50 protein-coding genes, 14 pseudogenes and 1 riboswitch (1 of these 65 running past the window's edge) are annotated in these 57,671 nt (G+C 48.3%); of the genes and pseudogenes, 44 read left to right on the top strand and 20 right to left on the bottom strand.

What is annotated here, in order from left to right:
• The 5 genes in view from JCM17471_RS10090 to JCM17471_RS14170 are tightly spaced (at most 38 nt apart) and all read left to right on the top strand, a layout consistent with a single transcriptional unit that may run on beyond the window.
• Positions 1-294: the 3' portion of a hypothetical protein gene (locus JCM17471_RS10090; RefSeq protein ID WP_054777780.1), read on the top strand. It extends 156 nt beyond the left edge of the window; the window shows 294 of its 450 coding nt (coding positions 157-450); its start codon lies beyond the left edge, outside the window; it ends in the stop codon at positions 292-294.
• A gap of 38 nt (positions 295-332) precedes the next feature.
• Positions 333-668, top strand: a complete 336-nt coding sequence (locus tag JCM17471_RS10085) for a hypothetical protein (protein ID WP_054777779.1) — start codon at positions 333-335, stop codon at positions 666-668.
• Positions 665-2,134: a hypothetical protein gene (locus tag JCM17471_RS15435; RefSeq protein ID WP_054777778.1), complete on the top strand. Its 1,470-nt coding sequence runs from the start codon at positions 665-667 to the stop codon at positions 2,132-2,134. The genes JCM17471_RS10085 and JCM17471_RS15435 overlap by 4 nt, the downstream gene beginning before the upstream one ends.
• Positions 2,068-2,757, top strand: coding sequence for a DUF4129 domain-containing transglutaminase family protein (locus JCM17471_RS10075; RefSeq protein ID WP_263849478.1), 690 nt, complete (start codon positions 2,068-2,070; stop codon positions 2,755-2,757). Before JCM17471_RS15435 ends, JCM17471_RS10075 begins: the two co-directional genes overlap by 67 nt.
• A gap of 12 nt (positions 2,758-2,769) precedes the next feature.
• A complete protein-coding gene (locus tag JCM17471_RS14170; protein WP_156321682.1) occupies positions 2,770-2,931 on the top strand; it encodes a hypothetical protein in 162 nt (53 codons plus the stop codon).
• 526 nt (positions 2,932-3,457) lie between these two features.
• Here JCM17471_RS14170 and JCM17471_RS10070 read toward each other — a convergent pair.
• Entirely contained in the window at positions 3,458-4,507 is a 1,050-nt protein-coding gene (locus JCM17471_RS10070) for a YdcF family protein (RefSeq protein WP_054777776.1), read from the bottom strand.
• A 106-nt stretch (positions 4,508-4,613) separates the two neighbouring features.
• Here JCM17471_RS10070 and JCM17471_RS10065 point away from each other — a divergent pair, with 106 nt between their 5' ends.
• Complete coding sequence (locus tag JCM17471_RS10065) at positions 4,614-5,063, top strand: NUDIX hydrolase (protein ID WP_054777775.1); 450 nt, start codon at positions 4,614-4,616, stop codon at positions 5,061-5,063.
• On the opposite strand, the gene yidA is transcribed toward JCM17471_RS10065, so the two are convergent.
• From yidA to JCM17471_RS10045, 4 genes and pseudogenes are all read right to left on the bottom strand, one after another.
• Positions 5,048-5,860, bottom strand: coding sequence for a sugar-phosphatase (yidA, locus tag JCM17471_RS10060; RefSeq protein WP_054777774.1), 813 nt, complete (start codon positions 5,858-5,860; stop codon positions 5,048-5,050). The two genes, JCM17471_RS10065 and yidA, sit on opposite strands and share 16 nt — an antisense overlap.
• A pseudogene (locus JCM17471_RS10055) lies at positions 5,850-7,217 on the bottom strand (HD domain-containing protein). The gene yidA and the pseudogene JCM17471_RS10055 overlap by 11 nt, the downstream one beginning before the upstream one ends.
• Before the next feature lie 20 nt (positions 7,218-7,237).
• On the bottom strand, positions 7,238-7,564 hold the full coding sequence (locus JCM17471_RS10050; protein ID WP_439646759.1) for a hypothetical protein: 327 nt from the start codon (positions 7,562-7,564) through the stop codon (positions 7,238-7,240).
• Positions 7,491-8,054, bottom strand: a complete 564-nt coding sequence (locus tag JCM17471_RS10045) for a lipoyl protein ligase domain-containing protein (protein ID WP_054777772.1) — start codon at positions 8,052-8,054, stop codon at positions 7,491-7,493. Before JCM17471_RS10045 ends, JCM17471_RS10050 begins: the two co-directional genes overlap by 74 nt.
• A 151-nt stretch (positions 8,055-8,205) precedes the next feature.
• Here JCM17471_RS10045 and JCM17471_RS10040 point away from each other — a divergent pair, with 151 nt between their 5' ends.
• The 6 genes and pseudogenes from JCM17471_RS10040 to JCM17471_RS10015 all read left to right on the top strand — a co-directional run bounded on the left by JCM17471_RS10040 (position 8,206) and on the right by JCM17471_RS10015 (position 14,253).
• A complete protein-coding gene (locus JCM17471_RS10040) occupies positions 8,206-8,652 on the top strand; it encodes a YwiB family protein (RefSeq protein ID WP_054777771.1) in 447 nt (148 codons plus the stop codon).
• 43 nt (positions 8,653-8,695) lie between these two features.
• Positions 8,696-9,340, top strand: a complete 645-nt coding sequence (gene rpoE / locus JCM17471_RS10035; protein WP_147661004.1) for a DNA-directed RNA polymerase subunit delta — start codon at positions 8,696-8,698, stop codon at positions 9,338-9,340.
• Positions 9,341-9,532: 192 nt separating this feature from the next.
• The gene (gene pyrG / locus JCM17471_RS10030) at positions 9,533-11,134 is read left to right on the top strand and encodes a CTP synthase (RefSeq protein ID WP_054777769.1); all 1,602 of its coding nucleotides are present in this window, start codon (positions 9,533-9,535) and stop codon (positions 11,132-11,134) included.
• A gap of 448 nt (positions 11,135-11,582) precedes the next feature.
• Positions 11,583-12,831, top strand: a pseudogene (gene murA, locus JCM17471_RS10025) (UDP-N-acetylglucosamine 1-carboxyvinyltransferase).
• A gap of 94 nt (positions 12,832-12,925) precedes the next feature.
• On the top strand, positions 12,926-13,189 hold the full coding sequence (locus JCM17471_RS10020) for a type B 50S ribosomal protein L31 (protein ID WP_054777768.1): 264 nt from the start codon (positions 12,926-12,928) through the stop codon (positions 13,187-13,189).
• A gap of 257 nt (positions 13,190-13,446) precedes the next feature.
• Positions 13,447-14,253 carry a KxYKxGKxW signal peptide domain-containing protein gene (locus tag JCM17471_RS10015; RefSeq protein WP_054777767.1) on the top strand — a complete coding sequence of 269 codons (807 nt, stop codon included), beginning with the start codon at positions 13,447-13,449 and terminating at the stop codon, positions 14,251-14,253.
• Between the two features lie 219 nt (positions 14,254-14,472).
• On the opposite strand, the gene larE is transcribed toward JCM17471_RS10015, so the two are convergent.
• From larE to larA, 6 genes and pseudogenes are all read right to left on the bottom strand, one after another.
• Entirely contained in the window at positions 14,473-15,303 is an 831-nt protein-coding gene (gene larE, locus JCM17471_RS10010) for an ATP-dependent sacrificial sulfur transferase LarE (protein WP_054777766.1), read from the bottom strand.
• Between the two features lie 27 nt (positions 15,304-15,330).
• A complete protein-coding gene (locus JCM17471_RS10005; RefSeq protein WP_054777765.1) occupies positions 15,331-15,636 on the bottom strand; it encodes a hypothetical protein in 306 nt (101 codons plus the stop codon).
• Positions 15,637-15,641: 5 nt separating this feature from the next.
• Complete coding sequence (larD, locus tag JCM17471_RS10000) at positions 15,642-16,355, bottom strand: D/L-lactic acid transporter LarD (protein ID WP_054777764.1); 714 nt, start codon at positions 16,353-16,355, stop codon at positions 15,642-15,644.
• Between the two features lie 36 nt (positions 16,356-16,391).
• Positions 16,392-17,668: pseudogene (gene larC, locus JCM17471_RS09990) on the bottom strand (nickel pincer cofactor biosynthesis protein LarC).
• A 67-nt stretch (positions 17,669-17,735) separates the two neighbouring features.
• Positions 17,736-18,503 carry a nickel pincer cofactor biosynthesis protein LarB gene (larB, locus tag JCM17471_RS09985; protein ID WP_054777763.1) on the bottom strand — a complete coding sequence of 256 codons (768 nt, stop codon included), beginning with the start codon at positions 18,501-18,503 and terminating at the stop codon, positions 17,736-17,738.
• 159 nt (positions 18,504-18,662) lie between these two features.
• The gene (larA, locus tag JCM17471_RS09980; RefSeq protein WP_054777762.1) at positions 18,663-19,937 is read right to left on the bottom strand and encodes a nickel-dependent lactate racemase; all 1,275 of its coding nucleotides are present in this window, start codon (positions 19,935-19,937) and stop codon (positions 18,663-18,665) included.
• Positions 19,938-20,147: 210 nt separating this feature from the next.
• Between larA and JCM17471_RS09975 the strand changes: the two are divergent.
• The 5 genes and pseudogenes from JCM17471_RS09975 (at position 20,148) to JCM17471_RS09960 (ending at position 23,406) form a co-directional block, all read left to right on the top strand.
• Positions 20,148-20,812, top strand: a pseudogene (locus tag JCM17471_RS09975) (Crp/Fnr family transcriptional regulator).
• Positions 20,813-20,932: 120 nt separating this feature from the next.
• Positions 20,933-21,921: pseudogene (cbiM, locus tag JCM17471_RS09970) on the top strand (cobalt transporter CbiM).
• Positions 21,902-22,069: a hypothetical protein gene (locus JCM17471_RS14165; RefSeq protein WP_156321681.1), complete on the top strand. Its 168-nt coding sequence runs from the start codon at positions 21,902-21,904 to the stop codon at positions 22,067-22,069. Before cbiM ends, JCM17471_RS14165 begins: the two are co-directional and overlap by 20 nt.
• On the top strand, positions 22,066-22,698 hold the full coding sequence (locus tag JCM17471_RS09965) for a CbiQ family ECF transporter T component (protein ID WP_054777761.1): 633 nt from the start codon (positions 22,066-22,068) through the stop codon (positions 22,696-22,698). The genes JCM17471_RS14165 and JCM17471_RS09965 overlap by 4 nt, the downstream gene beginning before the upstream one ends.
• Positions 22,699-22,713: 15 nt before the next feature.
• A complete protein-coding gene (locus tag JCM17471_RS09960) occupies positions 22,714-23,406 on the top strand; it encodes an energy-coupling factor ABC transporter ATP-binding protein (RefSeq protein ID WP_054777760.1) in 693 nt (230 codons plus the stop codon).
• A gap of 300 nt (positions 23,407-23,706) precedes the next feature.
• Here the strand turns inward: JCM17471_RS09960 and JCM17471_RS09955 are convergent, their stop codons facing one another.
• On the bottom strand, positions 23,707-24,147 hold the full coding sequence (locus JCM17471_RS09955; protein ID WP_054777759.1) for a hypothetical protein: 441 nt from the start codon (positions 24,145-24,147) through the stop codon (positions 23,707-23,709).
• Positions 24,148-24,254: 107 nt separating this feature from the next.
• On the opposite strand from JCM17471_RS09955, the gene JCM17471_RS09950 reads away from it, so the two are divergent.
• On the top strand, positions 24,255-24,920 hold the full coding sequence (locus JCM17471_RS09950) for a DUF2238 domain-containing protein (protein WP_054777758.1): 666 nt from the start codon (positions 24,255-24,257) through the stop codon (positions 24,918-24,920).
• 234 nt (positions 24,921-25,154) lie between these two features.
• Here the strand turns inward: JCM17471_RS09950 and JCM17471_RS09945 are convergent.
• The 3 genes and pseudogenes from JCM17471_RS09945 to JCM17471_RS14160 all read right to left on the bottom strand — a co-directional run bounded on the left by JCM17471_RS09945 (position 25,155) and on the right by JCM17471_RS14160 (position 27,103).
• Positions 25,155-26,364 (bottom strand): annotated as a pseudogene (locus JCM17471_RS09945) (multidrug efflux MFS transporter).
• Positions 26,365-26,424: 60 nt separating this feature from the next.
• Positions 26,425-26,784 (bottom strand): hypothetical protein, encoded by a 360-nt coding sequence (locus tag JCM17471_RS09940; RefSeq protein ID WP_054777757.1) that lies wholly within the window; start codon positions 26,782-26,784, stop codon positions 26,425-26,427.
• Positions 26,785-26,950: 166 nt separating this feature from the next.
• Complete coding sequence (locus JCM17471_RS14160; RefSeq protein WP_156321680.1) at positions 26,951-27,103, bottom strand: hypothetical protein; 153 nt, start codon at positions 27,101-27,103, stop codon at positions 26,951-26,953.
• Positions 27,104-27,196: 93 nt separating this feature from the next.
• Between JCM17471_RS14160 and JCM17471_RS09935 the strand changes: the two genes are divergently transcribed.
• The 8 genes and pseudogenes from JCM17471_RS09935 (at position 27,197) to JCM17471_RS09900 (ending at position 34,388) form a co-directional block, all read left to right on the top strand.
• Entirely contained in the window at positions 27,197-27,955 is a 759-nt protein-coding gene (locus JCM17471_RS09935) for a hypothetical protein (protein WP_054777756.1), read from the top strand.
• Positions 27,956-28,080: 125 nt separating this feature from the next.
• Positions 28,081-29,453: pseudogene (locus JCM17471_RS09930) on the top strand (UDP-N-acetylmuramoyl-tripeptide--D-alanyl-D-alanine ligase).
• Positions 29,454-29,744: 291 nt separating this feature from the next.
• The gene (cshA, locus tag JCM17471_RS09925) at positions 29,745-31,268 is read left to right on the top strand and encodes a degradosome RNA helicase CshA (RefSeq protein WP_054777755.1); all 1,524 of its coding nucleotides are present in this window, start codon (positions 29,745-29,747) and stop codon (positions 31,266-31,268) included.
• Positions 31,269-31,630: 362 nt separating this feature from the next.
• On the top strand, positions 31,631-31,990 hold the full coding sequence (gene acpS, locus JCM17471_RS09920) for a holo-ACP synthase (protein WP_054777754.1): 360 nt from the start codon (positions 31,631-31,633) through the stop codon (positions 31,988-31,990).
• Positions 31,990-33,125, top strand: a pseudogene (gene alr, locus JCM17471_RS09915) (alanine racemase). Before acpS ends, alr begins: the two are co-directional and overlap by 1 nt.
• Positions 33,126-33,194: 69 nt before the next feature.
• Positions 33,195-33,443, top strand: coding sequence for a hypothetical protein (locus tag JCM17471_RS09910; RefSeq protein ID WP_054777753.1), 249 nt, complete (start codon positions 33,195-33,197; stop codon positions 33,441-33,443).
• A 22-nt stretch (positions 33,444-33,465) separates the two neighbouring features.
• A complete protein-coding gene (locus JCM17471_RS09905; protein WP_054777752.1) occupies positions 33,466-33,831 on the top strand; it encodes a type II toxin-antitoxin system PemK/MazF family toxin in 366 nt (121 codons plus the stop codon).
• Positions 33,830-33,873: riboswitch (PreQ1 riboswitch) on the top strand. Its footprint overlaps the gene before it by 2 nt.
• Positions 33,873-34,388: a QueT transporter family protein gene (locus JCM17471_RS09900; RefSeq protein WP_173578940.1), complete on the top strand. Its 516-nt coding sequence runs from the start codon at positions 33,873-33,875 to the stop codon at positions 34,386-34,388. (Overlaps the previous riboswitch by 1 nt.)
• A gap of 152 nt (positions 34,389-34,540) precedes the next feature.
• On the opposite strand, the gene cbpA is transcribed toward JCM17471_RS09900, so the two are convergent.
• The 5 genes and pseudogenes from cbpA to JCM17471_RS09885 all read right to left on the bottom strand — a co-directional run bounded on the left by cbpA (position 34,541) and on the right by JCM17471_RS09885 (position 37,992).
• Positions 34,541-35,212 (bottom strand): cyclic di-AMP binding protein CbpA, encoded by a 672-nt coding sequence (gene cbpA / locus JCM17471_RS09895; RefSeq protein ID WP_054777750.1) that lies wholly within the window; start codon positions 35,210-35,212, stop codon positions 34,541-34,543.
• Positions 35,213-35,436: 224 nt separating this feature from the next.
• Positions 35,437-35,700: a L,D-transpeptidase gene (locus JCM17471_RS15430; RefSeq protein WP_225354254.1), complete on the bottom strand. Its 264-nt coding sequence runs from the start codon at positions 35,698-35,700 to the stop codon at positions 35,437-35,439.
• A gap of 239 nt (positions 35,701-35,939) precedes the next feature.
• A pseudogene (locus tag JCM17471_RS15425) lies at positions 35,940-36,692 on the bottom strand (peptidoglycan binding domain-containing protein); the annotation flags it as partial.
• Positions 36,689-36,814, bottom strand: coding sequence for a hypothetical protein (locus tag JCM17471_RS16020; RefSeq protein WP_263849477.1), 126 nt, complete (start codon positions 36,812-36,814; stop codon positions 36,689-36,691). The pseudogene JCM17471_RS15425 and the gene JCM17471_RS16020, both read right to left, overlap by 4 nt.
• A gap of 198 nt (positions 36,815-37,012) precedes the next feature.
• Positions 37,013-37,992: pseudogene (locus JCM17471_RS09885) on the bottom strand (L-lactate dehydrogenase).
• A 390-nt stretch (positions 37,993-38,382) separates the two neighbouring features.
• Between JCM17471_RS09885 and pth the strand changes: the two are divergent.
• The 18 genes and pseudogenes from pth (at position 38,383) to JCM17471_RS09795 (ending at position 57,288) form a co-directional block, all read left to right on the top strand.
• Positions 38,383-38,940, top strand: a complete 558-nt coding sequence (gene pth / locus JCM17471_RS09880) for an aminoacyl-tRNA hydrolase (protein WP_054777786.1) — start codon at positions 38,383-38,385, stop codon at positions 38,938-38,940.
• 238 nt (positions 38,941-39,178) lie between these two features.
• Positions 39,179-42,704: pseudogene (gene mfd, locus JCM17471_RS09875) on the top strand (transcription-repair coupling factor).
• Positions 42,694-44,280 (top strand): putative polysaccharide biosynthesis protein, encoded by a 1,587-nt coding sequence (locus tag JCM17471_RS09870; protein ID WP_054777748.1) that lies wholly within the window; start codon positions 42,694-42,696, stop codon positions 44,278-44,280. The pseudogene mfd and the gene JCM17471_RS09870 overlap by 11 nt, the downstream one beginning before the upstream one ends.
• 48 nt (positions 44,281-44,328) lie before the next feature.
• A complete protein-coding gene (locus tag JCM17471_RS09865) occupies positions 44,329-44,598 on the top strand; it encodes an RNA-binding S4 domain-containing protein (RefSeq protein ID WP_054777747.1) in 270 nt (89 codons plus the stop codon).
• Between the two features lie 206 nt (positions 44,599-44,804).
• A complete protein-coding gene (locus JCM17471_RS09860) occupies positions 44,805-45,140 on the top strand; it encodes an FtsB family cell division protein (protein ID WP_054777746.1) in 336 nt (111 codons plus the stop codon).
• 153 nt (positions 45,141-45,293) lie between these two features.
• Positions 45,294-45,746 (top strand): S1 domain-containing RNA-binding protein, encoded by a 453-nt coding sequence (locus tag JCM17471_RS09855; protein WP_054777745.1) that lies wholly within the window; start codon positions 45,294-45,296, stop codon positions 45,744-45,746.
• A gap of 121 nt (positions 45,747-45,867) precedes the next feature.
• A pseudogene (tilS, locus tag JCM17471_RS16615) lies at positions 45,868-46,442 on the top strand (tRNA lysidine(34) synthetase TilS).
• Positions 46,415-46,798: a hypothetical protein gene (locus tag JCM17471_RS09840; RefSeq protein WP_054777742.1), complete on the top strand. Its 384-nt coding sequence runs from the start codon at positions 46,415-46,417 to the stop codon at positions 46,796-46,798. Before tilS (JCM17471_RS16615) ends, JCM17471_RS09840 begins: the two are co-directional and overlap by 28 nt.
• 29 nt (positions 46,799-46,827) lie before the next feature.
• Positions 46,828-47,163 carry a tRNA lysidine(34) synthetase TilS gene (gene tilS / locus JCM17471_RS09835; protein WP_162208380.1) on the top strand — a complete coding sequence of 112 codons (336 nt, stop codon included), beginning with the start codon at positions 46,828-46,830 and terminating at the stop codon, positions 47,161-47,163.
• 17 nt (positions 47,164-47,180) lie between these two features.
• The gene (gene hpt, locus JCM17471_RS09830) at positions 47,181-47,723 is read left to right on the top strand and encodes a hypoxanthine phosphoribosyltransferase (protein WP_054777740.1); all 543 of its coding nucleotides are present in this window, start codon (positions 47,181-47,183) and stop codon (positions 47,721-47,723) included.
• A gap of 74 nt (positions 47,724-47,797) precedes the next feature.
• A pseudogene (ftsH, locus tag JCM17471_RS09825) lies at positions 47,798-49,926 on the top strand (ATP-dependent zinc metalloprotease FtsH).
• A gap of 448 nt (positions 49,927-50,374) precedes the next feature.
• Positions 50,375-51,253 (top strand): Hsp33 family molecular chaperone HslO, encoded by an 879-nt coding sequence (gene hslO, locus JCM17471_RS09820; protein WP_054777739.1) that lies wholly within the window; start codon positions 50,375-50,377, stop codon positions 51,251-51,253.
• Between the two features lie 144 nt (positions 51,254-51,397).
• Positions 51,398-52,353: pseudogene (gene dusB, locus JCM17471_RS09815) on the top strand (tRNA dihydrouridine synthase DusB).
• Between the two features lie 498 nt (positions 52,354-52,851).
• On the top strand, positions 52,852-54,306 hold the full coding sequence (lysS, locus tag JCM17471_RS09810; protein ID WP_082622483.1) for a lysine--tRNA ligase: 1,455 nt from the start codon (positions 52,852-52,854) through the stop codon (positions 54,304-54,306).
• A gap of 292 nt (positions 54,307-54,598) precedes the next feature.
• Positions 54,599-55,108, top strand: coding sequence for a KxYKxGKxW signal peptide domain-containing protein (locus JCM17471_RS09805; protein WP_054777737.1), 510 nt, complete (start codon positions 54,599-54,601; stop codon positions 55,106-55,108).
• Positions 55,101-56,162, top strand: coding sequence for a hypothetical protein (locus JCM17471_RS09800; RefSeq protein WP_054777736.1), 1,062 nt, complete (start codon positions 55,101-55,103; stop codon positions 56,160-56,162). The genes JCM17471_RS09805 and JCM17471_RS09800 overlap by 8 nt, the downstream gene beginning before the upstream one ends.
• Positions 56,132-56,296, top strand: coding sequence for a hypothetical protein (locus JCM17471_RS14155; protein WP_156321679.1), 165 nt, complete (start codon positions 56,132-56,134; stop codon positions 56,294-56,296). Before JCM17471_RS09800 ends, JCM17471_RS14155 begins: the two co-directional genes overlap by 31 nt.
• Positions 56,297-56,442: 146 nt before the next feature.
• A complete protein-coding gene (locus JCM17471_RS09795) occupies positions 56,443-57,288 on the top strand; it encodes an SLAP domain-containing protein (RefSeq protein WP_054777735.1) in 846 nt (281 codons plus the stop codon).
• Positions 57,289-57,671 lie beyond the last annotated feature (383 nt).

Genomic DNA, 57,671 nt, shown 5'->3' with positions numbered 1-57,671 from the left:
TTGTGGCAGGGCACATTCTTAGGCCATCGCCAGATTCAATTACCTTTAGCGTTAGCACGCGGGGAATATCAAGATGTGGCGAGTCGCTGGTTTGCTGGCGACGGCTTGGGTGTGTTGCGCAAACAGGCTCCGCTGCGATTGCAAACGCCACTCTTGGTGCTGCCAAAACCGGATGAGTACGGTGCACGCGTGCTACAAGACGCCTTAGAAACGCGAATACAGATGCGTTTTGGCCAAATGATTTTCAGATTCGCGATTTTCATCCGTATCAAATCGGTGACGAGGTCGGCCTGATTGATTGGCACCAAAGCGCTCGCCAGCAACAACTCATTGTGCGGGAATTCGATCAGTCACAGTTACCCAATCCGATTTTTGTTCTGATCAACCAAACGGATGCCACCTATGAGGCGCGTATTGCCATTTTTTCAGCCCTATTAGCACAACAAAAGACGGTCTGGTTACTTGGTGCCACCCTCAATCAAACGCCGACACAGGCTGATTTGGCACGCTTAACGCCAGATGAGACACTCGCTGCGCTGCCGCAGCCGATGACCGGCCGCGTCCTTGTCGCGCTCGCACCATTGGATTGGGACAGTACGGATGACCAAACGCTTCTGGTGGCCCGTATCGTTGATCAGGAAGTGGTCGTCACGGAGGCGCGCACATGAAAAAATTGATATTGGTCAGCTACAAGAGTCTCTTAATGTTGTGGCTGTGTGCGATTGCGGCAGGGCCGTTCCTACAGATTAATCATCTCGCTCAGCCGTGGGTGCTTGTGGCTTATAGTCTCATTGCGGTGGCATCAGGCATGCTATTCGCATTGAAGCCGCGCTGGTGGCCTCTAGGCGTTGTGGTCCTTGTTGGCAACACCTTGGGCTGGCTGTGGTGGTTATTTCCCAGTGCCGGTTGGTTATGGACTTTCTGGGAACGCTTCTTCACGGCCTTGCGTCAGTTTCTGTTGGTCGGTGGCCTTTCTGTGCCACAGATTGTGAGTGTGCCGCTGGTATTTATCGTGATTGCGTTTCTTGCGGTGCTCATCATTGGATTGGATCACTATCTGATTGCCTGGATTGTGGTATTCAGTTATTTGCTCGCGGTGCATGTTTTTAATGGCAATGATTTGTTGCTCGTTTTTGCGCAGATGGGCGCGGTGGGCTTGGCATTCTTAGGCTTACATCGTTACGCTGAACAACCGCGACGCTTATTGCGTTGGTTAATTGTCACAACAGTCTTGGTCGCAGGTATCACAGTCCTGAACCAAAATGTGGCCTCACTCAATAATGCGCTAGTGGATCAAACCGTGTCGCTGCGCAACTGGTTGAATGACCGTGGCTTTTATCAAGCCATCAGTGCTTATGCGCGGCAAAATATGCGCACTGGTCTCAGCGAGAATGATCGCGTGCTGGGTGGGCCTGTCTATGACGATCCGACCCCGGTTGTAACGGTGACGCAGAAGACACCGCATTATTTTCGGGCGGAGGTCAAAAGCGTGTATACCGGTACTGGTTGGCAGAGCGCACGGCAGCAAGAGATGCCCGTTGAGGCGACAGCACCAATCACGGATGCGGACACGACCTATCAGAAGGCCGAAACAATCACAATGCGACAGGCAGCCGATAATACTTATGTGGTCCTGCCATACGGTCGGGTTCAATTGACGCAGACACAACCGCAATCACTCGAACGCCTGCGCTATAACGTGCAAGAAGCGCGCTTGATGGTGACGCGAGGCCGCACGCCAACACGCATATCTTTACAGGCGAGCGCAAAGAAGGCGACGGTTACACAGCTAGCGGCCGTTTCAGCGCCCAAGCCGACAGCGAGTCAGATTCAACTACCCAAATTGCCAGCGCGGATTAAGCGCTTGGCAACGCGATTGACGGCGACGCAACCAACCTATTATCAAAAAGTGAAAGCCGTTGAAACCTATCTCAATTCGGCACCACAGCTGACTTATTCAAAGGTCGATGCCAAGGTGACACCGAAGAATCGCGATTACGTGGATTATTTTTGTTTGATTCACGGGTTGGTTATTGTGATAATTTCTCGTCTGCCATGGTCGTGTTATTGCGGTCGGTTGGTATTCCAGCACGCTGGGCGAAAGGCTATAACACCGGCTCAGTCACCAAGGTGAACGGCGACGGCACCGATGTTTACACCCTGAGCAATGCGGATGCGCACTCGTGGCCTGAGGTGTACTTCCCAGGATTTGGCTGGTTGCCATTTGAGCCGACACCTGGTTTCAGTAACCCGTCGAGCCCAACCAAATCAACGACACCGCCAACGGCCAGCAGCCAGAGCCAACAGTCGTCTTCGAGCACGTCATCAAGTCGCTCACAGGCTTCATCGAGTCAGTCGAGTACCAGCTCATCATCGCGCACAACTAAGGCCCAACAGACCAGTGACATCAGCGGTTGGTGGTGGCTGGTACCGATTGTGGTTGGCATCACGTTCCTGTGGTGGTTACAACAGCGATGGCTGGGTCTCGTCGCCCTGTTTCTCAGCAAGCATGTGACGCGCACAAATTATGAGCAGCGCTACCGCCAGTTATTGTGGCTACTGAATCGCCAGTGGACACGTCAAAAGGGTGAAACGCTGCTGGCGTACGCGAAACGCGTGGATGAGACGTTGCAACTGGATGGGACTTTCAGCCAAGCAACGCGACAATATGAAGCGAGTCGTTTTGGCGGCGAGGCTGTCACTGGTGAGCTACATGAAGTGGCACGTGCATTCGATGCTTATCAGAAGCACCATTAGGGAGGTCATGCAATGAGACAGTATTATGCGACAATTCAAAGATTCAGTATTGTGCTCGCACTCTTAATTGCTCTGGTGACGTCGTATCTCAATTACCCCAAGACGGCAGCGCTATTCATCGTTGTGGCACTGGTGGGTGTGATCGATGTCTTTTGGTTACGAGGTACGAAATAGAAAGAAGTTGTGACAAAAGGTGTTTTGAGTGGGAGAATTAACCGGAATTCTCAACCTTTCGGAACACGATTAGTCAATAAAATTCGTAAAAATAAGAGGCTGTGACATCCCCGAAGGGGTGACGTCACAGCCTCTTTTGCGTAATATTGAATTTTAATATCGGTTGAGGAGCTCTAAATGCGCTCACAAGGGGCAAGACATTCCAGTTAGCTCATCTTTGTTGAATCCACAGACCGGATTCTACAAAAGATATTGCTAGTCCTCATGGCCTAAGCGCCCTTGTTCACGCTCTAAACGCGTTCCAATCCCCAGCAATCTCCGCCTAACTCGCTTTTCGCACATGGCACAGACCGCCATGTCCATCAAAGCCCGTTAGTGCTTGATTGCTGAGCGGGGATTGTCGCAGCATAAAACGCGCTCACCCACACTGCCTGTTCCGCCTAACATGACTCCCGACAATCGTCAAAACCACGATTGTTCCGTGAGTCTCGTTAGTGCTCACAGCCAACCCGTGTGGGTTCGCGCTCTACACAATCTGCACAAAGAACATCGCCAGCGTAATCAGCAGAATACCACCAAATACAATCATGTGTTGGCGCTTCTTCATCACCGCAATCGCAACGTATTCGCGGATGACGGCGTTTGGCAGGAAGTAAAATGAAGTTGCGGCGCCAATACCATTGGCGTGAATGCCAGCCATGCGGGCGAAGAGCCCTGCGCGAAACAGATGATAGTTATTCGTGAAGAACGTCGCGCGATACGATGTCTTCTGACGTGCGTTGATGAGCCGAGCCGAGAACTGCATATTTTCAAACGTGGTCTTGGATTCGCCCTCGACCATCGTGCTGCTGGCAGGAATACCGCTCTTGATGGCGTATTGCTGCATGGCAAAGCCTTCTGAGACGGTTTCGTCACCACCTTGACCACCTGAATAGATGATCTTGGGTGCGGGACGGCCTTTCTTGACCTGCTTGCGATAGAACTTGGACGCAGCATTGATGCGTGCAGCTAGCAGTGGCGAGACTTGATCGCCGTTTAAGAGGCCCGCGCCTAGCACAATCAGATAGTCCTGGTTATAGTGCGGGATCCGCAGATTATAAATCGTAAGAATCGTGAGAAAATTGTACAGTGAAATGAGAATGTAGACCATGCTGGCGATAATCATAAAGCTCAGTGGCAAATAGACAAAGTCGGGAATAAAGCGCCGGAAGTATGTGGCACCGAGTTCTAACACGACAAGGCCTAATGCAATGAACAGGGTCAGCATGTTGCCCATTGAGTGGGATTCTTTGCGCCACACCACAATGGCATTCCAGATCAGCCAGAGCAGATGTAGCGCGAATAAGGCAAAGAGGAGCAAGATAATGATGATGAACAGGGTGCCCATAACGGCAATCAAGAGCAGGTTTTTCGAGGACAGAATCCAGATGGCGAGATCAAACAGGAATGCAATGGCGAAAAGATTGAACAACAGGCCATTGATGAGGCGCCGAGGTTCGATCAGATAACTCCCAAAGAAGAGTGCGCCAAATGATATGGGTAGGAGTAATGACCAATACAATGCTTCTGATGGCATCACATCACCTCCTTAAATGATAAAATTATTTGTTTAGGTTGCTTCAATATTAGAATTTTTTAATTAAATCAAGTATACTATGACTAACATAAAGGGGGACTGACCAATGATTGAACCAGTATTTGGCAACAGAGATCCAAAACTGACGTATCAGCGTCGCGAAGGCGTATACGGCGTTATTCCGGATCAATCCGGGCGGCGCTTGTTGATTCTTGGCGCCCCCAATCAAGCACTCATTCTGCCTGGTGGCGGTGTTGAAGATCACGAATCACCAGAAGAAACGCTGCAACGCGAATTGTTGGAAGAATTCGGGGCCAAGGTGTCGATTGATCGCAAGTTGGGACGCGCCTCCGAATTCTTTTATTCCACGCATCGGCAAACTGCGTATGAGCACCCGGCAACGTTCTACCTGTGTTCGCAGCTTGAGGTCGTTCAGGCGCCCAAGGAAGACTTCAACACCTTGATGTTGATGCCGATTGCAGTTGCCGCAGCGAGTCTCAAGCGACCGACGCATCGCTACGCAGTCAGTCTGTGGCTGGATCAGTTGAAGGCATAATGCCGAATGGCTTGAGCGACCCCATCTTCACGATTAGTCGCGGTGACGGCTGTGGCCACGGCTTTGACTTCAGGAATCGCATTCCCCATGGCAATGGCGGTATCCGCATATTCCAACATGGTTAAGTCATTTGCTTGGTCACCAATGGCCATCACTTCAGCGGCAGTGAGCCCCAGATGTTCAGCAAGTGAGGCCAAGCCGCTACCCTTATTGGCGTGTTTGTTGAGCACTTCCAGATAGAAGGGTTCGGAGTTGACGACGTAATAATCCGTGGCGAAGTCTGCAGGCAGCTTTTGTTGTGCAGCCGCGAGAATGTCGGGTTCGTCGATTAACATGACCTTAGAGAAAATATGCCCGCGATCGAATTGATCGGCGGTTTGGAAGCGCAGCGGCATGTTAACCAGCTCAACTTCGTGGATGGTGTAACGGGAGATATCGTGATTAGCGGTGTAGATATATTTTTCATCTTCAGCATGTGAGTGGACACCCAAGCGCCGCGCGGTGTATTCAATGCGCAGGTAGTCATCATAGGTCAATGTGTGCTTGGCGATAACGTGGCCATCCGCGGTGTGTTGCACCAGGGCACCGTTATAGGTAATGGCGTAATCGCCGACTTGATCGAGTTCAAGTACGGGCAAGAAGCGTTCAATCCCCATCAGTGGGCGGCCCGTGCACAGCACAATTTTGATGCCGCGTTCCTTGGCTTCTTTGACAGTCTTGATGGTTTCGGGATTGAGGTCGCCGTGTTCATTGAGCAAGGTGCCATCCATATCAATCGCAATCAGTTTAATCGTCATTGTCATCCTCCATTGGGTTTTCGAGAATCAGCGCACCGTTTAGGATATAATGCTGAAACTCTTGATAGATTGGTGTAAACAAGTCATCCGTGGGTTTGCCCAGCATGGCTTTTGGAAAATAAAATCGGGTATCGCCCGTCGCGCGGCCGCTGATGGCAGCCACGATTGGGGGAGAGACTGGAGAGCTCCTCCAGGGTTTTATCGGGCTGAATAATTTCGATTTGGGTCTTGGGATTGGCTGATGCCGGATCGTATTGATCGTAAGGCAGGTCGAAGCTGTCGTTTTCGGCGGTGTAGTATTCCGGATTGAAGCGGCCTGATCGACCAACTCGCGCAAGTGTGGCAACAAGGTGCGCGTTGCCGGCATGAAGCCGACAGACTTGAGTGGCTTGCGATTGAGGAAGCGAGCGGCCAGATCGCGCAAAATGGTATCGGGATAATTCAGCCATGTGATGAAATAGGTGTTCAGGACGCCATCATCGAGCCGCAGGTAATCCTGCAGATCAAAGGTGTGCTCAAAGAATGGAATCAGAAGTTGAGGAATGAAGTTGTCCTCGAACTGTTGATCTTCGTATAAGAACTTGGCCCGTTCCAACAGGTGGGTTAAGATGACTTCCATGCCCCGACTCACGGGATGGAAATAAACCTGTTGATACATCTGAAAACGGCTGACGATATAGTCTTCGACCGCGTGCATCCCATTGGCATCAAACGCGATGCCACCCGCATAGGGGCGCATGACCCGCAGTACTCGGGTGAGATCGAACAGCCCGTAATTGGTCCCCGTGTTATAGGCATCACGCAGCAGATAATCCATGCGGTCCGCGTCAATTTGGCTCGAGATCATCTGAACCACTTGTGGATTTGGATATGTGTGATCGATGACACTCGCGACTTTGGCAGGAAAATCCGGTTCAACCCGAGCCAGAATTTTGTAGACCTCTGTTTCTGGGCTGGTCAAGATCCGCCGCGTGATAGCTTCGTGGTCGGTACCAAAGATATGTTCAAAGGTGTGTGAATACGGACCGTGGCCGATATCGTGCAGCAGTGCCGCACACAGCGCTACTAAGCGCTCACGGTCGTCCCATAATCCGTCTCCGGGTGCTTGAGAGGGGAAATTGCTCTGGAAGTTGTCACAGATTTGGCGAGTGATTTCGTAAACACCGAGCGAATGCGTGAATCGCGAATGTTCCGCCCCTTGGAAGACGTAGCTTGCCACGCCCAATTGCTTGATGCGACGAAGCCGTTGAAATTCAGGCGTGTTGATCAGGTCAAGAATCACTTGGTGGCGCACGTGGATGTAGTTATGAACGGGATCACGGAAAACTTTTTCCCGCGGTAAAAGTTGATCAGCCATAAGTTTTCTCCTTTTGCGAGTTAAGCGATATGTAGTTTTTGATTGCGTTCTAAGAGTTTTTGATATGTGGTTTGATAAGTTGTCTGGTAAGTGGGTGTTTCGAGTAAGGCCGGCAATTGTTCGAAATCTAGTAAATAACCGCGCTGCGACAGCGTCAACAAGAGCCGTTCCTTCAATTGCGCGATGGTGATAGGGAAATCGAGCAGTTCATCGAGATTTGCCATGTTATCGGGCCAGACATCTGGGAATGCAAAATGGGTCTGTGATGCCGCATCACCGGCGCGATAAAAGTCGCGCAATAATTCCCCGCGTGCCTGTTGATTTCCGGAGACACTGAGGTATAACATAATCACAATTCCCTTTGGTGTCCGCCGCTGCGCGAGACCCGCAAATTTTGCCGTTGATGCTCAGATCGAACTTACCGGGACAATACGAATGCGTGACCTCAAAGTGTTCGATGGGCTTGCCAAATGGCGCTAGTGCGTCTTGCATCAATTGCGTGAACTGCAAGTAAGCCTGATCGATACTCATTGTGCCTGTGTTTTTGAGAAACCAGGAGCAGTTGAGAATCTGCGCATCACTGATAACAGCGAGGCCCCCAGCGTTACGCACAAAATAGGGATATTGTGCGGCCGATAGTGCTTGCAGTGCGCTTTGCAAGTGTGGTAGTTTGAGGTCCTGCATACCCAAGATAACGGTTGAATCCAATGTCCAAAAATGAAAGAGTTCATCAGCGCGGGCATCGGGTAAGCGTAATAAGGTGTTAGTATGGGCAAAGCTATCGAGCGCTTGTGCCTGTGAGAAATGTTGATCGAGAATGCCGATGGTTGCTTGCACGAGGGTGCCTCCTTTCATCAGTAAATTCTCAAATACTTTCATTATAACTAACAAAATAAGCCTCGTCAGTATTTTTACGGGATAACCCGGGGATTTGGTGTTTTAATTAAAGGTGAGATAAAGTAGTCTTAGATTAGAGAGGATGACTAATATGGATTTATCGAGTGGTATTCCAATTCAAATTCACTTAGAGACCTATGTAACCCAAGAGGGCGAAACTGAACAGCATCTTTTCGATGAACCCGGCACACTGGTGCAAATGGGCGACAATCTCTACATCCGTTATCAAGAGACGGATGAAGAGAGTGGCACGACTTACCCCGTCACCCTTAAGGTGCAGGGCGATGGCGATATTCAATTGAGTCGTGGGGCGAGTGATAGCGATACGCAACTCAAGCTGCATTTCGTTAATGAACGCCGCATCATCACGCGTTACCGCACGCCATACGGGGTCATTCCTGTGGAGACGGCAACGCCACGCATCGATATGGAGTTCACGGATGATCCGGTCTCCGGTGAAATCTATGTGGAATATCAATTATTTGCCAACGAACAACACTTAGGTGATTATCGAATGCGATTGCTTTTTAATGCCTAAGCGAGTATGATAAAAAACAGACTGTGGAAAGGGCGTGTACCGGTTGAAACTTGACGTATTTGCCGATGCGAATAAAGCAGAATTGTCTATGATCGAGGTTGCACATGCAATCTTAAACGAAAAAGGCGATACAATGCCATTTGTTGACATCGCTAATGAAATTCAAACCTACTTGGGTAAGAGTGACGAAGAAATTCGGGAACGCTTACCTCAATTTTATACTGATTTAAACGTCGATGGCAGTTTTATCTCCTTGGGTGATAACGTTTGGGGCCTGCGCGCTTGGTATCCATACGATTCTGTTGACGAAGAAGTCAACCATCCAGAAGACGAAGACGAAACACCACGGCGTAAGAAGCGTAAGAAGGTTAATGCCTTCTTAGCTGACGTTGCCGATGATGATGACGTTATCGATTACAACGATGATGACCCTGAAGATGAAGATCTCGATGGCGATGAAGAATACGAAGATAACGAAGGTGTTGATGATGATTCACCAGCAGACCTTGGTTATCACGATCATGTCGCTACCGATGTCGACGACGACGCTGATGACGACGATCCTGACGATGGCTTGCCTGACGGGATTGAAGGCCAATTGGCTGAATTCGGCGAAGAGGATGACGATGACGACAACAACGAAGATGATGAATCTGACGATGTTGCCGGTGATTTCAGCGACAACTAGAGATGTGCTCACTGTGAGCGGTTTCTGTTTGCGTGCTTATAATTAGTGCTTGACGCTGATACTAATTTTCGTTAGTATACTCTTTGGGCGCTTTACAGTACTTGTAAAGCATACGGCTACAAGCTCCCTGTTCACTTGAATAGGGAGTTGTTTGTTTGTTTTTCCCAGACAAATACACAAAGGAGTTTATACATGACCAAGTATATTTTTGTTACCGGTGGGGTTGTTTCGTCTTTAGGTAAAGGAATTGTCGCAGCATCACTTGGCCGATTACTGAAGAATCGCGGCCTGAAGGTCACCATTCAGAAGTTTGATCCATACATTAACGTGGATCCCGGCACCATGAACCCATATCAACACGGGGAAGTTTTTGTTACCGATGATGGTGCGGAAACGGACTTGGATCTTGGCCATTACGAACGCTTTATTGATATCAATCTGAATAAGTATAGCAACGTCACAACTGGGAAAATTTATTCCGAAGTCTTACAAAAGGAACGTCGCGGTGAATATCTTGGGGCAACTGTGCAGGTTATCCCACACATCACCAACATGATCAAAGAAAAGATCATGCGCGCGGCAAGCACGACAGATTCCGACGTCATCATCACCGAAATTGGTGGGACCGTTGGTGATATCGAATCATTGCCATTCCTTGAAGCCATTCGCCAAATGAAGGCGGATGTTGGTGCTGACAATGCCATGTACATTCATGCAACCTTAATCCCATACTTGGGCGCGGCTGATGAAATGAAGACAAAGCCAACACAACACAGCGTGAAGGAATTGCGCGGTTTAGGGATTCAGCCAAACATGTTGGTCTTACGGACTGAGAAGCCTGTGACTGAAGAAATGCGTGAAAAGATTGCGCTCTTCACCGACGTGCCAAGCAAGGCTGTTGTTGAATCACGTGATGCCAAGACCTTGTACACCATTCCTTTGGCGATGCAAGATCAAGGCATGGACCAATATGTGGTTGATTTCTTAGGTCTTGAAGCACCAAAGGCTGACATGACTGAATGGATTGATCTTGAACACCGCGTTCAAAATCTGACCCACAAGACCAAGATTGCATTGGTCGGGAAATATGTTGCCTTAAAGGATGCTTACATCTCTGTTTCTGAAGCGTTGAAGCATGCGGGTTACTTCTGGGATTCTGATATCGAACTGTCAACATATCAAGCTGAAGATGTCAACGATGACAACGTCGCTGAACTTTTAGGCGATGCTGATGGGATCTTAGTTCCTGGTGGTTTCGGCGATCGTGGTCTTGAAGGTAAGATTGCTGCCATTCGTTACGCACGCGAAAACAATGTCCCATTCCTTGGTATCTGCTTAGGGATGCAAATGGCATCGATTGAATTCGCTCGTAACGTGGCCGGCTTCAAGGATGCGGGCACAACCGAAACCAATCCTGAAGTGGCAGAACCTGTGATCGACTTGATGCCAGACCAAGTGAACGTTGAAAACTTGGGTGGCACATTACGTCTGGGTCTTTACCCATGTGATCTGAAGCCAGGCACCATTGCGGCAGCGGCTTACGACAACGTGCCAGAAGTGCAAAAACGTCACCGTCACCGTTATGAATTCAACACCAAATATCGTGAAGCACTTGAAGCAAAGGGTCTGGTCTTCTCTGGGACAAGCCCTGACAATCGCTTGATGGAAATCATTGAATATCCTGCCAACAAGTTCTTTGTTGCCGCACAATATCACCCTGAATTCCAATCACGCCCAACAAAGCCAGAAGGTTTATTCAAGGCATTTGTTCAGGCTGCCGGCGATTTCAAGTAAACATCACACGAAGCTGTGACAAAAGGTGCTCTGAGTGGGAGGACTAACAGGGATTGGTGATAAATCCTGAACTTAGGATTTGAAACAATCCAAGTTAACCGGAATTCTCAACCTTTTGGAACGCGTTTAGTCAATATTATTTGGAAATCGAAATTAGAGGTTGTGGCAAGACGTCATGTTTTGTTCACGACCTCTTTTTTGTGAGCAATTGCAGTTGAGTGCTCACGGTCAAGACGTATGTGGTCATACTCTGTCATAAAAGCGAATAATGGTTGTGTTTTGGTCCTATTTTCATTAAAATTAGAGATTGAGTGCACTAGAGGCTCAAGGCAGTATGCCAATGACTAGAAATCGCGAACAATGTGAAGCTAAACGTAACAGTAAAACAGGTCAGCTTCAGCCTGATAAATGTGTGAAAACTCAAGTGAGGAAACGAGAACATGAAAAAATGCTGATCCATGGTGGCAAGAAGCTCTCGGGCGAAGTTGTCATCGGTGGCGCCAAGAACAGTACTGTGGCGCTAATTCCTGCTGCTATCTTATCGCGGACACCTGTCACATTAGAGGCAGTGCCGCATATCCAAGATGTTGAAAACTTAATGGCAATTCTTGCCGATATGAACGTTAAATCCGAATTCCACGATACCGTGTTAACGATCGATCCAACCCAGATCAAAGACACACCATTACCTAATGGGAAAATTAAGAGCTTACGGGCATCGTATTACTTCATGGGTGCGTTATTGGGCCGTTTTGGGCGCGCTGTGGTTGGTTTACCTGGTGGGGACGATATTGGCCCACGACCAATCGATCAGCACGTGAAGGGCTTTGAAGCGCTTGGTGCTCACGTCTCCGATGATCACGGTGCCGTAGTGATCCAAGCACCAGAATCCGGCTTGCACGGCGCCCGGATCTATTTAGATATGGTTTCTGTGGGTGCGACCATCAATATTATTTTGGCAGCCGTCACGGCCAAAGGTAAGACGGTCATCGAAAATGTCGCCAAGGAACCCGAAATCATTGATTTGGCAACGTATCTGAATAATATGGGTGCGATTGTGCGTGGTGCCGGAACCGACACGATTCGGATCGAAGGGGTACCGGAATTACGGGCCAAGGCGCCACATACGATTATTCCTGATCGCATTGAAGCAGGAACTTATTTGGCGATGGCAGCAGCGCAAGGCGAAGGTGTCAACGTCAAAAACATCATCGCGGAACACTTAGATGCGTATCTCGCTAAGCTTGAAGAAATGGGCGTTAATATGGATGTCCACGAAGATAGTATCTTTGTGTACCCATCGGGTGATTTAAAGATGGTTCAAATCAAGACCATGCCATATCCTGGCTTTGCGACCGACCTCCAACAACCAATCACACCACTATTGTTGCGGGCACAGGGCGAGGGCATCATTATTGATACCATCTATCCAACGTGTGCGGCACATTCCAGAATTACACCGCATGGGTGCAGACATTACCGTTCAAGACGACATCATTATTTTGCACCATGCCGATCAGCTCAATGGCGCTGAAGTCGACGCAGAAGAGATTCGCGCAGGCGCAGCATTGATGATTGCAGGCTTGATGGCAAATGGCGACACCGTCATCCACAAGGTCGACAACATCCTGCGAGGATACGACCGCGTGGTCATGAAGTTACATAATTTGGGCGCTGATGTCGAAATTTTTGAGTAACAATTGCTCAAACGCAGCTGGCGTGTTAAACTAGTAGGGTTATTGAATATCTCTCTAGGTCAGGCAATGGCTTAGGGCAAAGGAGTAGAAAATTATGAAGCAAGGCATTCATCCAGAGTATCATCCAGTTGTCTTCTTAGATTCAGCAACTGGCTTCAAGTTCCTTTCCGGCTCAACTAAAGGCTCAAGTGAAACAACTGAATGGGAAGATGGTAACACCTACCCATTGATCCGTGTTGAAATTTCTTCAGATTCCCACCCATTCTATACTGGGAAGCAGAAGTTCACTCAAGCTGACGGCCGTGTTGACCGCTTCAACAAGAAGTATGGTCTTAAGGACGCTAACGCTGCTAAGTAAGACGTATTTTAAAAAAGACTCGTTCGCAAAGAACGAGTCTTTTTATTTGATAAAATGCTCGGAATCTCAGTGATTTTGCCCATGGCAGTACAGACAGCATATGAATCGTGTTAAAATGAGACTTGGTGTGGTGTCAACGTTCAATGTCTTTCAAAATGATTTTGACACTGATGACACCATTTTAATCATCGTACGCATTTCGGAGATTATCATATCATTCGGTTGCCGTCACGATGAATTCAAAAGGAGGAAACGCAATGACTAAGAAATTACGTTTCAAGATGTATAAAGCTGGCAAACTCTGGGTGACAGCTGGTGTTGCATTAGCAGCACTCGGCATGTCTGCAATGTTGGGCCAAAATGTTCAGGCGGCTACCACAGCTGTAGTGGCCCCTTCTAATAAGGTTAGTACGCCTGTAACCAAGACAGCAACAATCGTTCAGGGGACATTCAAAGCGCCTGTGTATGATGCAGTTGACGGACAAGTAACAGGGAAGTACTTAGCAGAAGGTACTGATTGGAAAGTCTATCAAGACAATACTGATGCGTTTGGAACCACATGGTATAACTTGGGTGGCAATCAATGGATTAAGGGCACAGGTGTCATTGTTGATGCCATTCCTGATACATATAAGTCATCAACTCGTGTCGGTTTTGTGAGCGGCGCGGCTAGTCTCACTGTTTACACAGCACCTGGTGTAGCTGGGCAAAAGACCGGTCAGATTCTGTGGCCAGCATCTTCATGGCATATCAGCGCTTCTGTGATCACAAGTGACAAGCAACTGTGGTATCGTGTTGGGACTAATCAGTGGGTCAAGGCAAACGGCATGGTGCTTGGCACAATCCAATCCGCCAAGGGTACTGCTACGGTAACGTATATTCCAGGCTACAGTATTGTTGTGTGGGGTAAGGCTGATGGCACAGAAAACACCGGCCTAAAATTGCCTAACGGGACTTCATGGCTTGTTTATGGGAAGGCCACTGTTGGGAATCACGTGTACTATCAACTTGACACTAATCAATGGGTTGATGGTGCTTATGTGAAATTCCAAGCCCGTCATTAATTTATTCTGAATAAGAAACGCCTAGGATTAACCTTAATTGGTTAATCCTAGGGCGTTTCTACTAGCTAGTGCTCACGGTCAAAGCGTGTGAATTCACGCTCTAAACGCGCTCCAACCCCCAACAATCTCCGCCTAACAAAAACTAGCGGCAATTGCACAAACCGCAATTTACCGCTAGTCCTGTTAGTGCTCGATTGCTGAGCGGGGCTTGTCGCGCTCTTAAGCCATTAATGCTGACTTAGTTGCTTCGTCAAGTTGTTCGTTCATACGACCTGACTTGAAGCCAGCCATATCAACGGTAACGAATTCATAGCCTAATGCTTGTAACTTGTTGTTGATAACGGAAGCGTTAGCCGCAAAGTCAACCAAGGTATCACTAGGTACTTCGACGCGAGCAATTTCGCCGTGGTCACGAACACGCACGATAGCAAAGCCCATGTCACGCAATGCTTTTTCAGCAGCCATGACGCGGTTGATCTTAGCGATTGTCAAATGTGTGTTGTATTCGAAACGAGAAGAGACGGAGCAAGAAGCAACCTTGTTCCAGTTCTTCAAGCCGAGGTTCTTAGCAGCTTCGCGGACGTCATCCTTGTAGAAGTCAGCTGTTTGTAAAACAGATTCGGCACCGGCTTCGTTACGGGCAACAAGGCCTGGACGGAAGTCGCTGTTGTCATCCATAATCATACCATCGAGAACGTGGTTGATGCCCTTTTCAGCAGTAATTTCGTTCATGCGTGCATAGAACATCTTCTTGCTGTAGTACCATGTTTCAGGTGTGTTGTTAGCAATGTGTTCGTCGCTCAAGTAGTTGAGTTCTGTGCCCATTACGTTAGCACCTAATTCTTGTGCCAAAGCCATTGCCTTGTTGAATTCTTCGTTGGTGAACAATTCAGAGTTGGCAACCACAGCCAAAACGTTATCCTTACCCAAAACATCCATTGCGGTCTTGAGAACTAATGTGGAGTCAATCCCACCGGAGAAGGCAACTAAGACCTTGCCCATTGGCTTCAATGTGTCAGCTAAAACTTGTTGCTTGTTAGAAAGTTCCATTATGATGATCTCCTTTAGTTTGTTTGATTATTCGTGAACAGGTTGATTCAAATCACGTTGCTGAGATTCAACGTAGCCGCGCAATTGGGCGACTTGTTGATTCACTGCTTCATAATCGGTGTAGACCATGGTATCCAGACCCTTGAGTAGGGCGATGTTGATGGCAAACGCCTCATCAACAAAGTGGGCCACGCCTTCTTCATTAGGATCTAAGCGTTCGATCATTAAGCTGGCCTCAATCAGGCTGCACTGAATGGTCGCATTCGCTGAAGATTGGCTAGCGAGTGAGAGCAGACGCACAATGTGTGACTCATTTTGATAAGTTTGATGCATGTTGTTTACATCCCCCAGAAGGCCTTCATGAAGAAGGCAGCACAGATGGCGCCAACGAATGGTGCAATCCCAGGAACTAAGATCCCGTATTGCCAATCGTTATCAGCCTTGTTTTTGATAGGTAAAATCGCGTGAGCAATCCGAGGTCCCATGTCACGCGCCAGGTTCATCGCGAACCCGGTGGTCCCACCAAGACCCATACCAACGGCCCAAACCAGCAACCCAACACCGATATCGACACCAGCAGTGTCCTTGAGTGAAGCAATCGCTAAGATCCCTGAGATAAAGATGAAGGTTGCGAACGCTTCGACAAAGAAGTTACGAGGTAAGTCGCGGATACCAGGTGAGGTGGAGAAGATGTTCCGGATTGTGACGGGATCGATTTTGCCAACAGATGCATCGAAGTGATCCTTGTACATGATCCAAACGATGATGGCGCCGACAACACCACCCAAGACTTCAGCCAGTGAATAAGGAATGAAAAGACTCCATGAAATGTTACCTAAAATACATTGTGCAAGCACCATGGCTGGATTGATGCTAACGTTACCGAATAAGAACAGTGAAATCGAAATCCCAAAACCCCAGGTCGAGATTGCAAACAAGTGACCTGAGCCATTATACTTGGTGTCTTTCAACACCGTATCGCAGTGCACGCCGACCCCAAAAACGATCATGAGGGCGGTTCCCATAAATTCAGCTATTAGTTGATGTATCACAATAATTCCTCCAAAAAATTAGTAATGGTTTGTCTGCTATAGTGCCGAGTCCAATTGCCGGTAGACGGCGCGGTAGACTTCTTGAAGCGTGATACCCCGGGTGTTAGCGATACGTTCGCAATCCTCGAATTCAGGTTTCGTCTTCTCGATGTCTTGATAAGTTAAGTGCTTTACCCGCACATCACCGAATTCGGTAGTGACGGTTGAAAAATGGCGTTGCATGATGGTGCGATGTAAGGTTTGGTACCGCACGCCAGCCGTTGTGGTGTGCTGCAATAACAAGTGGGTCATCGCAGCTTGATCAACAGGATTGGCGAGCACGGTCAGCTTAAGCGCTGGCCGATTTTTTTCATCTGGATGGGTTCAAAGTAGGCATCGTAGGCACCGGCTGCAACGAGGCGGTCGATGATTGGTGCCAAGCTTTCAGCGGATTGATCGTCGATGTTGGCGCTCATCTCGAGCACATCATCCGCATTGGTTTCAACCACTTGTTGGCTGAGCGGTGCGGTGGTGCCGAGCATGACACGTAAGGCATTGATTTGACCAATGTCTCGCGTACCAAAGCCATAACCGACTTTTTCAACGGTCAAATTACTTGGCAAAGCTTCAAAGGTGGTGACCAAAGTTTTGACAATGCCCATCCCAGTTGGGGTGACGAGTTCAGTATGTATATCGTCACGTTGATGAACCGGAATGCTGGTCCCGGCACGCATTTGCATGACAGCGGGGACCGGAATCGGCATTTTACCGTGGGCCACGGTGATGAAGCCTGTTCCATCGACCAGTGGACTGGAGATTACGCGGTCAACGTGCAGTTGTTCCAGCGCGATACAGCCACCGACGATATCGACGATAGAATCCACCGCACCGACTTCGTGAAAATGAACCTCGGCCATCGACACGTTGTGGACTTTGGCTTCAGCTTCGGCGATGGCTTTAAAAATCGCTAATGCGTGTTGCTTGACGTAATCGCTCAAGGCAGCACTTTGAATCAGGTCAACAATCTCGGTATAATGCCGTGCACCACCATGATGATGGTGATGACCGCGTTCATGGTCATGCTCATGTTGGTGGGTATGTTCATGGGCATCTGCTACATAAGGGGTGGCGTCATGACTGTGGTCGTGGTCATGATCGTGATGATGGTCGTGCGTGTGTTCAGTAAAGCCGGTGTCCATGGTGCCGTGGTCGAGTTGGACACGGAAGCTGGTCCCAAAAATCGCACTTTGCGCCGTCTTTTTAGCACTCAGGCTGTAACCGGCAACGTTGAGCTTTGCCAGTTCAGTTTTGACGGCTTCAAGATCGACCCCCAAATCGAGCAGGCGCCCAAGAACATGTCACCGCTGATACCAGAGATGACGTCGAGATACAAGGTTCGCATTAGTGATCCTCCTTACTGGTCAAATGATTGATCATACTTGCGGAATAAGCAGCGCCAAAGCCATTGTCGACATTGACGACGGTGATGCCTGATGCACAGCTGTTGAGCATGGTCATCAGAGCGGTAATGCCACCAAAGTTGGTGCCATAGCCGATGGAAGTTGGCACCGCAATCAGTGGGGCATCAACTAAGCCGCCAACAACACTGGCGAGTGCGCCTTCCATGCCCGCAATCACAATCACGACTTGTGCCGAGCGAATCTCATCCAGATGTTCAAAGAGGCGATGAATGCCGGCAACACCGACGTCATAGATCCGGTCAACGCGATTGCCATAAGTTTCAGCGGTGACAGCAGCTTCTTCAGCGACGGGAATATCTGAGGTACCCGCAGTTACAACCGCAATGGATGTGGCTGTTTCTGTTAACGGATGCGCAATTTGCGTCAGAATCCGTGCGTCCTCGTGATACACCGCCTTAGGGAAGTGCGCTTTGATCTGTTGATATTTATCAGCACTCAAGCGCGTGCACAAAATATTTTGATCGTGGCGTTCGAGTGATGCCATGATGTCGATAATCTGTGCGGCTGTTTTGCCGGAACCATAAATCACTTCGGGATAACCGTTGCGCTTGGTGCGCGCCAGGTCGACTTTGGCGAAACCAAGGTCGTCACTTGGTGCTTCTTGCAACTGTGCGGCGGCATCTTGAATCGCAATTTCGTGTTGTGCAACCGCCTTGAGTAACCCTAAAACGTCTTCTGCCAACGTCATCTACCTCTTTCATAAACTATGTTTGTTTGCTACTTTGTTGCGTGATAACGTGTTCGGAGTGATTGGCGATTCCGTCGACGAAACTTTGATAGCACCCCGGAAATTCACGGGGTTAGCCATCAAAGTTCGTTCGTACTCATCGCCACCCATCACTCCTCATTATTTAACAATGACACCTAAGCCATCAGGAATCACAGTGACCTTCGCATCTTTGCCTTCAATGGCATAAGCCTTTTCCAAAGCTTCATCGATGCTGGTTGCGAGTTCCATGTGCATGTCGGTGACCAGTTTTGGATCAACTAAGTCGGACATGAGGATGACATGGTGATGAACCAGGATGCGAGCCAAGATTTGTGAAGTCCATTGATCAGGCACGGTTTCAAGGCGTGGGGTGTTGATGGCTTGATCCAAGAATTCCTTAGGATCTTCAACATCCGCAATATTATGGTAGAAACCATCACCACCGTGACCATCACGACAGCCGGCAACGATAATGATGACGCCGCCTTCTTTGTTTGTTGCTTCAGCAGCGGTCATCCCTTTGACAGCTTGATAGATATTTTGATCCAGTGGATAACCACCATTTGTGGAAATCGCAATATCGGATTCAATCTTATCCACATGGGATAACTTTTCGAGGAATGCGGCACCGGTCCGATGAGCATTGTCTAAGTCCCCAGCAAATGAACCGATGATGTGCTTATCTTCATCCAAAACAACGTTCAAGATGAACTTCAAACCGGTTGTTTGTGCCGCGTAGAACATGTCCTTGTGGATTAAGTTGTGATCAAGGCTACCGGGACGTGAATGCTTATCATTGATGAATTCACCGGAGTGGTTGGCCATGATGGTCTTGTAGCTGGCAACACCAGGTAACACAGACTTACGACCGCCAGAGAAACCAGCGAAGAAGTGAGATTCAATGAAGCCTTCAGAAATTAGGAGGTCAGCTTCTGCAGCCACCTTGTTGACGATCAAATCCCCACCAGAAGGCAGTTGGCCTAACTTGACCATGGATGAGTCATCAGTTGAGACGTGCATCACGATTTCTTCGTTATCCACAATTTCTTGGCCGTACTTGTTGACCAATTCTTCGTGTGTGGATGGACGGTGGAAACCGGTCGCAACCAGAATCCGGATGCGTGCGTCAGGAGCGACAGAGCGGAGGCGCCGTAACAAAATCGGTGTGATGATGTGTGATGGCACAGGACGCGTGTGATCAGAAGAGATGATCACAATGTTCTTCTTCCCCTTGGCCAGTTCCTCTAATTTAGGACTGTCAATAGGGTTATCTAACGATTCTTCAACCAATTCGTTTTCACTCTTGGTGGCTTTGTAAGTCGCCGCTTGTGAAACTAACTTGCCGGCAAAATTCTTGTCGTCAATGTTGGCGGTAATCGTTTTTTGGTCGTATGGCAATTTGATGGATACCAACAGAATGCTTCCTTTCGTGACACATAATTTTGATGTGCGTCAAAAAACGTACGCTCTTAGTTATACAAGTTACTGAAATAGGGTGCGTTTACTTTCTGAAACAACAAATGGAAGTGGCAAATGGATATAACATTTGTTAACTTTTTCACGTCATAAAGACTTATAATCGATAAAGACGTCATTAAAGAAAACGAAAGGCACGATAAGAAAATGGTTCTCACTGATATTGAATTCTTGATTAACTTCTTAGAGGAGCGCCACGTCCCCAAGATCAAAAAGACGCGTCACACTTACTTGACCTACCACGGTTTGGAAGAACGCTATACATATGTATTGATCAATGGCATTATCAAAAACTCGATCATTCTGCAGGATGGCCGGGAATACAATATCTCTTACATCACGAAACCTGATGTGATTTCATTGTTGCGGGATGAAGTGTCTAAGTACACTGAGCAACCTTTTAACGTTCGGATTGAATCCGATGAAGCCACCTTCTTTCAAATTGATCGCGTCACTTTCTGGAACTATGTCAATTCGACACCAGAACTTGGCGACTACGTGAAGAATTATTACCGGAAAAATTATCTGAAAACATCTATCGCATTCAGCGAATGGTGATGAATGGTAAAAACGGCGCGCTGTGTGAATTCCTATATAGTTTGATTGATCTATTCGGGGTCAAAGTTCCCGATGGTATCTTGATTGACTTTGTGGTCACCAATGAGGACATCGCAAACTTCACGGGAATCAGTTCGCGCAGCAGTGTCAATCGCATGCTGAACACCTTGCGCCAAAATGGGGTGTTCGAGATGCAGGATCACAAATTCTTGATCAAAAACGTGAGTTACTTACTCGACAATATTGCTAACTAAGCTGTTACGACGGTGATAGTCGGTTCAATGGCCGGAGCGATTTTTTCGTCGCAGACCGACCAGTTTCTTTAGTGCACCTTTCAAATGACGAGATAAATTGCGATAAAGGGAGTTTTTGTTGTGCATATTCCAGATAACTACTTGAGTCCAACGACATGTGCGGCGTGGTTGCTGCCATGGCACCGGTGTGGACGGTCTCATTAAAAAGTCGGGTTCAAATTGAAGCAAAAAAGGCCACTGTCCCACTGATTGGTGTGGGTGCGGCCTTTGCTTTTCTCATCATGATGTTTAACGTGCCGGTTCCTGGTGGGACAACAGCACATGCGGTTGGCGCGACGTTGCTCGCGATACTATTGGGGCCGTGGGCGGCGTGTCTATCGATATCGATCGCGCTACTGCTCCAAGCCTTTGTGTTCGGGGATGGTGGCATCTTGGCTTATGGTGCGAACGTCTTTAACATGGGCTTCATCATGCCATTTGTCGGTTACAGTTTGTTCATGTTGGGCAAGCGATTCAAGCATCCCAAGCTAGGTGCATTTGTCGGAGGGTACTTCGGTATCAATTTTGCCGCATTAGCAGCGGGAGTTGAGCTCGGGATTCAACCCTTGATTGCACACACCGCCAGTGGCCAACCGCTCTACAGTCCCTATCCACTGAGTATCAGTGTGCCTGCCATGTTGAGTGCACACATGTTAGTGGTCGGCTGGATTGAAGCGGTGGTGACCGTGCTGGTCTATCAATTCGTGCAAAAGAGTGCACCTGATGAATTGTATGAAACACCAAATGAACCGAGTCGCGTCGGTCGCATCTGGTTACCATTGCTCGGTGTGATGGCGTTTTTGTCACCACTCGGGTTACTGGCATCCGGCGACGCTTGGGGTGAGTGGGATACGGCCGGCGTTGTTGCACAACTCAAGGCCAATCACATGCATGCGGCGGTTCCACGGGGCATGGCGCATGGCATGGACTTTCACGCGTTGTTAGCCGATTACGGGTTATCCGGCATTCCGGCACCAGTGGGGTATGTGCTCTCTGCTGCCACGGCGCTGATTTTGATTGGGATTATTGTCAAAATCGTGGGGGCACGTCATGCCAAAGTCGTTTCCTGATTGGTTAACTGAAGAGCAGCCTGCACAACCAACGCAACCAGCGGGGCGGTTCTTGACCAAGAATCTGCTCAATCTGTCACACGTCTTGGCTCACTTCAATGAATCACATCATGTGATGGCGACAAAACCAGCGCCTGGGTCGAAGTGATCACACTGCTCGTGACGATTACTGTCACGATGGTGTGCCAGAATGGCTTATTGTTGTGGTTGCTGTTGTTACTGCAACTACTCACCTTGATGCAATTGCCGGGTGCATTGATGAACGGTGTCTTACACGGCACGTTGCGCGCCACACTGATCAGTGGCATCGTGATTTTACCCAGTCTCTTGATTACCAACTGGGTGACAGCGCTCTGGTGGTTGGCGCGGTTAGCACTAGTGATGCTCGCCGTGCAGTCGTTTCGGCATCGCGTTAGCTGGCGCACCTTGTTGGTTGCTTTGCGCCAGTTGCATGTGCCGAGTCTGTTTATTTTGACGCTGGATATCACGGTCAAATACAGTCACGTTCTGGGCAGCCGGTTGCAAACCAATCTGGAAGCGGTGTGGTTGCGCAGCGGTGGTTACCTCACACATCCGCTGGCATTGGCGACGCGCTTGATGGGGCTACTCTATCTGCAAAGTCGGCACCAGGCAACAGAATTATATCAAGCCATGTGGTTGCGCGGTTACACGGAAACACCAGCCCGCACCCATCTCCAATGGCACATGGCTGATTGGGGTTTGGTGGTACGCAATGTGTTGATTGTGGGCTTAGCCGTTTGGTTGGGTCACAGATAGACAAAAGGAGAAATGATGTTTGAATTTGATTGCGTGAGTTATCAATATGCGGATACCGTGGGCCTCGATGAGGTGAGTTTCACCATCGATGCCGGTGATGCGGTGGCGATTATGGGTCCCAACGGATCGGGGAAGTCGACCTTATTTAAGCTGATGTGTGGTTTGCTGAAGCCAACTGCGGGTACCTATACTTATCAACATGCCACACCGGATTTTGACCAACTACGACAAACCGTGGGCTTCGTGTTCCAAAATAGTGACGTGCAGTTGTTCAATGAGACGGTCACCGATGAATTGGCATTCGGACCACTACAGTTGGGATTGCCGGAAGCAACCGTGCAACAACGGGTGGCGGATGTCATTGATTTGCTGGGATTGGCATCACTTGCCAATCGGGTGCCCTATCAGCTGTCGGGTGGGGAACAGAAACTGGTTGCACTGGGTAGTGTGCTGACCATGAACCCGCAGACGATTATTTTGGATGAACCGTTCAACGGCTTAGCAATCAGTTATCAGAATCGCTTGATTGATCTCCTGAATACGTTGCATGCACACGGGAAGACCATCATCATGTCGAGTCATGATTTTGCTAAGACGGTACCCATGGTGGACCGCATTGTGACGCTCAACGAGAATCATCAACTCGATTTTGCGACAGAGACAAGTGCACTCACGGTGGCGCAAGAAGAGCTTCTGAATCGCTTGTAAACACTAAACGTTTATTAGCGACGCAGAGAATATAATGGATAGGTTTTAGATAATATATATTTCATATTTGGAAAAGTTTTCTTACGAATGTTGCGTCAAAAATAAAAATAATTTTGCTATACTAAAAATATGTTAGGAGAACCTCGTGTTCTACTTAACCTACACATTAACTTATACTCCCAATAAAGTTCCCCCAAACTTTTCCACCAGCGATGGTGGTTTGTGCCATCAGCGCTTACTGATTTTAACCAACAAAAAATGCCCACCAGAACGAATAAGTTTTGGCGGGCATTTTTGCGTTTATTTTGCTTCTGATTCAGCTCGGCCGACGATTTCGTCGATGAAGCTTTCAACTTCAGGGCCTGAAAGAATCTGTTGTTCGAGTTTGAGATTTTGAACGATGGCGCCATCCTTTAAGATGATGACATAAGAATCCATGTAGCCGTCGTTGAGGTAAATGAAGGTTGCACCGTGTCGCACGAGCACTTGGCCGTTGGCGGCACCACCCAGAACGGGATCGTTGTCACCGTCGCTGTAGAAACTGATGCTGCGTTTAGGATCGGGATCGTTGAGCAAGGTGAGTTCCAACTCCAGAGTGGTCTTGGTGTGTTCGAGGTCGAAGTTGGCATCGTGATTCAGGTCGTTGACATAGTAAGGAAACTTGAAGCCTGAGCTGACGTCACTGATGACAGTCGCACTCATCGTTAATAATTCATCTTCAGATAGTGTATGAATTGGCATTACAAAAACTCCCTTCAGTCCGCTTGATTACACTCATTATAGTCAAAAGCGCGCGAACTTGCACCTATTCGCATTGCTGGGTACACTTTAGAAAAGGAGAAAATCACATGAATCGAAAAATTGATTGGTTGTATTGGCTCAATATTGTGGGCGCAGTGGCGTATATTCTTTATTATGGTGGCATGATGTTGGCCGGTAAGCCGCAGTTTGCGGGTCAATCACAGTTACTAGCGCAAGTGGCAGCGGGTATTGTGATTGTTTCAATTCCCAAAATTCTGGAGCGCCTCTTTCACTTCCGTTTTCCAGTCCTGTTGGTGGGGCTCTATGAGATCTTTATTTTTATGAGTATCCTGCTGGGAACCGGGATGCAGTTCTATGACATTCCTTACTGGGACAAGTATGAACATCTCTTCTCGGCGGCGATGTTAGCCGGTTTAGGATTTGCCTTGTTCGGTCAGTTAACACCAAAAGAGCGCCTCCCCAAAGTGAATCCACTCCTGATGGCGCTGTTTGCCGTCGCCTTTGGTACCATGATTGGTGTGGTTTGGGAGTTTTATGAATTCACCTTCGATGGGTTACTCGGTATGAACATGCAGCGGTACATGGTCGGCCACACTCTGTTACAAGGCCGGGCCGCATTGATGGATACCATGGGGGATTTGTTCGCTGATTTCTTTGGCTCCTTGGCGCTGGCCGTTGCTGGTTACTTCGGTATCAAGCGCGATTGGCACTGGCTGGATAAGTTCATGTTCCATGTTGATAAGAAAGCTTAATATAAGACAGTGAAAAAAGGCGTTATGACAGCATTCATTGATGTTGTCATAACGCCTTTTGATATGGATTGTCCGCTACGTAAACGCGCTCCAATCCCCAACAATCTCCGTCTAACTCACTTTTCGCGCATGGTCTAACCCGCCATGCCACTCAAAGTCCGTTAATACTCGATTGTTAAACGGGGATTGTCACGCTCTAAACGTGCTCACAGCCAAATCGTGTGGCTTCGCACTCTATGCCTCTTCCTGCAATTCCTTCGTGCTGTAACGCACCCAGACGAAATTGACGATGATGAGGAGCGATGTCGCAAAGAAAATACTTGAATAGCCGAACACCCCAGAAACCGTTGATCCAATCAATGGGCCAATCATGTTCCCCATCGCTTGGAAAGACTGATTATAGCTGAAGATACGGCCCGCGTTTTGATGCGGACTGTACTTGGCCAGCAGGGTTTGAACCTGTGGCAAAAGTGCCGCATCCACAATCCCGACTAAGAAACGCAAGCCACCCAACTGCCAGGCATTTTGAACGAACGCTTGAGGGATATAAACCAGTATCCCGACGCAAGACCGGCCATCAACACTTTTGCGTACCGATGCGGTCACCCAACGCCCCGAATCGTGGGGCAGCAATCAATGTTGCAATCCCGGGAATCGAGGCAATGATGCCGCTGATGAGCGCGACCTTGCCGTGCCCACCCAGCAATTGCCGGACGTACAGACTCAAAATCGGACTGATCGAGTTATTGCTGGCTTGAATAATCAAGGTTGTCACGAACATCCCAATGATGACATGGGGATACTTCAGTTGCTTCAGAATCTGACCACCAGAGACCTGGTCAGTTTTTGCAATTGGCGTGAAGGTTTCGTGGACCAGGAAGAACGTCAGCAAGAAGACGAGTAAGAGAATGCCGCCGGTCACAAAGAATGTGGCGCGATAACCGAAGAGATCCGCAATCAACCCACCTAATAATGGGCCGAGCAATGTACCGGACACGTTCCCGGTTGTGAGCGTGCCCAGTGCTTTCCCACTCTGTTCACGTGGGACGCTGGTCGCAATCAACGCATTCGCATTACTGATGTAACCAGAGAAGACACCTTGGAGTAAGCGCAGTGCCACCAGCTGATAAACACTGTTGACGAGCCCCATGGAACCCAGAACGAAAGCCATCCCTAAGCTCGCGCGCAGAAGCATCAGTTTGCGTCCGCGACGATCGGCTAAGCGCCCCCACAGTGGTGAGACAATGGCTGTCACCAAGAACGTCGAGGAGAAGGTGAGTCCACTCCAAAAGTTCAGTTGGAGCTGCGTGAAGTTCCCCAAGGTATCAATGTAAAGCGCCATAAATGGCATAATTAACGAAAAAGCCACCCCAGCCATAAAGTTACCGAACCACAGCACTAGGAGATTCTGTTCCCAAGGTTGGCGGCGACGAAATAGCCTCATGTTGCTAAGTGCATTTCGCAAGAGAGCACCACCTTTTATGAATTGATATATTCGATTAGTCTACCACTTTTCTGCAAGTGTGTGAAACTGTAGTGAAACAGCGCTGTGACGGAATGCCGCATCCACTTGCTGGGCCTGACCAATCGTGAGATGACTGCCCATGAAATCACGGACAAACGCGTAGGCATCCAGCGCCACTTGCTGTTTAGCAGGGCTTTCACCTGTAAAATAGATCAACCACGCCAAGTAATCGGACATGATGAGTGATTCGCGACCAACTGCTAAGACCGCTGGCAGTTCCTCAGCATTGGCGAGTAGTGCCATGTGGGCCCATTTTTGATAAGAATCTTGCTCGCTGACCTGAATCGGAGCCGTGGTCAGTTGAGTGATAAAATGATCAAAATCTGGAGCGACGACCAACCACTGATCAACCTCGGTGTCGACGTAGCGAATGGCGGGCGTCTCGGTGCTCAGATCAAAACAAAATATTGATGACCATCATGGGCAAACGGGATGAGGTAATCGGGGAGCGTGGTTGCGATTGCGGTGTCACTCAGTCGCGCAAAGGCGTGGATAGCGACCCCGGTCATCCCGTCACTTGTCGGTTCGTCTGTCGGTAACCAGAAGCGTTGTGGCCACTGGCCCTGATTGAGTAATTCCCAATAGTTTTTGGGATGGCTGGATGCGGTGCTATCAGCGGTAATTCAGGTTCGGGTAAGTGCGCTGGAAACGAAATCATGACAAACTCTCCTTATCATTTTAGTAATTTGCTGATATCATGAAACTAAAGCTGTATAATCACTTTGATTAGGCTAAAAGGAGCAGAGTTCAGTTGCGAAATTCAATGATCTACATTAATTTTGAACCATTTGCACATCTCTTCTTGACGTATGGCCTGGCCGCAAGTGATATCGTGCACGAACCCGCAAAGGCCCCACACCATGTTTTGCTGTTGCCACCGATCGATGAAGATGAATTCATTGATCCCCACACCGGCTTTAATGTGATCAGTGGGCAAGAGGCCGTGAGCACATTCATGCGTAGTCAGGAGGCTTCTGGACGTAGCTGGTTGGATTACCAGCATGGCGCCTATCTGCAGGAACTAACGCCAAGCGAGATTGCCGAGTTGTTGTATCTGGGACATATGAAGACCCACATGCAATCTCCATTCTATTATAAGTTACAGAATAACTTTGTGGTATTGCCACTACATAATGCCATGACGAATCTGTATTTTCGGCATCTCAGTGCGTTTGATTTTGCGCTGTCTTCCGCGATTCGGCGACACCTACGTTGGGCAGCGAATGAGCAGCCTTTTTGGTTACGTCTGCGCCAACAACAATTTCCGATTGTGCCACCAGAAACGCTGAAACCACTGCGCCAACTGATGACAGATGGGATTGTCTTTGACTTCTCTCATGTTATTTTCTCACGCGAACACGTCAAATTACCAGTGATTCAACCGACACAACGGTTCATACCGGAACGTGACGTGGTCGGCAATCAAGTGGGTAGCTTGACGCTGAACCGAATGACCAAGCAATGGCAGTTCGATCAGAATAAGGTGGCTGAATCGGACCTTATCAATTAAAATAGATAAAGCGCGCCGAAAAATGAACATCGGCACGATGAGCATTAACGTGATAAAGCTTGAGGGGAAATGAAAAAGGGTGACGAGCCATGTGTTCGTCATCACGATGAATTGGAGACCTAAAAATGAAAATGACGCTTGCTGAAATTGCGCGGGTCGTTGACGCAGAGTTACTGGCACCGAATAAAGATGCTGTCGTAACGAGTGTGGCATTCGATACGCGCCAAATCAAAGCTGGTGGCCTGTTTGTCCCATTAGTTGGGGAACGGGACGGTCACGAGTTTATCGATGCGGCCGAAAAAATGGGGCCGTGGCAACATTTGTGGCCAGTGACCACCAAGTCGATACGGGTATGGCGCAGCTGGTTGTTGACTCACCACTCGCTGCGATGCAGGCCCTGGCGAAGTTCTACTTATTGATGAAAGTAAATCCCAAGGTGGTCGCAATCACCGGTAGTAATGGGAAAACAACGACAAAAGATATGACGGCGGCTGTTCTTGCGCAACAGTACCATGTCGTCAAAACACCGGCTAATTTCAATAATGAAATCGGCGTACCGATGACGATTTTGACCATGGACCCGAATACAGAAGTGTTGGTGGTCGAAATGGGAATGGATCGTCCAGGGCAATTGCACGATCTGAGTACGTTAGCACAACCCGATGTGGCCGTGATCACGATGATCGGTGAAGCACACATCGAGTTCTTCAAGACTCGCGACAAGATTGCGGATGCCAAAATGGAAATCGTGGATGGCTTAAAGGAAGACGGCTTGTTCGTTTATAATGGCGATGAACCGCTGTTACGTGAGCGGGCCCAAACGGTTGAACAAGAGACCAAGACGTTTGGCCTCTCACCTGACAACCAGTTGTTCGCAAAGAACATTGTGGCTAAGGCCGATCACACTGAGTTTGACCTCAGCAAATGGCCAGACCTGCATTTCCAAATTCCCGTGATGGGCGAATACAATGTGTCGAATGCATTGGCTGCCATCACAGTGGGACGTCGATTCCATGTGAAACCCGAAATGATTCAACGGGCATTAGCTAATTTTGAAATCACAGCGAACCGCACACAATGGGTGAAGGGCACTCAGGGTGAATCAATTCTGAGTGACGTCTACAATGCGAACCCAACGGCAATGAAGGCCGTGGTGCATGACTTTGCGACATTTGCGACTGCCGGCAAGCGTATTGCCGTGCTGGGCGACATGCTCGAGTTAGGGGATGCCAGCCGTGAGTTGCATCAAAGCATTGCGCCGGAACTCGATCCGGCCACTATTGCAGATGTGTATCTCTATGGCCCTGAGATGGCTGCCTTACGCGACGTGCTGGTGGACAAATATCCCGCTGCACAACTGCATTACTATACAGCCGATCAACAAGCACAACTGATTGCTGATCTCAAAGCCGATTTAACCGCTGATGACATCGTGATGCTGAAAGCGAGTCATGGCTTGCACTTAGAAAATGTCTTAACGGCATTGACAGAAGCGTAGCAAAGTCGAATTTTGAACCGCTATTCGACCTTTTCAAATAATTAATAAATTAATGAAGTACGCGCTGCCATGTTTTTGGTGGCGCGTTTTCGTTTGCAAGTTTCACAACCGATTATCCCCAGTTTAGAAAACTTAGGGATGGCTAGATTTGTTTTAATGACAAAACCGTGCTATGATACTTTAGATGCTTTTTGAAAAGAATCGTTGAAAATAGCATATTTACAAAACAGTTCTTCAACTTGTTGTTTCCTGTTTTGTGAAAATGCTTGTGCAAAACAAGGAGGAACACATTTGAAGTTTACAGAACTAGGTCTTGACCACGAAATTCTCAAGGCAATCTCACGGTCAGGATTTGAAGAAGCAACCCCAATTCAGGCTGAAACTATTCCTTTAGTATTAAAGGGCGATGACGTTATTGGTCAGGCGCAAACTGGTACCGGGAAGACCGCAGCTTTTGGCTTGCCTATTCTTGAAAAGATCGACAAAGCCGATCGCAACATTCAAGCGTTGATTATTTCCCCAACGCGTGAACTCGCTATTCAAACACAAGAAGAACTTTACAAATTAGGCCGCGACAAGAAGATCAAGGTTCAAGCCGTTTATGGTGGTGCCGATATTCGTCGCCAAATTCGTGGCTTATCCGAACACCCACAAATCTTAGTTGGGACACCAGGTCGTTTGCTTGATCACATCAACCGTCACACTGTTAAGTTGGCTGGTTTGAAGACATTGGTCTTAGATGAAGCTGACGAAATGCTCGACATGGGTTTCATTGAAGATATTGAAAGCATCGTGAAGTCAGCACCTGTTGAACGTCAGACATTGCTGTTCTCCGCAACCATGCCAGCACCAATCATGAAGCTCACTAAGAACTTCATGCACGACCCAATCACGGTTAAGATCAAGTCTAAGGAATTGACTGCTGATACCGTTGAACAATACTATGTTCGCTCTAAGGACTTTGAAAAGTTCGATATCATGACACGTCTGTTCGATGTGCAATCACCAGACTTGGCATTGATCTTCGGTCGGACCAAGCGTCGTGTTGATGAAATTACTCGTGGCTTGAAGGCGCGTGGCTATCGTGCTGAAGGGATTCACGGGGACTTGACCCAACAAAAGCGGATGAGCGTCTTACGTCAGTTCAAGAGTGGTCAACTCGACTTCCTTGTTGCAACCGACGTGGCTGCTCGTGGGTTGGATATCACCGGTGTGACACATGTCTACAACTATGATATTCCTCAAGATCCAGATAGCTATGTTCACCGTGTTGGCCGTACTGGCCGTGCCGGTAAGAAGGGGATGTCAATCACCTTTGTTACCCCTAACGAAGTTGAATATCTGCGTGTGATCGAAGAACTCACCAAGAAGCGGATGTTACCAATGAAGCCACCAACGGAAAAAGAAGCCTTCCTGGGTCAAATCTCAACAGGGCTTGAAACCGTCAAGGAGCAAGTTGAATCCGGCGACGTTGAAAAGTACGAACCAATGGCAGAAACATTACTGGAAACTTACACCCCACTTCAACTGGTTTCGGCCTACTTGAAGGCTGTGAGCCCAGATGATGCGAGTGCTGTTCCGGTTAAGATCACCCCAGAACGCCCATTACCAGGCCGTAAGGGTCAAAAGCGCGGTAACGGTCGCAGCAATGGCGGCAGTCGTTACAACAAGGGCGGTAACGGTGGTAGCCGTAATCGTCGCGAGAGCGGTAGCAAGGGTCATTATGACCGCAACCGCAGCAACGATCGCCACGATTCCCGTGGTGAAGGTAGCCGCAAACCTAAGAAGCGCAACTTCGTGATTCATAACGACTAGAGTGTGACAATCCCTGCTCAGCAATCGAGCACTAACGGACTTTGATGGCTATGGCGGTTTATGCCATAGGCGAAAAGTCGGTTAGGCGGAGATTGTTGGGGATTGGAGCACGTTTTAAGAGAGCTACGACATTAATGTCATAGCTCTCTTTTTGTTTGCCATTTTAAATCGTCATCTACAAAATGTGCGTCAACAGACGAAGTATTTGGGTTAGCATATGAAGCTGTGATTTATGTGGATTGTCGCACTCTGTCACTTCTTCGTGAAAATGATTCATGCATAATCACTGGAAGTTCGCTTTGTTTCATGTCACAATGAAACAGGTAAGTAAAGCCATACTGATAGGAATTGAGGCTAGTCAAATGATCTATGGGTTAGGAATCGATGCCACCGATATCGCACGCGTTGTCGCGGCACAGGAACGCAATATCGATTTTGCAGCAAAAGTGTTAACGCCAAAGGAACTCGCTTTCTATCAGACACTCAAGGAACGCCGAGCGGCCGAATTCTTGGCGGGGCGTTTCTCCGTGAAAGAAGCGTATTCGAAGGCATTTGGGACGGGCTTGGGCAAAGTCCAACTGCAAGACGTTGAGACATTGAACAATGAGGCCGGCAAACCAGTCATCACCAAGCATCCGTTTGACGGCAAAGCGTTTGTCAGCATCACTCACACCGATACCTTAGTTTTCACTGAAGTGATATTAGAAAGAAGCGAAGCATAATGATTACAGGGACACACCGACCAAGCAAGGTATTGGTTGACGAGACAGCGATTTTACATAATATTCAACACGCTAAGGCCCAGTTGAAAGATGACACGCAATTATTTGCTGTGATTAAGGCCGATGCTTACGGTCACGGGTTGTTGCGCGTCGCTCGGGTGACGCAAGCGGCGGGCGCGACTGGTTTTTGTGTCGCTATTTTGGATGAGGCACTCGCGTTACGTGAAGCTGACTACACGATTCCCATTCTCGTGTTGGGGATTATTTCACCGGAAACAGCAGCGCTCGCAGCCACACAGACAATCTCCGTGCCTGTGGGCTCCAAGGCGTGGCTTGAGGCGGCCTTGCCGGTACTTCAAGCTAACCCGGACCAACCACGCTTACGCATCCATTTTGCGCTGGATACGGGCATGGGCCGGATTGGCTTTCGGGAAGTCGCTGATCTGATTGATGCCGTCGATTATGTGAAGGCGCACAGTCAGTGGTTCGAAATCGAAGGTATTTTCACCCACTTTGCGACGGCCGATGAAGTGGATACCACCTACTTCAATAGTCAGGTGGACAAGTTCCATCAATACTTGGCGGCCTTACCAGAGCGGCCTAAGTATGTGCATGTGTCAAACTCAGCAACGAGCTTGTGGCACGCCGCATGCAACGGCAATATGATTCGCTTTGGTGTTGCGCTCTATGGGCTCAATCCATCCGGTCGCGCGATTCCAGAAACACCATATCAGCTTGAACCCGCACTGCAGGTGGTCTCGGAGTTGGTCTTCAGCAAAATAATTCATGCGGGGGATGCGGTATCCTATGGTGCGACCTATCACGCAAAGCGGGATGAGTGGATTGGAACAGTGCCGATGGGTTATGCGGACGGCTGGTTACGCCGATTGCAAGGTTTCCATGTGCTAGTTGATGGCCAATTCTGCGAGATTGTTGGCCGCGTCTGCATGGATCAGTTCATGATTCGTTTGCCTAAGGACTATGCACCGGGGACACCTGTGGTTTTGGTTGGAACCAGCGGTGATGAAAAATAACATTACAAGATGTTGCTGATTACTCGGATACCATTCATTATGAGATTGCATGTAGCTTGGCAGAACGTTTGCCACGCGAAAGTATCAATCCGATTAAATAACGCCGGTTCCATTCCATGGTGAGTTGTGCTAGTATTGAGTGAAATAATGGTTATGGGAGGAGCTTTTTGATGGCAAAGCAAGAAGCAGTTTCGATGCAGATGGATGGGGCCTTAGAAGCAAAGGTTGAAGCGTACTGTGAATTCCATGATATCAAGCGAGAAACACTATTGAAGTCGGCTATGGCAGAATTTTTAAAGGAACATGACCCAGAACTCGATCAACTGATGAATGGGTACGTCGAAATGGCGCAGTTGAATGCCGAAATTTGTCAAGAATTCTCCGCTTGTGAAAGCGAAGCCTATTCCCATATCCGTTAAGCCGCCAAGAAGGAGGGCCTAAATGGATTTAGTCATTAAACGTGGGGATGTCTTTTTCGCAGATTTATCGCCGGTTGTTGGCTCCGAACAGGGAGGCATGCGACCGGTTTTGATTATCCAGAACAATGTGGGTAATCACTACAGTCCAACGGTGATTGTCGCGGCAATCACGTCGAAGATTCAGAAGCCAAAGATGCCAACACACGTGGGTTTAACACCCAAGGAAGATGGTGTTGAAAAGAATTCGGTTGTGCTTTTGGAACAATTGCGGACGATCGATAAGCAGCGATTGAAAGACAAGTTAACCACACTGGTGCCTGAGCGAATGACGCAGGTTGATAATGCTTTAGCGATTTCGCTGGGCATCAAGGCGCTGGTTAAAAATTAAACATGTGGTTCGCAACCATCCCACATAAAAAACTAGGAGAGATTAACATGAAGAAGACCCGTGTATGGGTAGTTAACGCGCTCGTTGTCGCGCTTTATTTGGTATTGTCCATTGGCCCAGCCAGTTTTAATTTGGCGAGTGGTGCGTTGCAGTTTCGACTGTCTGAAAGCCTGAACCATCTGGTGGTGTTCAGTCGCAAGTATCTGCTGGGGGTTGTCATCGGTGTCATGGTGTTCAACGCCTTATTTTCCCCATTGGGATGGATTGATGTTGTCTTCGGTGGTGGTCAAAGCTTGATTGGGCTGAGTTTAGTCGCGTGGCTGGCACCCAAGTTGCCTAAGTTGTGGCAACGCATGGGGCTCAACGTCATCGTGATGAGTCTGACAATGATTCTCATCGCCATTGAGATTATTTGGACGGGGCACCTCAACTTTGCCCAGGTGTTCTGGCCAACTTACTTGAGTCTGATCCTTTCAGAAGGCTTCATCATGTTGCTGTCGGCGCCAATTATGGTCGCTGTCGACCGAGCCGTTCATTTTCAAAAACGCATTGAATAAAGAGATACATAATTCAAAAGCCTGTGACAACCGATTTTGGTTGTCACAGGCTTTTGAATTTTCGAACAATATTAATCGTGCGCCAACAGGTTGAGAGATCAGGTTAATCCTCCCACTCAAAGCGTCTTTTGTCACAACTTCATTGCTTTGGCTTAGCCGATTTCTGAGTCATCAACCAAGATTGGTTGGCCGGATTGCAGATCATCAATTTCAACCACACGGAAATTCTTCTTTTCTAGCTTTGCCACGATGTTGTTCAAGGTCGCTTCATCTGTCCCAGCGGGTAAGGTGAAGAGGGTCCGCCGAACGAATTCATCACGCTTGGCATCCAGTGTGATACAGCCAGAGATAGAGACATACTTGGCAAAAATCTTGCTCATAACCGCAAGATCGCCGCGTTCGCCAGTCGACATCACGGTCAGCACGTATGAACCGACGCCGATGTTCCAAGATTCAGACAACATACCGAGTAACTTCGCGTGCGTTAAGATACCATAGAAGTTGGCATTCTCATCGAGCACGGCGATGTAAGGTAAGTCTTTGATATTGAAGAAAACTTTGAAGAATGGGGCGTTGACGGGAATCGTCTTGGTCGCGTTCTTCAATAAGTAGGTGACAGGTAATGACATGTCGCCGCCTTGTGACTTGTGACGGTAGATATGCATCTTATAGATGTTACCGCGGAAGATCTGACCACTCTCATCAAGAATGGGCACACAACGGAAACCAGAGTCTTCGAGCACCTTCAACGCTTCTTCAAGTGTGACAGTCTCTTGGACGGTGGTTAAGAAATCCTTTTTGAGCACAAGTGATTTGATTAACATAGCACGCCTCCATAGATTGCTTTTAAAATTAAAAAATTCTAATCTGTATTTATCATACCATATCAGCGGTTTGGTGCAAGAAATTTATCGCAAATTATGTAAGATGAGAATAAAATGAGATGTACTGCGGGTTCGTCGAGCCAGAAGCGGTCTGGCCAGAGAACAAAAATAAGCGCTGTGACAAAACCTTGAGTTTTGTCGCAGCGCTTTTAAACGTAAATGGTTTAGCCGATCACAATGACCGGGGTACCGACTTCAACAGCGGCGAAGAGCTTCGCCATGAAGTCAGGTGGGTTGTTGACACAGCCGTGTGAGCCGTGTGCTTGGTACCAGTCGCCACCGTAAGTTGGTTGCCATGGACTATCATGCAGACCAACACCAGTGTAATCGATTGGCATCCAGTATGAAACGGGACTTGCGTAATCACTACCGTCATTATTTTTACCGCGTAATGTGGCATTGCGTTGCTTATCCCAAACCGCGAACACACCAGTGGCGTATCTTGTCCAGGCTTACCTGAAACAATGGCGCTATCAAGAATTAACTTACCATCCTTGTAGACGTATTCGTGTTGATTGGTTTTATCGACTTCGACATAAGTGTTACCGATATCTGTGCCATCTTTGTGGTAGCCAGAACCTGTGTAGATCACTTCTTTAGTAAAGTCTTTACCGGTCTTAACCGCAGCGATGATGCTTTCAACTTCCTTAGGCTGATCGATCCCCCAACCGTACGTTCCCCCCGGAACAGATACGGTGCCTAATTTCGTTGATTTGAACTTCCGGGTTAAACCGAATGTCGAATACTTCGTGTTCAATGCAGCCACATAGTTGGCCACACCGGTCTTAGATACTTCGACTTGACCATTCGTGTAGCTCAGCCAACTCTTGATGGTGGCAGTAGGAATGGTGATTGTGTGCGTCTCAATTTGAATCTTACCAGAGATTTGGCTGATGGCATTGAGCTTTGAAACGGCCGCCTTTAATTTGCTGTCATCAGACTTGATGGCAGGCTCTTGGTAGGTCGCTGTCAGATCAACGGTATCCTTATCTTGGCTAATAGCAGTTAATGTTTGTGCCTTTAACTTCTTAGCGTCGATTTGGTTCCCAGCAACTTCCTTTTGAATGATAAAATTGCCATTGGCATCAGACTGAACAGAAGCGTTCACGGGCGCCTTACGCGTCGCATTGAGCTTAGCCACTGTTTGGCTGATATAGGTGTCGAGTGCGGATTGATTGACGTTTGGTGTCTTCAATGCGTCCGTCTTGGATGCAGCGATGACGGATTCTGTCCAACGCCATGGATTTTGACTCGACTTAACCTTCTTGAGTAGGGCGGAATAGTTTTGATCTAAACCTAATTGTTCCCCAGATGCGGTCGCAACTGTCTTTGTCCCGTCGGTGAAAGCGTAGTGCTGCTTTTGAAAGTGATTCTTCAATGCCGTGTTGGCAGCAGCTGGCGTTTTGCCGGAAATATTCACCCCGAGCACTTGGGTATTAGGCAAAAATGATCTTGGTAGGCTAAACTCTTGTAGACGTAACCGCCGCCAAGAACCACTAATACAGCCGCCAAGCTGATCAGGATGTTCTTTTTTAATTTCACGAGGGTTCCTCCTTAGTAATTTTGATCGATGAATCGGTAAATAGATGTTATTTAACGTCTCATAGATAGTTTTAGTATACGCAAAATTCGGCGAAAAGAAAAGCTTTCTGGCCAAGTTTGTGAAATGACCTTGTGAAAAGGCCATCAAAAAAGCGTTATCCCAAACGGATTTGGGATAACGCTTATCTTTTTAGCTGATTATTGGCGAGTTTCGATACCGGCAGCAGCGAAGCCGTCGTCGATAACCTTCTTCAATTGTTCAGCAGACTTGTTCATGGATTGTTGTTCGTGATCGCTTAAAGGAATTTCCAAGATGTTGGCAATACCATTACGGTTGATCACAGCAGGTGAGCCGATGAAGACATCGTGCACGCCATATTGACCATCCATGTATACGGATAATGGTAAGACAGCATTTTCGTCATCCAAGATAGCCTTAGAAATCCGAGCTAAAGCAGTACCGATACCGTAGAAGGTAGCACCCTTTAACTTGATGATTTGGTAAGCAGCGTCACGGGTGTTTTCGAAGAGCTTAACTAATTCGTCTTCAGCAACTTCTGGGTGAGCCTTAACCCATTCAGAAATCTTAATCCCACCGATGTTAGCATGTGACCAAACAGGGAATTCTGTGTCACCGTGTTCACCCATGATGTAAGCATGGACGGAACGAGCATCAACGTTAACTAAGTCAGCGATTGATTGACGGAAACGAGCTGTATCCAATGAAGTACCTGAACCGATAACGCGTTCCTTAGGGAAACCAGAAAGCTTCCAAGTAGCGTAGGTTAAGATATCAACTGGGTTAGCAGCAACCAAGAAGATACCGCTGAAACCAGATTCAACGATTGGGTCCACGATGGACTTCAAGATCTTCAAGTTCTTGTTAACTAAGTCTAAGCGAGTTTCGCCTGGCTTTTGTGGTGCGCCGGCTGTGATGACAACTAAGTCAGCATCCTTTGCGTCACTGTATTCAGCAGAGTAGATCGTCTTTGGAGAAGTGAAAGGTAATGCAGCAGCTAAGTCCATTGCATCCCCTTGTGTCTTTTCCTTGAAGACATCAACAATCCCGATTTCCTGCGCGATACCTTGGAGTACCATTGCGTATGCGTAACTAGAACCAACAGCGCCGTCCCCGACAAGGATAACTTTTGGTGATCTTTTTCTGTAACGTTTGCCAAGATGATTTCATCCTTTCTTATTTGCCAATTGCAATTCGTAAAACAGTATAACACATTTCAAGGTGTGTGAAGCAATTTTCATGGCTTTTTCCGCAAAATTTCAAGGCTCGTTCAAATGTGCGTTCCCTTATTACAGGGGTTTGTGAAATGGTGTACGCTGTTAAAGCGAAATAGAAATCGTTTTCATCTGCTATTTTCACAAAATCGAATTGAACATAATATAACAGTTTTCACCCCGAACTATAACAGGCGTGGCGACCCGAATCACCGCGATAAGTGTGGTATAATGAACCGGCAATCTGGAAGGGGCACCTTCCGGCTTTTTGCGTATTTGACGCAAAAATTTATAGAGAAAGTACAGTGAGCAATCACTGTGAAGGTAAAGAAATCGTGAAGATGATTATTGGGCTGGGTAATCCTGGCAGTCAGTATGCTAAAACAAAACATAACATTGGCTTTATGATGATTGATGAATTAGCGAGTCGGTTGAATGTCGCGGTGACCAAGCACGAGTTTGATGCCGCAACGGGCACCACAATGGTGAACGGTGAGAAAGTATTTCTCGTCAAGCCACAGACCTTTATGAACACATCGGGTCGTGCCGTGGGGCAATTGATGGCCTATTACCAGATTCAACCGGATGAAATCATGGTGGTCCAAGACGATATGGACATGCCGATGGGCCAGTTACGTTTTCGGACACAGGGCTCTGCTGGTGGGCATAATGGGATTAAGGACATCATCAATGTACTGGGAACCAAGGAATTTGGTCGTTTGAAGATTGGGATTCAACATCCTAAGAAGCAAAAGGTCGTCGACTGGGTATTAACGCCATTTAGTAGTACGGACCAACCACTGATCGATGAAGGCATTACGACTGGCGCCAATGCCCTCGAAGATTGGATCGGTGGCAGCAGCCTGCCAGACTTGATGAACAAGTATAACTAGTACCCGTGAATCCGTGCGGGTCATGCGCATATTAATAGAGTGTGACAAAGGTGGGCAGAGAATGAGGATTAATGGACGGTGCATCTGAATCCAGCACTTAGGATTTGATGCACCGTAAATTAACCGGAATTCTCTACCTTTTGGAACACGTTTAGTCAATATTGTTTGCGAAAACAAGATGCTGCGACAGCCCGGCAGGGTTTTGTCACAGCTGCATATTAATAAGGATGGAACCGATATGGATTTATTAACACTGGTACAACAAGCACCTGAATTAACAGCATTGTGGCCACAACTGGACAAGGGCAAGCACCTGGTGACAGGCCTTAGCGGTTCAGCGAAGACGGTCGTGTTAGCGGCCGCGATGAAGCAACTCGACCGGCCCATGCTGGTGGTGACCACCAATCAATACCAAGCGGACGAATTGATTGCAGATCTCAGCCATGTCTTGCCAGAAACGCAGGTCTATAACTTCCCAGTTGAAGATGTGTTGGCGGCTGAAGTGGCCGTGAGCTCACCGGACGCACGTAATGAACGCATCAACACGTTGAACTGGTTGCTTGAGAACAAACCGGGGATTGTAGTCACGAGTTTGGCTGGATTCAAACGCCGATTGACGCCAAAAGACATCTTTGCGGCCAGCTCAATGACCATTGATATGGATAGTGAAATTGATCTTGCAAAGCTTATCGCACAGCTGAGCGCGATGGGGTATCAGCGTGATAACCTGATCAGCGCGCCCGGTCAATTTGCGGTGCGTGGGGGTATTGTCGATATCTATCCGCTAAATCAAGACCATCCGCTGCGGCTCGAACTGTTCGATACCGAAGTTGATTCACTGCGGACATTTGATCTCTCGACACAGCGCAGCCTGGACACGTTAGACACAATCGTGGTCCCACCCGCAACCGATTTGATGATTACGGCGGATGCGATGCAACATGCCGCAGATGTGCTGACTAAGAACGGCCAAAACAAAAGGCGACGCTCAAGACAGCCGAAGAGAAGCAAGCGCTGACCGATGGTGTGTTGAGTGTGGCTGAACAACTGGCAGCCGGTGAACGCCCTGAACAGGCACTCCTTTATATGGATGCTTTTTATGATCAAGCGACTTATCTGGATGACTACATGGCTCAAAATGGCATTGTGGTTGTCGACGATTATGCGCGGATCACGGAACGTGATGTGACTTTGCTGCAGGAAACCACAGACTGGATTGCCGACTTGCAACAAAAGGGTCAACTGTTGCCGCAGCCACCACTGTTGAGCATTCAAGAACGTCTACGGGATAATGAGCACGCCCAACTCTATTTGAATCTCTTTCAAAAGGGCATGGGTAATCTGCGCCTGGACAGCCTCACTAATTTTGCCAGTCGCGACGTGCAGCAATTCTTTAGTCAGATGCCGCTGCTCAAAACAGAAGCGGATCGCTGGAGCAAGCAACAACAGACTGTGCTGTTCTTTGTGGGTGAACAGCCGCGGGTTGAAAAGGTGAGTCAGACCCTGCGCGATTTTGAAATCAACGCACTGACGACACCACCAGATGACCTGATTACGGGCCGCTTGCAAGTCGTGATGGGGCAACTTCAAAACGGGTTTGAACTGCCATCGCTCAAGCTGGTGGTGGTGACCGAAAAGGAATTGTTCAACACCAAAGCCAAACGCAAGGCACGACACCAGACACTGGCCAACGCCGAACGCTTGCGCAACTATAACGAGCTCCAACCCGGTGACTATGTGGTGCATGTGAATCACGGGATTGGGCAGTACATGGGTATGGAAACCATGACTGTCGACGGCGTTCACCAGGATTACATGACCATTAATTATCGCGATAACGGTAAGCTGTTTATTCCGGTGTCGCAATTAAACTTGATTCAAAAGTATGTCTCAGCGGACGGTAAGGCGCCAAAGATCAACAAACTGGGCGGTAGTGAGTGGCAGAAGACCAAGCAAAAGGTTGCCGCAAAGATTGAAGATATCGCGGATGACCTGATTGATTTGTATGCTCAGCGCGAAGCCGAGAAGGGTTATGCTTTTCCGCCGGATGATGATTATCAACATCAGTTCGAAGCGGAATTTCCCTATGCGGAAACACCCGATCAGGTGCGCAGCGTTGAGGAAATCAAGCGGGATATGGAACGCGAACGTCCGATGGATCGCCTCTTGGTCGGTGATGTGGGCTTTGGTAAGACCGAAGTTGCTCTACGGGCCGCATTTAAGGCGGTTGAGGCCGGTAAGCAAGTCGCTTTACTAGTGCCCACGACGATTTTGGCGCAACAACACTACGACAATATGGTGTCGCGGTTCGCTGATTTTCCCGTCACAATCGGCTTGATGTCACGTTTTCGCAGCAAGAGTCAGGTCAAAGAAACATTGGCTGGCTTGGCAGACGGTAGCGTCGACATCGTGGTTGGGACCCATCGTCTCTTATCGAAAGACGTGGTGTACAAGAACCTTGGCTTGCTGATTGTCGATGAAGAGCAGCGGTTCGGGGTTAAACACAAGGAACGGCTCAAGCAATTGAAGAGCAATGTCGATGTGCTGACACTGACGGCCACCCCAATTCCGCGGACGCTCAACATGTCGATGCTGGGTGTGCGTGATCTCTCCGTCATTGAAACACCACCAACCAATCGCTATCCGATTCAGACGTTTGTCATGGAACAAAATGCCGGTGCGATTCGCGAGGCCATTGAGCGAGAACTGGATCGTGGCGGCCAAGTCTTTTATCTGCACAATCGGGTTGAAGACATTGAACGCACAGTTGGTCAGATTGAGCAGTTGGTGCCTAACGCGACTGTGACGTATGCGCACGGTCAAATGACGGAAACGCAACTTGAAGGGGTCATCTATGACTTTGTTCATGGCCAGTATGATGTGTTGGTGACGACCACGATTATCGAAACCGGGGTTGATATGCCAAACGTTAATACCCTGATTGTTGAAGATGCCGATCACTATGGGTTATCCCAGCTGTATCAATTGCGTGGTCGAATCGGCCGTTCGAGTCGCGTGGCATACGCCTACTTCATGTACAAACCAGCCAAGGTGCTCAATGAAGTCGCTGAGAAGCGGCTGCAGGCCATCAAGGACTTCACGGAGCTTGGGAGTGGCTTCAAAATTGCGATGCGTGATCTCTCAATTCGCGGTGCCGGTAATCTGCTCGGTCAGCAACAGCACGGCTTCATCGATTCCGTCGGTTACGATCTCTATACCCAAATGTTGCAAGATGCTGTTGCCAAAAGCGTGGTGTCAAGCAGACGGAACACACCGATGCCGAAATCACCTTGGACATTGAGGCTTACTTGCCCACCACTTATATCGATGACTCACGCCAAAAGATTGAACTGTACAAGCAGATTCGCAGCTTGAAGACGCAGGATGATGAAGATGAACTCCAAGCGGACTTGATCGATCGATTCGGTGACTATCCGCAAGAGGTGACTAACTTGCTAGCAGTCGCACATCTGAAACGACTGGCTGATCAAGCCTTGGTCGACCGGATTCAACGCACCGATAATCACGTGTTGGTGACGCTCAGTCCCAAAGCCACCACAAAGGTGAACGGCGAAAAACTGTTCCAGGTGCTCAATCACACCACGCTGCGGGCGACGGTAACACCGGAAGACGCGCGGATGATTGTTAACTTTGATTTGCAAAAACTCGATCAGGCCACATGGTTAGATGAAGTAACGCAGTTTGTCGATGCGCTGGCGCAAGCCGTCAATCCGGTGAAACAGGAGCCACTGCATGCAGAATAATCAGATGAAACATGTCATCCGCGGTGCGTGGATCTTGAGCTTATCGACATTGATTGCCAAGATTCTAAGTGCCGTCTATCGGGTGCCATTTCAAAATATGGTGGGCGATACCGGCTTTTACGTCTACCAACAGATCTATCCGATTTACGGTTTGGGGATGACGTTTGCCCTGAGCGGCTTTCCGGTGTTCATCAGTAAAGTGGTGGCCGAAACGGATGACCCGCTCGAACAAAAGGCGGTGACACGGCAGTCGATTGTCATACTCACTTGGCTGTCATGGGTTATCTTCGGCTTATTGCAGTTTGGCGCCCAGTCGATTGCCAATTGGATGGCCGACCCCGAATTGGTGTCACTGATCCAGGTGGTTGCGTATATGTTCCTCACCATGCCGGTTCTTGCGAGTGCCCGGGGATATTTCCAAGGTACCTTCGACATGGTTAAGACGGCGACCAGTCAAGTTACTGAGCAACTGGTACGGGTCGCTGTCATCTTGGTTGCTGCGTGGCTATCGCTGCGTGAGCACTGGTCACCCTATCAGATGGGAGCCGTGGCCATGGGCGGCGCGTTTTTGGGCGGAATCGTGGCAATTTTGACGCTGTGGCGACCTTATGCGCGAGCGTTTAAGGGCGCACCCAAAGCCAATACGTCACCGATGAGCTACCGGACACTCGGTCGGCGCTTCTTAGTTGAAGGGGGCTCCATCGCGATGTTCTCCGCGATGTTGATTTTCTTGCAGCTGGTCGATAGCTTCACCGTGAAACGTGGCTTGACGGCAGCCGGTGTGCTCGAACCGGTGGCGAAGAGTCTCAAAGGGATTTATGACCGCGGCCAACCACTGGTTCAATTGGGCTTAGTCGTGGCGACGGCCTTGGCAACAACACTGTTACCATCCATGACCAGCACCTTGCAGCGTCGGCGGATGGGCCAATTCGCACAAACGGGTGGTATCTTGATTCATCTCAGTTTAGGGGTATCAACAGCCGCCACGGCGGGGTTGATTATCTTGATGCCGGCGATTAACACCTTGCTGTTCGGTGATACGGCCGGGACCTTGGCCTTGCAGATTTATTGTCTGAGCATTATTTTGGTGGCAATGATCAACGCCTACAATAGTGTGCTCCAGAGTTTAGATCAGTATCGCACGACGACAATTGCCTTAGCGGTCGGCATTGTGATCAAAATCGTGACCAACCAAGCCCTTGTCATGCAATACGGGACGGTTGGTGCTTCGGCCTCGACGGTGTTGAGCCTGGGTGTGATTTTGAATATCGTCTATCTGGCGGTGCCATCGAGCGTCAAAATGCGTGGCGCGTTGCGGATATTCCTGCCGCGATTGGGCGCCAGTACGCTCGGCATGATTGCGTTAGTGGCGGCTTCAGTTTATTGGTTGCCATTGACGGGACGGCTCTCAGCGATTACAATCACCATTCTGGGGGTTGTGGTCGGTGTGATCAGCTTTATCGTCCTGGCAACTCTGTTTCGCGTATTTACCATCCGTGAAGTACTCGCAATTCCAGCGGGACGCACGTTTTTGAAATGGCTCAACCGGCACCACAATTCAACAACAACTCATTAAACAGACAAGTAGCTGTCGCGCACAGTCGCGGCACTTTGGAGGAAAATTATGCGATTAGATAAATTTTTGAAGGTATCACGGATTATTAAGCGTCGTTCCGTTGCTAAGGAAATCGCGGACAAGGGTCGCATTGAAATCAACGGTAAGATTGCAAAGTCCAGCAGTGATGTCGGTGTTGGTGACAACATGGTTATCGCTTTTGGGAATAAAACGCTGACGGTGAAAGTGGATGCCATTATGGAAACCACAAAGAAAGACGATGCAGAACAGATGTACACCGTTGTGAGCGAAACAAGCACCAGTAAGACTGAAGAATAATTTTGAGTATTGAAAAATAAGGCTGTGACTGTCCGATTGGGGCCGTCACAGCCTTATTTTGTTTCACAAACATGTAAGCGTGGCCAGTCCAATGGATACAGGATACTTGAGTTTGCAAAATTTTTTACAAAAAATTCTATAAATTGCGTATCAAGGCTTGTATCAACCCACGGATGATTGTTATACTGGGATTTGAGGTGAAAAATATGCAGAAGAAAGGCCATTCAAAAGCAAGTGTGAAACAAATTCATCGTCGTCGTCGGATGGTGTTACTGGGCTTGATGCTCGTGACACTGGTATTAGGTGGGATTAATGTGCTCAAAACACAACACACATTGGGCGAAACCAATGATGCGTTACAGACGGCGCAGGTGACACTCAAACAGACCAAGGCCAAGCGTTCCGTTCTGCAAGTTCAAGTCGATCAGTTAAAGAATGATGATTACCTCGAAAAGCTCGTTCGACAAAAGTATTTTGTGGCTAAGCCCGGTGAAGTGCTCTTCAATATTCCGGATACAGCCAATCAAATTTCAAAAAATTAAGCGAATTAAGCAAGCGACTGTGGGCAAAATCCCACGGTCGCTTTTTCAATGGACTGGCCTGTCAGCGTTCACATTTATTGAATTAGCGCTGTATCAATTCTGAAATGCGTGCTATACTTAAGAACACAACTTGTGAGGAGGACAACTTTTTATATGGCAGTAGAAGTTGGCGCAAAAGTACCTGGTAAAGTAACTGGGATTACGAATTTTGGCGCATTTGTTGATTTAGGTGAAGGTCAGACAGGGTTAGTGCATATCAGTGAAGTATCAAATTCATACGTCAAAGATATTCACGATGTTCTGACAGTTGGTGATACCGTCACAGTCAAAGTGATGTCTATGAAGGACGGCAAGATTGGGTTATCCATTCGTAAAGCTGAAGATCAACCACAATCAGCACCACCTAAGCGTTCGGCAGCTCCCCAACATCGTCCAAGTAATCATCAGCAAAAACCAAATGACTTTCATGCGCATAGTAAAGCGCCAGCCAAGGATGACTTTGATTCCTTGATGTCCGGGTTCTTAAAAGAAAGTGAAGACCGGTTAACCAGTCTTCGCCGTAACACGGAAGGCAAGCGCGGCGGCCGTGGTGGTCGTCGTTCATAAACAAAGTAGGGAGCTGTGACATGCGTCACGGCTCTTTTTTTGTAGCGCGGGCCAGGCCACACGGTTTTGGCTGAGCGCATTCACGGTGGGGGTTGGCACGCGTTTTAACAGAGGGAAAATCATGCAAATTGAAGCTTTGATGCAAACCTATCAACTAAATCAAGCACCACTCCTGGTTGCCGTTTCAGGCGGGGTGGATTCGATGGTACTACTGACATTGTTAGCACACAGTCGCTATCACGACCAGCTGCACGTGGCACATTTCAATCATCATCTGCGTGCGGTAAGTGATCAAGAGGCGATTCACGTGCAGGTTTATGCCGCACAACTCGGCGTGCCAATCACGATTGGTGAGTGGCAAACACCTGATTCGAGCGAAGCCAAAGCACGTGAGGCGCGTTACCGGTTTTGCGACAAACCAGTGATACAATCGGGGCGCAAGCGGTGATTCTGGCGCACCATCAGGACGATCAAATCGAATCGGTGCTGTTGCGACTGGCGCGATCGGGTAAGCTGACCAGTGTCCGCGGCTTGTTGCCGGAGCGCACAGTCAGTGGATTGCGCCTCTTGCGGCCACTGCTCACAATCTCCAAACAAACGCTGCGCAACTATGCGGCGACGCACCATGTGCCATTTGATGAGGATGAGAGCAATCAAGACACTGCTTTGTGCGTAATCATCTGCGACAGACGGTAGTCCCGGCACTCAAGCAGGTGAGCCCGCAACTCGGCGAGCATGTCACACGGTTATCGACCGATCTGGACGGGGTACTGGCATTGGCTCAAGCGCAGAGTCAGCAGTTGCAGGCCACCTATCAGCTGAGTCCCACCCAAATCGATTGGCGCCAGCTGCGACATTTTCCAGACAATGTTCAAAAAATCGTACTGACGGATTGGTTGCAGCACTTTGCACCCACAATCAAAACACATCTGGTGGCGCAGATTTTGGCGGGGCTCAATCAAACAGAACGCGCGAACCTGCGCTATCCCCTCACGTCGACCCATGAATTAACGTTGAGCTACGGTGTGCTGACGGTTACCCCAAAACCGTAATCACAACAGAAGTGATGACCATTGATCGAATGAATCAATTTTACGCGGTCGCCGATGGCCAAATCGGGTTGTTCACGCAACCACCGGCCCAAGCCCAAGTTCTGGCAACATGGACAGGTCAACTGCCGGTCACGTTGCGGCATCGGCAGCCGGGGGATGTGCTGCACCTGCGTAACGGGGAACACCAGCTGTTGCGGCGTTTTTGGATCAATCATAAGGTGCCCGCGCATGAGCGTGAGAAGGCGTGGTTGATCACACGCGCACAACAAGTTTTAGGTGGCCAAACTATTTCACAAGCTGAATTGTTTCCCCCTGACCAAACTGATATAATTCAAGCGGTACTGGCATTCATGCCAGATTCTTAGAAAAGTGAGGCGGACCAATGAATCCGGATATTTTGAAAGTGCTCTACAGCCAAGACGACATCAAACAGATCAATCAGCGGTTAGCTGCCGAAATTCAGGCGGACTATGCGGGTAAGAATCCGTTGGTTGTGTGTATCTTAAAGGGTGCCATCCTGTTTATGACAGATTTGGTGCGCGACATTGATGACTATCTCGAAATCGACTTTATGGATGTTTCGAGTTATGGTGATGCCACGGTTTCTAGTGGTGAAGTCAAAATCATCAAGGATTTGGACACCAGCGTGAACCAACGCGATGTGTTAATTGTGGAAGATATTGTTGATACCGGCCGCACCTTGAAGTTTTTGATGGACATGTTCAAAACGCGCAATGCCAACTCGGTTAAGATTTGTACCTTGATGGATAAGCCAGATGGGCGTGTCGTGGACGTCAAAGCTGATTATGTCGGCACAACAGTCCCTAATGAGTTTGTGGTCGGTTATGGCTTGGACTACGCAGAACGGTACCGGAATCTGCCTTACATCGGCGTCTTAAAACCAGAAATCTATGCAGATAAATAGTTCGTTTTTAGCGGACTGCTGTGGTATGATTTATCTTGATTCTAAACACCGAACAATGTTGTTGGAGGTTATTGATGAAGAAAAAACAACCCGGATTATTTAGCAGTACGTTAACATATATTATTTGTTCGTACTGATTGTGACTGGGGTCGCGTATTTTATGCACGATAATACTGGTGGCCAGTCACAGGAAATCCAATCAAGTGAATTCATTAAAGATTTACAGAGTAATGAAGTCGCAAGTTTCAAGCTACAACCATCAGGTGGTGTGTACAAGGTAACCGGGGGAATACCGGAAGCCTAAGAAGGTAAGTAGTAGTAATCAATCCTTATCGTTATTCGGGTCAAGTTCAAGCAAGGTCGACAGTTTCTCTGTCTACGTGCCAAGCAATGATTCTTCTCTTGCCACCATTCAAAAAGCGGCATCAAAGAATAACGTGAAAAACGATACCTTGACGGAATCACAATCAGGGATCTGGATCAGTCTTTTGGTCACCGTGTTGCCACTTGTGATCTTTATGGTCTTAATGTACAGCATGATGAGCCAAGCAGGCCAAGGCGGCGGCAACGGTCGTGTGATGAACTTCGGTAAGTCACGTGCCAAGCAGGCGGATAAGAAAGCCAATACGGTTCGCTTCTCCGATGTTGCTGGTGCTGAAGAAGAAAAACAAGAATTGGTTGAAGTCGTTGAGTTCTTGAAGGATCCACGTAAGTTCTCTGGCTTGGGCGCACGTATCCCAGCTGGTGTCTTACTGGAGGGCCCTCCTGGTACTGGTAAAACCTTGCTTGCCAAGGCGGTTGCCGGTGAAGCAGGCGTTCCATTCTTCTCTATCTCAGGGTCTGACTTCGTTGAAATGTTCGTCGGTGTCGGGGCTAGTCGTGTCCGGGATCTGTTCGACCAAGCTAAGAAGAACGCACCTGCTATCATTTTCATTGATGAAATTGATGCCGTGGGTCGTCAACGTGGTGCTGGTATGGGCGGTGGTCACGATGAACGTGAACAAACCCTGAACCAATTACTGGTTGAAATGGACGGATTTACTGGTAGTGAAGGTGTCATCGTGATTGCGGCCACCAACCGTTCCGATGTGCTCGATCCAGCCTTGTTACGTCCAGGTCGTTTGACCGGAAGATCTTAGTGGGTCGTCCTGATGTTAAGGGCCGTGAAGCCATCTTGAAGGTTCACGCCAAGGGCAAGCCATTAGCTGACGATGTTGATTTGAAGGTTATCGCGCAACAAACACCTGGTTTCGTGGGTGCCGATCTTGAAAACTTACTGAACGAAGCTGCCTTGGTTGCGGCTCGTCGCGGTAAGACTGCGATTGACAGCACGGACTTAGATGAAGCGGAAGACCGTGTGATTGCGGGTCCTGCTAAGCGTGATCGGGTTATCAGTCCTAAGGAACGCGAAATGGTTGCTTACCATGAAGCGGGACACGCGATTATCGGGCTTGTGCTGAGCGACTCTCGAGTGGTTCGGAAAGTCACGATTATCCCACGTGGACGCGCTGGCGGTTATGCCATCATGTTACCTAAGGATGATCAATTCCTCTTAACTAAGAAGGAATTGAATGAACAAATCGTTGGGCTCTTAGGTGGTCGGACGGCTGAAGAAATTATCTTCGGTGTTCAATCCACTGGGGCAAGCAATGACTTTGAACAGGCAACGCAAATTGCTCGGGGCATGGTTACCCAATATGGGATGTCCGAGAAGTTGGGTACCGTTCAACTCGAATCCGAAGGCCAACCATTCGTGGGTGCGCAATATGGCCAAATGCCTGCTTACTCACAAACAACAGCAACAGCGATTGATGATGAAGTTCGTCGCTTGATTGATGAAGCACATCAAACAGCACACGACATCATTGAATCACACCGTGAACAACATAAGTTGATTGCGGAAGCCTTGCTGAAGTATGAAACCTTGGATGAAAAGGAAATCCTCAGCTTGTTCAACGATGGCAAGATGCCAGAAAAGAACAGCGATCAGTTCCCAAGTGAAAAGGCTGCAACTTTTGAAGAATCAAAGGCTGCCCTGGAACACAAGGACGCTGAAAAGCAATCCGAAGAAACTGCTGAAGACGACGGCAAACCAGCGCCTAAGTCTGATGATGATGGTGATAGCGACGATCAAGTCGAAACACCGGATGAAGCACCAGCAGATAACAACAAGGATCAGGATGATTCCAATAACAATGTGTAAAGTGTGACTCAGTGCTGATGCTTGTCGCGTCAAACTTAGTCATTAGAAACGGAGGTTGTGATAACCCGAATGGGTTGCACAACCTCTGTTTTATTGCTTGGAAGTGTATAAACGCGCGTTCAGCAACCGAGTACCAACATCGGCTCGTTTGCTTGGCGATTTGTGCCAATGACGAGCCGGGTTGGACGGAAGTTGTTGCGCGTTTGTACACGTTATGGCGACAAGTGTGGGGATGAATGGCTAGCCGAAACGTGTTCCAGTCCCCAACATAAACGCGTTCACCGACACTGCCTGTTCCGCCTAACATGACTCACGACAATCGTCAAAACCACGATTGTTTCGTGAGTCTCGCTAGTGCTCACAGCCAATGCGTGTGGGTTCACGCTCTTGTACATTTTCCAAAATTTGTTATGCTTGTTACACTCAAGTTCTGAAAGGAAGATATTGAATGAACGATTATATTGTTACCGGCGTGACCACGGATGGCGCGTTTCGTTTCTTCGCTGCCAATGCGACGGAAACCGTTTCTGAAGCACAACGCCGCCAAGACAGTTGGAGTGCCGCATCCGCTGCACTGGGCCGCACATTAGTTGCGACCAGCCTGTTAGCCGCTGCCGGTTTGAAAAATGATGATGATTTGATGACGGTGCGCATTCAAGGCGATGGCCCTGTCGGCGCAATCGTTGTCGATGGCACTAGCCACGGAACCGTGCGCGGTTATGTCAATAATCCGCATGTGACCTTACCACTGAATCTTGTTGGTAAAATTGATGTCTCCCGTGCCGTTGGTAAAAATGGGATGCTCGCTGTGACCAAGGATCTGGGTCTCGGTGAACCCTTCACTGGTCAAGTGCCATTGGCCTCTGGTGAAATCGGGGATGATTTCACTTACTACTTGGCACAATCTGAACAAACGCCTGCCGTGTTCGGTGTTTCTGTCTTCGTAAACGCGGACAACACGATCGGCGTGGCCGGTGGTTTCATGATTCAGGCCTTGCCTGGTGCCACTGACGAAGCTATCACCAAGCTGGAACAAAACGTGAAAACATTGCCACTGGTTTCCGAATTGCTCAAGGCTGGTACCACACCGGAACAAATTGGAACCCGACTTTTTGGTGACGATGGCATTAAGTATTTGGAAACACAACCACTGAGCTATCAATGCAACTGCTCCAAGGAACATTTTGCTGATGTGATGGCCACCTTACCCCACAAGGATCTTCAAGCGATGATCGATGAAGATGGCGGTGCCGAGGCTGTCTGCAAGTTCTGTGGTAACAAATATCAATATAGTGTCGCTGACCTAGAAGCCATTATGGCGCGTTAAGCGACTGTCTGATAACGGCCCGATTTGCGTCAACGGGCCGTTTTGTGCTAAGCTCGTTGAATAAAATAACAGAAAGTGTAGGTGGCAGTGTTGACGTGGCATATAGGTGATATTGCAATTGATAACCAGATCGTCGTGGCGCCCATGGCAGGAGTTTCCAACGCGGCATTTCGGTTAACAGCTAAGGAATTCGGAGCAGGACTTGTTGTCTGTGAAATGATCAGTGATCGGGGGATTCTGCACAACAATCAGAAGACAATGAGCATGTTGTTCGTTGACCCCAAAGAACATCCGGTTTCCATTCAAATTTTGGTGGGACCAAAGAAACACTGGTTGAGGCCGCAAAGTTCGTTGATCAACACACGGATGCCGATATCATCGACATCAACATGGGCTGCCCAATGCCTAAGATTACAAAGTCGGATGCTGGTGCACACTGGCTGCTCGATCCAAACAAGGTTTATGAGATGGTTGATGCGGTGACTTCCGTTGTCTCCAAGCCCGTCACCGTTAAGATGCGGACAGGCTGGGATGAAGATCACATCTATGCGGTCGAAAATGCGATGGCTGCACAGCGTGGTGGTGCATCTGCACTCGCTATGCACGGCCGGACCAGAAAGCAACTCTACATGGGTAACGCTGACTGGGATATCTTGAAGGAAGTGCGGCAACACTTGACCATTCCGTTTATCGGTAATGGTGACGTGCGCACACCTCAAGATGCTAAGCGCATGTTGGATGATGTCGGCGCCGATGCCGTCATGGTTGGGCGCGCTGCGCTTGGGAATCCATGGGTGCTACACCAGATGGAAACCTACTTGCGAACCGGCGAATTAATCGAAGAACCATCCGCCCGTGAAAAAATCGCGACGGCTAAGCTGCAGTTGCATCGCTTGGTAGAGCTGAAGGGTGATACATTGGCTGTGCGCGAATTCCGCAAGCAGGCCGCTTATTACCTGAAGGGGATTCCACGTGCCGCTAAGACCAAGGCTGCCATTAACATGGTAGAAACCGAAAAAGAAGTCGATGCGATTTTTGATGCTTTCGTTGAACAAACTGAGGAACGTGAAGCAAAGCAGTTGGCAACAAATAGAGCGTGACAAAAGACGGGTAAAGCATGAGGATTAGCAAAATCTTCGGCAGAATCCGGGCTATGGATTCGGCGGAGATGAGCTAACCGGAATGCTTTGTCTTTTGGAACGCATTTAGAGCGTGACAATCCCCGATCAGCAATCGAGTACTAGCAAACTTTGAACGTGGTGCCAGCCATGGCACGAGTGAAAAGTGGCTAGACGGAGATTGTTGGGGATTGGAGCGCGTTTCAACTAATCGCACATTCGCCCATTTTTGCCATAACGTGTTTGAATGCGCAACAACTTGCGTCCAACCCAGCTCGTTATTGGCACAAATCGCCAATTAAACGAGCCCGTGTTGGTACTCAGTTGCTAAACGCACATTCACACACTTCGCGTTATCTCAAAAGCAGCCCAATGTGGGTTGCTTTTTTTGGTTTCACTGGCATCATCAATAGAGTATTGACAGAAACGGAGGACTTACTGTTGGCAAACGAGAAACAACAACCAGAATTAAATGATCAGATGCTCGCGCGGCGTGAAAAGATGGACGCCTTGCGTGAAGCTGGCATCGATCCTTTCGGCCACCGCTTTGACCGGACGCACCTGGCCCAAGAACTACACGATACTTATGATAATATCGAAAAAGATGTGTTAACTGAAGAGGCACCAAAGGCAGTCATTGCTGGGCGGATGATGTCCAAACGGGGCAAGGGTAAGGTTGGGTTTGCTGACTTACGCGATCGTTCCGGCCGGATTCAAATCTACGTCCGTAAAGACGTCGTTGGTGAAGAAAACTATCAAATTTTCAAAAAATCTGACCTGGGTGATATCTTGGGTATCTCTGGTGAAGTCATCAAGACAGACGCCGGCGAACTCACCATCAAAGCTGACCATGTGACCTTTTTGAGTAAGGCATTGCGGCCATTACCTGATAAGTATCACGGTTTAACCAATGTGGAACAGATCTATCGCCAACGTTATTTGGATCTAATCGCAAACGATGATAGCTACGATCGTTTTGTTAAGCGGAGCCAAATCGTGAGTGCGGTGCGCGAATTCCTGAACCAAAACGATTTCTTAGAAGTGGAAACACCTGTCTTGCATAACCAAGCTGGTGGTGCGAGTGCACGGCCATTCATTACGCATCACAACGCCTTAGATATCGATCTCTACTTGCGTATCGCGCTTGAATTACACTTGAAGCGCTTGATTGTGGGTGGCATGGAACGCGTCTACGAAATTGGCCGCGTATTCCGGAACGAAGGGATTGATACCAAGCACAATCCTGAATTTACGGAACTTGAAACTTATGCCGCATATTGGGATCTCTCTGATGTGATGAAGGAAACAGAAGGTATCTTCCGTTACGCCGCACAAAAAGTGCTGGGTACCGGCAAGATTACGTATCAAGGCCAAGATATTGATCTTGATTCACCTTTCAACAAGGTTCACATGGTGGATGCCATTAAGGAAAAGACAGGGGTCGATTTCTGGAAGGAAATGACTGTTGACGAAGCCAAGGCATTAGCTGATGAACACCATGTCCACTATGAACAGTACTGGGCAGTGGGGCATATCATCAACGCCTTCTTCGAAGAATTTGTTGAAGACACCTTGACGCAACCAACCTTCGTATATGGTCACCCAATTGAAGTGTCTCCATTGGCAAAGAAGAATGCGGACGATCCACGTTTTGTTGATCGTTTTGAACTCTTCATTGGTGGGAATGAATATGCGAACGCCTTTACCGAATTGAATGATCCCATCGACCAACGCGAACGCTTCGAAGCGCAAGCGAAGGAAAAGACGGAAGGTAACGACGAAGCACAAGGCATCGATGACGATTACGTTGAAGCACTCGAATACGGTATGCCGCCAACGGGTGGTCTGGGTATCGGGATTGACCGCTTAGTCATGCTATTAACGGATGCACCATCGATTCGCGATGTGCTGCTTTTCCCAACATTACGTCCATAAACAAATTAATACTGCTAGAAAAAAGCGACTTGAGGTTTTATGCCTCAGGTCGCTTTTTATTATGCATGGGAAAAGCTCAGGGTGTTTCAGCTCAATAAGCTTCTTCCATGAAAAAGAATCCGATAAAGACTTTTTTAATGGTAAGGGACGTCTTAATTGTATTTAATAATGAAATATCTTAATATTAATATTGAATTATTTGGTAAATTAATTATTGTTTGTGAGTATGGAGACTTTGATTATTTAATTGAAATGACTTGAGTCTAATTTTAGGCTACGAAGGAGAATAACAATGAAATTATTCAATTTGAAGCGGCAAAGCGGCGCCAAGAATACGAACTTCAGAATGTACAAAGCTGGACGCAAGTGGGTGTTCGGCTCATTACTGACTCTTGGACTTCTGGGTGGTATCGGTATGAGCCAAATTCTGCCAGTCAGCAATCCCATTGTGAGGGCGGAAGAAACGGCACAAACTAAGAAGACACTTACCCTAGAGCCAGGCAACAAAACGCAAACGGTTGTTGAACCTGGTAATGTCACTGCGGACACGGCGCATGATTATTTCACTCTAAAACGCACTGATGAAGACGGCAACGCTTCTACAGATGACGGACCGGTCGATAGCCAAGGCAAAATCGACATCGTGAATGGAGAGACTCAGAACGGCAATGTGGTAATGAAGAACCAGTTCGATATGACGCACTCTGTCAATCTTTCGGGGACCTTTAATGTTGGCCCAGCACAGGATCATACAGCAGGTAACAAACAGGCTCCCGGCGACGTTAGGAATTATCTTGGCTGATGTATCGCCAGACAAGATTGCGAGCGGCACACCGGGGGAAGGTGATACCCGTGTTGGTTTGGTTGGCCTGGACGGGAACCCTTCGACAGGTTTATTTTTAGGTTGGGATATGTTTGGTAACCTGAACCCGATTCCAGGGCAAGTCTTTGTCAAGGCGAACCAACCTGATGACTATAAGGGCTCTAGAGCTCTTGCCCAGTTAAATATTTTCTCATTGGATACCGCAACAAAAACAATTTCTGCAGTAGGTAATGGGCAGAATCCTAAAGACAACAGTATACCAATGGATGGCAATTTTGGGACTGGCGATAGCAGGGCTGATTTCTTGCAAAATACGGATGTGAATTGGGCATTCAATTGGACGCCTGACAAGACCCCTGCCGGTGATGGTAAAGTCCACGGGACACTGACATATTCGCTAGATTACACGCAAGCAGGAACAGAGATTAAAGGAACACCATCAATCTCTTACTCGGTAGACTTACCTGAGGCGATGTCAATTGCGATGCATATGTCGACAGGTTGGGCTTATTCCACAACATCAGTAGGTATAGATTCAGCAACTTTTATTGCAACTTCTGGCAAACTTGATGTTAACTATCTGAACAGCGGGACCCCTACGGCGCCATCTGACTTGGCGTCAACTGAAATCACGGGTAACATCGGGGATAGCTACGCGTTTGATGGTGTAGATGTGAGCCCAGACACAGCAGATCACACCTTCATTGTGCCAAGCGTCCCCGACAAGATTCCACTATATAGTCAAGATGCGTTGGAGCATTTCACCAAGGATCCTCAGACTGCTAATGTCGGCTACATCAGTGATCCAACACCCGTTCAAAATGACCTGGATGCTGCTGCGAAAGAAGTCGCCGATCGGTATGATGAGCTTCAAAATAAAATCGCCAATGCCCATTTAACTCAGGAACAACAACAAAGTCCGACGTTCATTAATGCAAAGGAAATAGCGGATGATGCAGCAAGTGACTTCAAAAAACGATTATTCCCGGACTTCAGGCCGAATTGGATCGAGCCGAAGAAGCTGCCCAGATAGCCGTCAATAATGGTTCTGAATCAGACCTCAAGGCTGCCTCGGACGCGATTGATGAGATTAAAGCAAAATTAAAGCAGCACAAGAAGAAGCTGACGCAAAAATCAAAGCTGCCTGGGATGATATCCAAAAGCTGATTGATGAGGGCAACGGTGGTAACGGCGGCAACACCGGTAATGGCGTTGGTGGCGGCACCGGCACTAATCCGGGCGATGACGGTAACAACAGTGGCAATGGGAACAACACCAATGGCGATGTCCTATACAACACGATTGCGACCATCGTGCAGCAGGAAGGGCAAACCGCGATTTATGATAAGGCCAATGGGAATATCATCGGCCAACGTTTGCTCGTGGGTACCGACTGGCGCGCATTCCGTCAATACACGGATGGCAAGGGCATGACCTGGTATAACCTGGGTGGCGACCAATGGATCAAGGGCACAGGCGTGATTTTGGATGCTCGGTTGGGTAGCTACAAGAAGCTTCAGACTGTCGGCACTGTGAAAAAGGACAAAACAGCAACGGTTTACTCGCTGCCAGGGACAATGGGCAAGGCGACTGGCCAGAAGCTCACCGAATTTACGGCATGGAAAGTCTTCGCAACGGTCGTGACCGCGGATGGTCAACGTTGGTACCAGGTCGGCACTAATCAATGGGTCAAAGCGGCGGATGTCGACCTGCACACGATCGAACCTTTCCAGGATGTTGTCGTGATTGATTATGCACCAGGCTATGGTGTGAATGTTTGGTCGACGCCACTGGGTAATCAAGCGACAGGTCAACGCCTGCAGACAGGCTCAACATGGAAGGTCTTTGCGAAATCCACGGATGCATACGGCAATGTCTTCTATAACTTGGGTGGCAATCAATGGATCAATAAAGCTTACACCAAGCAAGCATTGAGCGCGGCAGGTCAGGCAATTCACAAGAACACCACGACAATCAATGTGCCAAGTGGTCAAAACGTCAAGACGTGGACGGCACCCGGATCAAAAGTTGCCGCAGCCACACTGACTAAGACAACCAAAGTGCGTGTGCTGTCAATCAAGAAACTTAATAACGTCCAATGGTATCAAGTGGGCGAGAAGCAATGGATTGAAGCAACGCACACAAATGGTGTGAAGTAGCGCGACAAGAAACCGAGTAGTGGGAATCTTCTCATTGCTCGGTTTTTTATTGCATAAATATTAGTCGCGTTTTGACAATCGGAACAATCGCGCTAAATCACAAGAAAATGGCCAGTAAGACACGTAACGTTTCAGCTGCATCAAGGAGCTATGTTCGTGTTTGTGTGAAACACAGAAAAGTGTTGACACAGTACGGCTGAGTTGATACTATATTAAACGTTGTTTAGCGCAATTCATTGCAAATATCGCCAAAGAAATTGGTTGACATTTAAAATTTGATTCGCTATACTGATTGAGTTAGTTAAACAGTGAAATTCATGAGCGAATAAATATTCATTTATTTCATAAAAAATGTTTGACAGCCGCTTGTCATTTTGATAAGA

Origin of the sequence: Lacticaseibacillus saniviri JCM 17471 = DSM 24301 (assembly GCF_001311785.1) — a bacterium.
Taxonomy (GTDB): Bacteria; Bacillota; Bacilli; order Lactobacillales; family Lactobacillaceae; genus Lacticaseibacillus; species Lacticaseibacillus saniviri.
The sequence above is the reverse complement of the archived record's forward strand: the minus strand, read 5'-3'. Positions and strand labels throughout refer to the sequence as shown.

Coding starts and splice junctions, on each gene's coding strand:
- JCM17471_RS15435 (WP_054777778.1), top strand. CDS start 665: ATGAAAAAATTGATATTGGTCAGCTACAAGAGTCTCTTAATGTTGTGG.
- JCM17471_RS14170 (WP_156321682.1), top strand. CDS start 2,770: ATGAGACAGTATTATGCGACAATTCAAAGATTCAGTATTGTGCTCGCA.
- JCM17471_RS10070 (WP_054777776.1), bottom strand. CDS start 4,507: ATGCCATCAGAAGCATTGTATTGGTCATTACTCCTACCCATATCATTT.
- JCM17471_RS10065 (WP_054777775.1), top strand. CDS start 4,614: ATGATTGAACCAGTATTTGGCAACAGAGATCCAAAACTGACGTATCAG.
- yidA (WP_054777774.1), bottom strand. CDS start 5,860: ATGACGATTAAACTGATTGCGATTGATATGGATGGCACCTTGCTCAAT.
- JCM17471_RS10050 (WP_439646759.1), bottom strand. CDS start 7,564: ATGTTATACCTCAGTGTCTCCGGAAATCAACAGGCACGCGGGGAATTA.
- JCM17471_RS10040 (WP_054777771.1), top strand. CDS start 8,206: ATGGATTTATCGAGTGGTATTCCAATTCAAATTCACTTAGAGACCTAT.
- pyrG (WP_054777769.1), top strand. CDS start 9,533: ATGACCAAGTATATTTTTGTTACCGGTGGGGTTGTTTCGTCTTTAGGT.
- JCM17471_RS10020 (WP_054777768.1), top strand. CDS start 12,926: ATGAAGCAAGGCATTCATCCAGAGTATCATCCAGTTGTCTTCTTAGAT.
- JCM17471_RS10015 (WP_054777767.1), top strand. CDS start 13,447: ATGACTAAGAAATTACGTTTCAAGATGTATAAAGCTGGCAAACTCTGG.
- larE (WP_054777766.1), bottom strand. CDS start 15,303: ATGGAACTTTCTAACAAGCAACAAGTTTTAGCTGACACATTGAAGCCA.
- JCM17471_RS10005 (WP_054777765.1), bottom strand. CDS start 15,636: ATGCATCAAACTTATCAAAATGAGTCACACATTGTGCGTCTGCTCTCA.
- larB (WP_054777763.1), bottom strand. CDS start 18,503: ATGACGTTGGCAGAAGACGTTTTAGGGTTACTCAAGGCGGTTGCACAA.
- JCM17471_RS14165 (WP_156321681.1), top strand. CDS start 21,902: ATGCCAAAGTCGTTTCCTGATTGGTTAACTGAAGAGCAGCCTGCACAA.
- JCM17471_RS09960 (WP_054777760.1), top strand. CDS start 22,714: ATGTTTGAATTTGATTGCGTGAGTTATCAATATGCGGATACCGTGGGC.
- JCM17471_RS09955 (WP_054777759.1), bottom strand. CDS start 24,147: ATGCCAATTCATACACTATCTGAAGATGAATTATTAACGATGAGTGCG.
- JCM17471_RS09950 (WP_054777758.1), top strand. CDS start 24,255: ATGAATCGAAAAATTGATTGGTTGTATTGGCTCAATATTGTGGGCGCA.
- JCM17471_RS14160 (WP_156321680.1), bottom strand. CDS start 27,103: ATGATTTCGTTTCCAGCGCACTTACCCGAACCTGAATTACCGCTGATA.
- acpS (WP_054777754.1), top strand. CDS start 31,631: ATGATCTATGGGTTAGGAATCGATGCCACCGATATCGCACGCGTTGTC.
- JCM17471_RS09910 (WP_054777753.1), top strand. CDS start 33,195: ATGGCAAAGCAAGAAGCAGTTTCGATGCAGATGGATGGGGCCTTAGAA.
- JCM17471_RS09905 (WP_054777752.1), top strand. CDS start 33,466: ATGGATTTAGTCATTAAACGTGGGGATGTCTTTTTCGCAGATTTATCG.
- cbpA (WP_054777750.1), bottom strand. CDS start 35,212: ATGTTAATCAAATCACTTGTGCTCAAAAAGGATTTCTTAACCACCGTC.
- JCM17471_RS09870 (WP_054777748.1), top strand. CDS start 42,694: ATGCAGAATAATCAGATGAAACATGTCATCCGCGGTGCGTGGATCTTG.
- JCM17471_RS09865 (WP_054777747.1), top strand. CDS start 44,329: ATGCGATTAGATAAATTTTTGAAGGTATCACGGATTATTAAGCGTCGT.
- JCM17471_RS09860 (WP_054777746.1), top strand. CDS start 44,805: ATGCAGAAGAAAGGCCATTCAAAAGCAAGTGTGAAACAAATTCATCGT.
- JCM17471_RS09855 (WP_054777745.1), top strand. CDS start 45,294: ATGGCAGTAGAAGTTGGCGCAAAAGTACCTGGTAAAGTAACTGGGATT.
- tilS (WP_162208380.1), top strand. CDS start 46,828: ATGAATCAATTTTACGCGGTCGCCGATGGCCAAATCGGGTTGTTCACG.
- hpt (WP_054777740.1), top strand. CDS start 47,181: ATGAATCCGGATATTTTGAAAGTGCTCTACAGCCAAGACGACATCAAA.
- hslO (WP_054777739.1), top strand. CDS start 50,375: ATGAACGATTATATTGTTACCGGCGTGACCACGGATGGCGCGTTTCGT.
- lysS (WP_082622483.1), top strand. CDS start 52,852: ATGCTCGCGCGGCGTGAAAAGATGGACGCCTTGCGTGAAGCTGGCATC.
- JCM17471_RS09805 (WP_054777737.1), top strand. CDS start 54,599: ATGAAATTATTCAATTTGAAGCGGCAAAGCGGCGCCAAGAATACGAAC.